The sequence below is a fragment of the Microbacterium sp. ABRD28 genome, assembly GCF_003850245.1.
Classification (GTDB): Bacteria; Actinomycetota; Actinomycetes; order Actinomycetales; family Microbacteriaceae; genus Microbacterium.
Window position 1 is genome coordinate 57,672 of sequence record NZ_CP031015.1, and the last position, 56,726, is coordinate 114,397.

Sequence of the window (56,726 nt, forward strand, 5' to 3'; positions counted from 1 at the left end):
TCGTAGTTCGGGAGATTTTTCGAGAAGGCGTAGTTGTGCGCTTCGTACCGGTACGGCGTAGCCTGCACTTTCCGCTCGGTCGCCTCGGGGTCGTAGGTGAAGTCGTAGAGCGGGAGGATCTCCCGCCAGCAGTCCCGAAGATCGTCGTTGTCGCGAACCCGTCCCTCGTCGATGCGATCGAACTTCTCCATGTCGATGTCGACCCGGTCGCTTGCCAGGGCGTTCTCCCGCGCGAGTGCGGCATGGGAGTTGTCAGCCGCGGTGTCGCGGAGCACGAGCGCAGCGACGCGCTCGGGGTAGCGGATCGCGTACTCCATGGCCATGAATCCGCCGTACGATCCGCCGGCCATGATGATGCGCTCAGCGCCGATCCACTCCCGCAGACCGTCGATGTCGGCGGCCCACTGCTCGTGGCTGAACTCCCCCGACCCTTCGCTCTCGCCGCTCCCTCGAGCGTCGAACACGACGACCCGGTACTCGTCGGAGAGTCGACCGAAGCTCGCCCGTGGTTCGGCGCGGGAACCCAATCCCGGCGCACCATGATGGGCGATGATGACCGGCGCGCCCTCGGGTCCGAGCACTTCGACGGCGAGTTCGTTGTCGTTGATGCGCACGCGCTCAGCCGTGCTGGTCGCACGGGCGAACTCGGGTGACACGGTGTCCTCGGCCATGGGGGTCCTTTCGTTCAGAGCGGGATGACGCAGTCGTCGAGCGATCGGGGGAAGGCGGTGAGGGGCTCGGCGCCACTTGCGGTGACGAGCATGCTGTCGCTAATGCGGTATCCGGCGTGGCCGGGGATGTAGATTCCCGGCTCGTTCGAGACGATCATCCCCTCCGCGAGTTCGGTCGGGTCGCCGTCTTCCAACCAGGGCGGCTCGTGCATACCGAGCCCGATGCCGTGCCCCTGTCGGTGCCGCAGGTGTGGGCCGAGACCCGCATCGCGGATCACGTCGAGGCAGATCCGGTTGCTGTCGGCGCACCGCACACCCGGCGCGATCGCCCGCGAGCCGGCGGCCTGGGCATCGCGCACCGCGTCGTGGTAGCGGCGCTGGTCGGCCGTTGGTTCTCCGAGCACGAAGGTGCGCTCACCCTCGACGAACCTTCCCCCCACAGCGGCGCCGAGCGACAGCATGAACGTATCTCCCGGTCGCAGCCGGTTCGACGAGGGGAGACCATGCGGTACCGCCGAGTTCGGGCCCGAGTACACCAGCCCCCCGGCCATGAACGACACCACCACGACGTCGTCGTGCTCGCGATACATCCGCCCCAGCCCATCACGGCCGACGTGGGCCGCGAGCTCGGCCTCGCTCGGAAGCGCGGCGCCCGAGGCGATGGCCTCTGCCACGAGCTGTATGCCCGCGTGCAGCATGTGATCCGTGATCCGCGCCGCCTCGCGGTGCAGAGCTATCTCCTCGGGGAGCTTCACATACCGGGCCTGAGTCACGAGCTCGGTGGGTTCGAACATCGTGTCCGGAAGAGCGGCCTGGAGCATCCGTAGCCGATGCTGTGTCATCAGGGTGGTGATGCCGAGACGCTTCGGAGCGCCGCCGATGGTGCGCGCAAGCGGCGTGAACGGATTCTCGATGCCGGGGTACTCGACGAAATCGACCAGGTCGGCGTGCGCCCGCTGCTCCTCGGCGTGTTGCCGTTCCAGAGCGGGCACGAGAAGCACAGCACGATCACCGTCGAGGTAGACCGCGACCGGACGCTCCCCCGGATGGTGGAAGAAGCCGGTCAGGTAGGCGACGTCTTCAGGGTCGTCGGTAATGAGACCGGCGAGCTCGGAAGCATGGAGACGGTCGCGCACACGCGCCTGGATGCGGTCGTAGACATCGGCGTCGAGACGCTGGGTGAAACGCGCGTTGTCGCACGGGATGTCAGCGTTCATGGCTCCTCGGGTTTCTTGCGTCGTTGTAGGCGATGGAGAGGAGGGTGGCGGAGAGCACCAGGGCGAGGATGGCGAGCGAGGGAAACAGCGTCAGCCACCAGGCGCTCACCATGGCTCCCGACTGCTGCGCTTCGTAGAGGATGCGACCCCACGACCACGTCGTCGGGTCTCCGAGACCGAGGAACGACAACCCGGCCGCCGACAGCACCGCGCGCGACGCGGTGACCACCACCGAGACGACGACGACGGGGGTGACGGCGGGAAGGACGTGTCGCCCGAGGATCCAGACCGAATTGCGCGTCATCAGACGCGCCGCGTCGATGTAGGGCAACTGCACGACGGCGAGCGCCTGCGAGCGCACCAAGCGGGTCACCTCCGGCCACGAGAACGCAGCGACGACCAGGATCAGGGTCGATGTCGACGGTCCGACGAGGGCGGCGACGAGGATCATCAGGGGGAGGACGGGAAGGGACAGTGTCAGGTCGACCAGCACGCTGACGATCGCGTCGATGCGCCGCCAGTACGCACCGACGACGGCGATGATCGTGCCGAACACAATCGCGATGGCCGAGGCGGCGAGGGCGACGAGCACCGATTGCTGGGTACCCCAGATCACCTCGGCGTAGACATCTCGGCCCAGGGCGTCGGTACCGAACCAGTGCGCACCACTCGGTGGCTGCAGCACGTCGGGGCCGTAGCTGGCCGGGTAGGGCGCGAGAAGCGGAGCCCCCACGGCGATGAGAATGAGCGCGGCGAGGATGACGAGAGAGATCATCCCGAGCGGCTGACGGCGGAAGGCGCGCCAGGTCTGTCTGCTCGCGCGCTTGCCGTCGTCGCCGGCCGGGTCGACGACGACGGGGGCGACTTCGGTTTCGGGCAGCGGAGCGGTCATGCTGTCTTCACTCTCGGGTCGAGGAAGCCGTAGGCGAGGTCGGTGATGAGGTTGGCGACAACGACCGTCACCGCCAGAAGCAGGAAGGCACCCTGCAGCACGGGGAAGTCGAGCTGAGTCACCGCCTCGTAGATGCCCCGCCCGATACCGGGGTAGGCGAAGACGGTCTCGGTGAGGACCGCGCCGCCGACGAGGAAGCCGAGCTGAAGGCCGATCAGCGTCGTCGCGGGCAGCATCGCGTTGCGGACCGCATGCTTCCAGAGGATGGTGCGGGGCGGCACGCCCTTCGCCTTGGCAAGGGTGATGTAGTCCTCACCAAGGGCTTCGATGAGCGTCGCTCGCATCGTCAGGACATAAGACCCGAGTTGGATGAGGGTGAGCGAGAGCACTGGGAGAACGAGGTGCGAGAGTACCGAGCCGTACCATTCCAGCCCATACACCCCGTCGTCGTACGCGCCGCCGATCGGGAACCATCGGAGGTTCAGGCCGAAGACAAAAAGCAGGACGATGCCGACGGAGGGGACGAAGAGCGACTGGCCGGTGACGCCGAAGACCTGCACCATGCGGTCGAGGAAGCGATTCTTGTGCGATGCCGCGATCACCCCGAGCGGAATACCGATGACGATCGTCAGCAGCAGCGCCGAGAGCGTCAGCAGGAGGGTCCACGGCAGCCGCTGCATGAGCACATCAACGACGGGGATCGACTGGGTGAAGCTCGTGCCGAGGTTTCCCTGCACCATCTGCCCGAGGTAGAGCAGATACTGCACGATCAGGGGCTGATCGAGCCCGTACTGGGTGAGAAGGGCCGCCCGTGTCTCATCGGTCATGTTCGGGCTCGCGATGGCGAGCGCGGGATCTCCGGGAAGCAGGCGCAGCAGGAGGAAGGTCACGGTCACTGCGAAGAGGATCGTGAACACTCCCCTGCCGACCCGGCGGAGAACGAACAGAGCGTAGGACATGGGCGGCCCTTCTCGCCTACTCGGTGACCTTGTAGGCGCTGGCGATCGAGATGGGGTTCACGATCGAGAGCAGTTCGCTGGGCTTGGAGATGAAGCCGGCCCAGTCGGAGCTGTGCGCAACGAAGAGGTTCTGCGTGTACATCACGTTGTCGTAGACCTCGTCGTGCACCAGCTGGGCCGCCTCGCGCATGATGGCGATCTTCTCCTCCTCGTCGAAGGTGGCCGACGCCTGAAGGATGAGGTCGTTCAGCGCGGGATCATCGACGTAGGTGTAGTTGATCGCCCCATCGGGAAGGTACGACAGTGCGAAGTTCGTGACCGGGTCATCCATGATGGCGAAGTTGCCGGCATAGATGTCGTAGTCACCCTCGTTCGTCATCGCCAGGTAGGTGTTTCGCTCAGTGCCCTGCAGCTCGATCGTGATCCCGGCCTCGGCGGCGCCGTCTTTGACGAGCTGGGCCCACTGGCTGGTGACCGGGTCTTGCAGCGAGTAGATGAGGCGGAAGCTCACCGGGAACATGCCACTGGCGTCGGCGGTGTAGCCGGCATCTTCCATCAGCTGCCGAGAAAGCTCAGGGTCGTACTCGTACTCCGTGATCGAGTCGTCGTAGTACTTCGACAGCACCGGCATGAGCGGGCTCGAGCCGGTCGAGACCGCCTGACCCTGCAGCACCACGTCACGAATGGCTTCGTAGTCGGCCGCATGCGCGAGCGCCCGGCGCACCTCGGTCTTGGCCAGATCCGGGTTCTGCATGTTGTAGGTCATGTGGGCGTAGCCGAGACCGGTGACCTCGGCGACCTCGATGCCGTCGGTATTGCGCAGCTGCTCGACCTGCGCCGGCGGGAGCGAGTTCGCGATCACGTCGACCTCGCCGCTCTGCAGCGCCAGGATCTCGGTGTTCACATCGGGGAAGACGCGGTAGATGACCGACGCGGGCCCGGGCGTCCCACCCTCGACGAGAGGGTAGTTCTCGACCCTTTCGAGGGTGTACGACTGGCCCACCTGCACGCTCGTCAGGCGGTAGGGCCCGGCGCTGACCCAGCCGTCCTCGCCGCCGTCGTTGGCGAACTCGGCGACAGACCCTGCGGGCTCGAACACATGCTGCGGCACCACGTTGCCCCAGAACCCGATCTCTTCGACGATCGACGAGTCTGGCTGGGTGAGGGTGATCTCCACGCGCGTATCCGAGACGGCTTCGGCCGACTCGAAATTCGCCATTTGGCCGTAGAACGTGCCGGCCGGGGCATCCTGCTTCACCGCGTTCATCGTGTACGCGACGTCTTCGGCGGTCAGCGGCTCGCCGTCGCTCCAGGTCATGTCGTCGCGGATCTCGTAGAAGCCGGTGGTGTCGTCGACGTACCCCCAGTCGACGGCCAGCTCGGCGGACTTCGAACCGTCGTCGCCGATGCTCAGCAGGTGCGGGTACATCAGATTCGTCACCCAGTAGTCGCTGCGACTATTGCCGATGAGCGGGTTGTAGTTCACCACGTCTGTCGTCGTCGCGATGGTGAGCGTGTCACTGCTTCCCCCGCTCGACGCGTCACCGCTTGCTGCGGGCTCGGGCGCCTGCGGGGCGCAAGCGGTGAGCGCGAGTGCCGCCGCGGCCGCGATGGCGCCGATGGCGATGCGTGTCTTGTGTGTGGTCACACCCATACCTCCTCGAGTAGCCGCATGGTGTTCCCCCCGACGACGGCGCGGATCTCGTCGTCGGAGTAGTCGTGCTTGACCAGCCAGCCGATGATGTTGCCCATCGCCTCGGCGGGGTTCTCGACACCGTCGACGTAGGGAACCTCGTCGAACTCGACCTGCCCGTGCGCCTGGCCGAGCGAGAGCTGGGCGGCGAAGGCATGGTGCAGTCCGACGTGGTCGCCGAAGAGAGTGTCGGGGCCGAAGCTCACGTGCTCGATCCCCACGAGCTCGGCGCAGTAGACGAAGTGGTCCATGACCGACTCGAGGGAGTGGAGAGGATGCTTCGGCGACAGCGTCGTGTGAGGGGCGGCCTCGATGCCGATCACCCCGCCGCGACGGGCGCATTCGACGATGGTCTCGTCGGTCTTCATGCGGTTGGTCGGCCACACGGTGCGGGCGCCGGCGTGGGTGATGAAGACCGGCTTGGTGGAGGCCTTGATCACGTCGACACAGGTCCGGTCGCCGGAGTGCGAGATGTCGATGGCGATGCCGAGCTTGTTCATACGCTGAACGGCGCGCTCGCCGAAGTAGGTCAGCCCCCCGTCGCCGCGCTCCTTCAGGCCGCTGCCGAGCGTGTTGGCCTCGGAGTAGGCGATTCCCATCTGACGCACGCCGAACCCGTAGAGTACGTCGAGCCGATCGACCTCGTTCTCGATCATGGTCGCCGCTTCCAGCGCGAAGATGTGGGCGATCCGGCCGGTTTCGTGGGCGTAGCGGATGTCTTTGAGCGTCTCACCCTTGATGAGGTAGTCCTGATGGGCGAGGTCGGCCATCCGCACGCCGAGGTCGAACAGCACGTCCTGGTACTTCCATCCGGCGTCGCTGGAGATGCAGCAGGTGCCGTCCATGCCGTTGTCGAACACCGCGGTGAGGCCCGATCGCGACAGACCCTCGTAGCCGGTGGGTTCGCGACCCTGGCGGATGTGGTCCTTGAGGTGGTCCATGTTCTCGGGGAAGACCTGCACGTGCTCATGCAATGAGATGACGACCTCATCGCGCTGCAGGCGCTCGGCGCGCTCGGCCTGAGTGGAGGTCAGCTCGAGACCTGCGTACTCGGGCACTCGTCCGATCTGTCGGGCGTAACCGAAGTCGCGGTAGTCGACTCCCGCCTCCAGATACTCGTAGGCCTTGTAGCCGGTATAGCGCTCTGCTGGTTCGAGCACGTTTCCTCCTTCGTGTGACGGCACCCCCACGCGCGCCGGGATCGGCAATCGGGGGATGATGGATGACTCTGGCGCTTATCCGGCACACATGTCAAGCTTTCTGAGCATATTCGGCACTTTGTCCTCAATACCGACACAATCTCGGAGCTTTTGCGCTATGAATGGTCTCGTGCACATCGATGACGCCGCCCAGCCCGTGCTCCGAGTGCGAGGGCTCCGCATCGGGTTCCGATCCGAGGGCACAGTTTCTCCTGCCGTCGACGGGGTCGACCTCGACGTCAAGCCCGGCGAGCTGGTGGCCCTGCTCGGTGAATCCGGGTCGGGCAAGACCGTCACTGCCCGCGCGATCATGGGCATCCAGGATTCGGCTGCCGTGGTGACCGCCGATGAGATGAGACTCGGCGACGTCGACCTTCGTGCGTTGGATGAGGAGGGGATGCGACGGCTCCGCGGCGTGCGCATGAGCATGGTGCTGCAAGACGCACTTTCCGCGCTGAACCCGGTGCTCACCATCGGCGATCAGATCGGCGAGGTGTTTCGCGTTCACCGCAAGACCACGAGACGGCACGCACGCGCGAAGGCGATCGAGCTGCTGGATCTGGTCGGCATCTCCTCCCCCGCCTCGCGGGTCGACGATTACCCGCACCAGTTCTCTGGCGGGATGCGCCAGCGCATCCTCATCGCCATGGCCATCGCTCTGGAGCCCGAGCTTCTGATCGCCGACGAGCCGACCACCGCACTGGACGTGACCGTGCAGGCGCAGATCCTCCGCCTGCTGCATCGGCTCCGGCGCCAGCTGAACATGGGAGTTCTTCTCATCACGCACGATATCGGGGTGGTCACGGAGGTGGCAGACCGCGTGGTCGTCATGCGACACGGCGAGGTGGTCGAAGCCGGTGATGCCGACGACGTCTTCACCTCACCCCGCGAGCTCTACACCCGTCAGCTGCTCGACTCGGCGCCACATCCCGCACCCGCGCGCGTGCTCGATCCCGGAAAGGGCAGCGAGACCGTACTCGAGGTGGAAGGGCTACGCCGCACCTTCCGTACCGGGCCCGTCCTCGCACGGCGCACCGTCGCCGCCGTCGACGGCGTCGACCTCGTGCTTCGTCGCGGCGAGACCCTCGGCATCGTCGGCGAGTCAGGCAGCGGAAAGTCGACGCTTGCGCGGATGATCGTGGGGCTCGAAAGCGTCGATGAGGGCAGCGTGACCTATCGCGGGGCCGACATCACACGGCGCAGCCGTGGGCGGCGTCCCCCGTCGCAGCCGGGCATCCAGATGGTCTTCCAAGACCCCTACGCCTCCCTCGACCCCCGCATGCGGCTGAAGGATGTCGTCGCCGAGCCTCTGGCCGCGTCGCGAACCGGCAACGCCGGCGACCGCCGCGACCGTGTGGCTGAGCTGCTGGAACTGGTCGGCATGAAGCCCGACATGATGTATCGGTTCCCCCACCAGTTCTCTGGCGGGCAGCGTCAGCGGATCGGAATCGCCCGTTCGCTCATGCGCGACCCCGACATCCTCGTCTGCGACGAACCGGTATCGGCCCTCGACGTCACGATCCAGGCGCAGGTCGTCGACTTGCTCGTCGAGCTCCAGGAGCGGCTCGGGGTCAGCATCCTGTTCATCTCGCACGACCTTTCGGTCGTACGAAACCTGGCCCACCGCGTGCTGGTGATGTACCGCGGGGAGTGCGTCGAGACCGGCGATGTCGAGCAGATCTTCGACCGGCCGCAGCACGAGTACACCCGCACTCTTCTCGACTCCATCCCCCCGCTCACCCGGGCCGAGCGTGGCCGGTTGGTGCTCGCCGACTGACTATGGGGTCCAGCGGCGAGCCATCGTCGCGCGTGCCGGCATCTGCCACCGCCGCGTTCGACGGCAACACGACGCTCCTCGCGGACCGTCGAACCGCTGTCGACTCGTAGCGACCCGGTAACCAGAGCGACACATCGACTTTGCTATCGTTCATGCGGGGAAAGCGTTGATCTGGGGGGAAAGGGCATGAGTGACGTCACACGTTGAGACCAACTCGACAACGACGTCGCTTGATATGACAACCACCACCTCGCACACACCAGGTCCGGATTCCCCGGCAACCGTAGGTTCCGCTACCCAACCCGCTAAGCAAGAGTGGGCTGAGTCGGGCGGACCTATTGATTGGCGACGCAGTTATTCGCGGCGACTCTGGCTGACCGATCTGCTCGCTCTCGTCTGGGCAGTGTTCGGCGCGCAGTTGATGTGGTTCGGCTTCGGCAACGTGGAGGTTGCTATCCGCGCCGACTCACGCATAAGCGAATTTTCGTATTGGGTGTTCTCCGCTGGTCTCGTAGTCGCATGGATGTGGGTGCTTGCACTCATAGATTCGCGCAGCTACCGCACGGTGGGAACTGGCAACACCGAATACGTTCGCGTTGCAGACGCGAGCTTGCGCCTATTCGGCGCGATTGCAATCATCGCTTTCATCACCCGTGTGGACGTTGCACGTGGGTACCTGCTCATCGCGCTTCCCCTCGGCATCAGCGCGTTGCTACTTGCGCGTTGGCTTTGGCGCCAGTGGCTCATTGCACAGCGGATACGGGGTCAATACTCGGCCCGAGTGATCCTCGTCGGTTCCGTCGAATCAGTCGCGCAGGTCGCGCGCGAGCTGGATCGCGCTCCTCGCGCGGGTTACACCGTCGTCGGCGCTTGCACGCCCAGCGGCACGGTGGGAGGCACTGTACCCGGCACCTCGATACCCATGATGGGAAATGTGAACGCTATTGAGCGTGCCATGGACTTGATTGACGCTGACACTGTTGCGGTGACAAGCACCGATGAGCTCCCGCCTGACAAGGTAAAACAAATCTCCTGGAATCTGCAGGTCGGGCGTCAGCATCTGATCCTCGCACCTAGCATCATCGACATCGCTGGCCCTCGCCTCCACACCCGTCCGGTTGCAGGTCTTCCTCTCATCCACGTAGAAACGCCTCGATTCAGTAAGGGTCAGCTCTTCCTGAAGCGAATGCTCGACTGCTCGGCGAGCTTCGTCGGGCTCATCCTCCTGAGTCCACTTCTCGGATTCCTAGCCCTGAGCATTCGACTCTCGTCCAAAGGGCCCGTGTTCTTTCGACAGACGCGCATCGGCCGTGGGGGGCGGGAATTCACGATGCTCAAGTTCCGCTCGATGGTCGTCAACGCCGAAGAACTCCTTGAGCAGCTGCAGCTTCGACGCCAGGAACAGGGCATTGACTCGGGCAACGAGGTTCTCTTCAAGATGAAGAACGACCCTCGAGTCACACCGATCGGACGCCTCATGCGTCGTTACAGCCTCGACGAGCTACCGCAACTGTTTAACGTGCTCGATGGCTCGATGTCCCTCGTTGGACCACGCCCTCCGCTTCCCAAGGAAGTCGAACAGTACGCGTCCCACGTCCATCGGCGATTCCTTGTGAAGCCAGGAATCACCGGCCTCTGGCAAGTGAGCGGGCGCTCGACTCTGTCCTGGGAGGACACGGTCAGGCTCGATCTCTCCTACGTCGAGAATTGGACGATGCTCGGGGACCTTACGATCCTCGCCAAGACCGCTCGTGCAGCAATCGCTCCGGGCGAAACAGCGCATTGATGCGTGTTAGTACTCGCACACACAACACTCCGGAACGAGATCCGCTAATGCCATCCATCCTGCATGTAACAGAGAGCTATGCGGGCGGCGTAGTGGCGGCTGTGCGCGACTACGTCGCATCCACTCCGGCCTTCGCCCATCATCTACTGTTTGCAGACCGGCCAGATGCGCCGGTAGATTCGAGCAGCTTTGTCGGTTTCCATACCGTCACGCGTCTTCCGCCAGGCAATATCGCGCGTATTCGGCGAATCCGTTCTACCACTCGGAACCTAGCGCCGCAGGCGGTTCACGCACACTCCAGCTTCGCGGGGGCCTACACCCGCCTAGCTTTGAACGCTAGGCGACGGCGCGTCGTGTACACCCCCCACTGCTACGCGTTTGAGCGCGCTGACGTAAATCCGCTCACCTCGTTAGCGTTCAAGACGGTCGAACACCTACTCTCGTTTAACACGACTGTTTTCGCGGCTTGCTCGCCGCGAGAGGCCGCGTTATCCAATTGGCGCGGCTGCAAAGCGTCGGTATTGTTCGTACCCAATCTGCCCCCGTCTGGGGATTTGCAGAGAGCTCGCCGGACTGGCACATCTCACGAGAGACTAAGGCTAGTCGGTGCAGGTCGCGCCAGCGCGCAGAAGGATCCCACGTTCTTCCTGCGCTGCGTCGAGTACGCGCACCGCGCGGGCCTGCCCATCCAAGCGACATGGATCGGATCAGATCCCGGCTTCGGCGACGCCGGGCGAGCGCTCGATATTGACGTGACTGGCTGGCTGTCTCGGGACGAGGCGCTGACGACGCTTGCGGAAAATGACATCTATCTCCATACCGGATTGTGGGAGGGATTTCCCCTCGCCGTCCTGGAGGCGCTGGACGTTGGCGTAGCCGCCGTCGTGAGAGACGTGCCAGCGTTTGCGGGGGTTGATCTCCCAAAGGTGGCCACGGAGACTGACTTTGTTCGTCTACTTGGCGACGCGGGCAGCGAGGCAGATATTGCGCAGCTGTGGACGCAAGGCGTCCATTCATTACGCGACAACACGCGCATCAATCAACTTTCAGCACTTCACCGAGTTTATGGGGGAAGAAATGTCGGACATTGAGATCCTCACGTCGGCCCGAGTCCACGATAAACAAGTCGGCGGAAACACCCGCTATGTGCGTGAGGTCTACGCGCGCCTGACGGCCCTCGGCGGCGAGACGCGCTTCTTGCGCATACCCAAGAATCTTGACCAACATCGGCTCAGATCTCCAGCATACGCGGTATTTGAAAGCTGGATTTGGCCCTCGCTGCTTAAGCCCCAATCGGGACGCGTAATGCATTTTCCTGCAGACACAGGAGGATTGCGACGATCTCGCGTGCCAGTGGTTGGCACAATTCACGGACTTGCAACTCTGCATGTGCCAGACGTTCGAAGCGGCGGTGCGGATAGACTGTGGCGCTTTCGGGTGCGGGGCCTGGCCCGCGTGGCAGACAAAATAATCACTGTTTCCGAAAGCTCTGCGGAAGACATCATTTCGTTTGCGCCCGAGACAATTGGCCGAGTCGAGGTTGTACCACACGGAATCAACCATGATGTCTTCAATACAAGAAGCCTGGGCACCTTCTCAGAAGAGAACCGCCATCGCCTAGGCGTCCCAGCGTCGTACTTTTTGTACGCCGGGAACATTGAGCCCCGCAAGAACATTCCGGCTCTAATCGACGCCGCCGAAAGCGTTTTTCGCACCACCGGCGTTCCACTCGTCATCTCCGGCGCGCCAGCGTGGGATAGTGACGCAATCATGTCAAAATTGCGCGCGTCTCGGGGTGTGATCTATGTTGGCCGCACCGATGACGATCAGTTGGTTAGCTTGATGCAGAACGCGGTCGCGTTTTGTTTCCCGTCGCACTATGAAGGTTTCGGCTTTCCTGTTCTGGAAGCAATGGCGTGCGGTTCACCAGTCATATGCAGTACGAGAGGATCACTCAGATCAGTGGCAGCTAGGGGCGCGCTAGCGCTCGACGACATCTCAGCGGAGAGCATTGAAGGGGCCATGATGGCCGTGCTTGAGGACGATGATTTACGCAGTCGACTCATCAGTGACGGACTGAAACATGTCTCGGGTTTCACGTGGGAGTCTTCCGCGACCCGGCACATGGAGATCTTCCGGGAGGTCGCCGCATGAGGTATCTCATTCTGCATGCGTACAGTTCAACCAACTCGGGCGACGGCCTCCTAGTGAAGGAGGCTCTCGCACTAATCCGGAGCGTCGATCCCGAAGGCGCAATTGCCGTCCTTGCGCTTGATCCCGACAGCTTCTCAGATACTGCTGGCGCGAGCTTTGTTCATCCACTCACGGGCCAGAACCGGACTCCGAGTTCGATCACAATGCTCGCGCATGGTGGACTCGCCTTGTTGCGCGGGCTGCGCCTACCAAAAGACGTCGAATCGATGGTTGAGAATGCCGATGTGGCCATCGGCGTCGGCGGCGGCTACATGCGGGGAGCGAATCTAATCGAGGCGATCAAGATGACTCTCGCTCACCTTCCGCAGCTTGCGTCTGCTAACCGTCGCGAGAAGGATAGCGTGTACCTCCCCCAGAGCGTCGGCGCTCTTCGCTGGGGGACTCGATCCGCCGTCATAGCCCATGCAACGTCCATTACGTGGCACGTTCGTGACGATCGATCGTTCGCTCTTTTAGACGGAGTTGCGCAAGTGAGGCGAACCCCGGATACAGCAGTCCTGCCACTCGGGGCTGAGGTCTTGGGGGCGGCTTCTCCGGGTCCTCACTTGACTCAGACCCCCGCTTATGGCCTCGTCGCGCGAAGCCTCCGTTCAACGAGACAGCGCATCAGGGACTACGTGGCCGGTCTCCAAGCCATCCAGTCAGAGCTCGAGGCGGAGTTGCTTCTGCAGGCGAGCTCGCGGGGCAACAACGACGATCGATTTTATGCTTCGGCCTTCAAACGGCACGCCACCCGCACTCTTGTTGAGGGGACATCACGCGGCACAGACAGGCGATCAGTGGTTGTCTCCGTCAGGCTTCACGGCGCGATCCAGAGCATCCGCAACGGCGTCCCGGCCATTCATCTCAGTTACGAGCGTAAGGGCTGGGGTGCTTTCGAGGATCTCGGCATCGCGGATTACGTATACAACGCATTCGACTTCGACGCTGCCCGTGTGATCGAGCAGGCGAAACACCTCGCAGCTGATCCGACAAGCTACTGGAACGCCATCGCCAGAGCGCGACCGAACATCGAGAACGCTCGTACGCGGCTAATCGAAGACATTTGTGGCCGAGGTTCGCGCAATCTTTCGGTTCGTTGATGGCACTACCTCGGGGCCCGCTGGTAGCAGGAACCATGATGGTCGCAGGCGGGATCGCCGCACTTGCTCCGCTCACGGTTTTGGCGATTTCGTCTCGCTTCTTCTCGCTAGGTGAGCAAGCCTTCATCGCGACAGCTGCGGCCACTGGCGCATTTCTGGCCGCAGTCGTGGGCGCGATGCTGCTCGAGTCTCGACTCGCAACCCCGGGTCTGAATCAGAGGACCTACATCCCCTTGTGGAGCACGTGTGTGGGAATAGTCGGCGCCAGTGCCGTCGCTGTCGCGCCGACTTCTTTCATCGCTATCTCGATCGGCCTACCCGCGGTGATGATCGCGTTGCAAGTCGGACGAACCCACGCTGTTAGCTCATCCACATGGCGAACAGAAATCATTGCCGCCGCTGGCCTCCTTGCAGGAATCAGTCTTGCCGTGATCATGACGGGGCTTGGTAATCCGAGAGCGCTCGCGCCGCTAGGGGTGGGCGCCGCTGCCGCGGTGTTGGCGCGCGCGATTGGCGCACCAGTTCGTGTCTCTGGCAGAACCCCTCGATCTACAGCAGTGTGGGTCACCGCAGAGACTGCGGTGGTGGCTGCGGTGCCATACGGCACAACCTTCATCGTTCTGTCGCAGCTCGGCGACGCCGACACGGTCGCGTTCAGGCTCGTCCTCTCCACGCTCGGCGTACTCCAACCCGTTCTCGGATACCTCAGGACCAGGCTCCTAAACGAGCACTCGACGGCCCTGGTTGTCTCGACCTGGGTGCTGTCGGCAAGCGCTCTGCTGGTAGTCATCGGCGCAGACTCGACCGGCGTTCTCACATTGCTGTACGGACAGGCGTGGGAGGCGGTCACTGCGCCGGCGCTACTAGCAGCCTGCTTCTGGAAGCTGCTGACAATTCCCGAGACAGTTCCATTCGCTTCACTACGACGCCGCGGCTCCGTTAAGATCGTGTTCAGTGCCCGTTCCGCCTCGTCCCTCATCAACCTCGCAATGGCTCTTCTTGCATCAGCGACGTACGGGTCATTGACAGCCGTATTTCTTGCATTCGCGATAGCGCAAGCGGCTACCGTCGTGCTTTACGTGCTCCTGAACCGCCGAGAGTCTGGCCAGGACGACCGCTGGCCTTTGTGACCGCTGCGGCAGCTACTGTCGCCCAGGGTGCTCGATAGACCATACCTAGCCGAGGCGACAGAGCTGATCGACGCTATGGAGCCTCGCGATTCCGCGATCGGCATCAGGTCGAGGGAGCGAGGGTAGCACCGTCTACGTCACAGAAGGCCGTCGCTCAGGCCTTAAATTACGTCCTCTGCCCGGAAGCAGCGGCACTTTGTCCGACGGGTAAGACAAGGCGATGACGACGACGGCAAGCAACACAGGGAAGGCACGCCCTTGCGTCCAGTAAAGGAAGCGAGACAGTTCGAGCAGTCCGACGAAAAGAGTCGCAACAGCAAGTAACGCTGGAAGGCTTCCTTTCGTCATCTTTGTGAACACTGCTCCCACGATCGCCCCCAGAACCACCCACAACACTGCGGCGATCAGGATGCCGAACTCGGCATAGGTGGTGAGGAAGGAGCCTGTGTTGTTGAACTCCGGATTCGCATTCAACCGCAGCGTCTCGGCCCACCACTCGGCGGCAGTCTTACCAGCCATCCCAGGGTGTGGCCAAAACGGTGCAACGATCGGGGCGTTCCAGAACCCATCGATCGAGAAGAATGGTAGCGAGTTCGTGCCGCTTGCTGCTTTCACCATTAACGCGGAGTTATTGAACGACGTCGTGTAATACCCTGCCAGACGAAGTGAAACCCACTCACCGAATGGCAGCGGGGTAACCCACTGGTAGTACACCCAGCTACGGGAATACTCGAACACGGCAAAGATAGCCCAGATGACAGGGACGCCGAGCACTGGAGCCGCGCGCACCCATCTCGCGCGACGCGTGCCGGGCTCGACTGTAAGAGCGGCAATCAGGATGACCGGCACTAGGACTTCAATCAGGGCCAACCGCTCGGCGTAAAACATGGCGCGAAACCCTGCGAGACCGACTATCCACCAATATGTCCTGCCGCCGATACCCAGCTTCCTCAATACGAAGCCGATGGCGATGGCCACCGGACCGAACTGGGTCATGGTGGTGACACCGCCGATTGGACGGCTGTTCTCCTTCAAATTTCCGATCGCGCCCTCGTCGCGGTTCAAGACACCCGCAAGCTCATTCAAGGAAACGCCTTGCGTAACCGCGCTTGCAAGCCAGATCGTGTACCCGAGAATCGTGAGAATAAAGACAACGCGATACGTCGTACTCAGGTACTGCACCTGTCGGGGAGTCAATCGAATCGTTGCTGACCCACTCCGGGCCGCCATCCCCGAGGCGATGAGGATGCCGAGCAAGAAGGCAGTCATGAGAATCGCGAGCACGATTGGGAGTTCGCCAACTAGGTATTTTGGAACTCGCCACTCGGCGTATGCTTCGGCAGGAGCCACAACAGCCAACAACGCCATGAAGCCGGTCAACGCTACAAAAGCCCAAGCTGGGTGCAACCACCACGGCCATCGGAGCGTCAGACTTCGATCGTTGGCTACGCCTTCAGTTGTCGCCAGCATGTGTCGCAAACGGGGTGGACGATGAAGCGTTGGGCAAGAAGTCAGTGGCACCTATCGGTGGGTAGCCCGAAGCAGTGGCTGACGCGTCACGAGTCAAAAGAAGAGGCTGGCTACTCTCTGTCTGAGTGAGGAGTCCGATGCATCCTCGGTCCGTCTCATCGGCGGAGACTCTTGGTCCTGACTCCCACTTAGATGGCATGACCTGATCTTCCCACGCCTACCTACAGGCCGCGTAAATAGTTGACGGAGGAACAACCTGCGAGCGGCGCTCGACACCATCCTGCTGAAGGTTCGTCGAGGACACTCCACAGGGCTTCTCCGCCTGTTAGCGGGGCTAGCGCACCGGTTGTCGCCTGCATCTGCTATGAATGGGCAGACTGCCGAGCAGAGTGGAGCGCCATGCGTCTTTCAGTCATCGGTTGTGGTTACCTCGGCGCCGTTCATGCAGCCGCGATGGCTTCGATCGGCCACGAGGTGGTTGGGATCGACATCGACGAGCTGAAGATCGCGTCCCTGTCGAAGGGCGAGGCGCCATTCTTCGAGCCTGGGCTGCAGGAGATCCTGGCCGAGGGCATCGCTTCGGGGAACCTGCGTTTCACGACCGACATGTCTGCGGCTGCGGGCGCCAAGGTGCACTTCGTCGGCGTGGGTACCCCGCAGGTCAAGGACGGATATGCCGCCGACCTCACGTTCGTGAACGCTGCAGTCGACGGACTGCTCCCCTACCTCGCCGAGGGCGACATCGTGGCTGGCAAGTCGACGGTGCCGGTCGGAACAGCGGCCGGTCTGGCTCCGCGCGTGTCCGAGACCGGTGCAACGCTGGTGTGGAACCCCGAGTTCCTCCGCGAAGGCTGGGCGGTGCAGGACACGATCGATCCCGATCGCCTCGTCGCCGGCGTTCCTGCTGGTGAGGAAGGCGAGACCGCGGCATCCGTTCTTCGCGAGGTGTACCACCCGTCCGTCGCGAAAGGCACGCCGTTCATCGTGACCGATTACGCCACGGCCGAGCTGGTGAAGGTGTCGGCCAACGCGTTCCTTGCGACGAAGATCTCGTTCATCAACGCCATCGCCGAGATCGCCGAGGTTACCGGCGCTGATGTCACTCAGCTCGCCGACGCGATCGGGCACGACGCGCGAATCGGTCGTCGTTTCCTGGGCGCCGGTATTGGATTTGGAGGAGGGTGCCTGCCGAAGGACATCCGTGCATTCTCGGCCCGTGCGGAGGAGCTCGGGCGCGGGGAGTCGGTGGCGTTCCTGCGTCAGGTGGATGAAATCAATCTTCGCCGCCGAGATCGCGCCGCGCAGCTCGTCGTCGAAGCGCTCGGCGGATCGGTGTTCAAAAAGAACATCACGGTTCTGGGTGCTGCCTTCAAGCCGCACAGCGACGACATCCGCGATTCGCCGGCGCTCGATGTGGCGGTGAAGCTGCACGGGCTGGGTGCGTGGGTGACGATCACCGACCCCGCTGCGATCCCCAACGCTCAGCGGGTGCACCCGCAGTTGAACTACGTCGAGGATCGAGACGAGGCGCTGCGCGAAGCGGACGCCGTGATCGTGGTGACCGAGTGGGACGAGTACCGGCGTGAGCTGGGCCCGGAACACGCTGGGTCGCTGGTGCGCGGGAGGGTCGTCGTCGACGGGCGGAACTGCTTGGACGCGGGGGCCTGGCGGGCTGCCGGGTGGGAGTACTTCGGGATGGGGCGGCCCTGATCTCGATACGCCGCTGACGCGGCTACGTGATCGGCAGGACCGCGGAGGTATCCGCTCGATCGTGGGGCGCTGACACGGGAAGGCAGTCGGGCCTTGGCCTCCCGCTTTCGGCAGGTAACGTCGTTCGGCGTGTACGGAGAACGTCTTGCCCGCTGGGAACGCGTCGTCGACTGGCCTCTGATGGGTGCCGCAGTCGTATTTCTGATCGCCTACGCCACCCAGATCCTCTTTCAGCCTGTCGGACTCGCTGGAACGGTGGCGGAGGGGACGATCTACTTCACCTGGTCCGTGTTCGCCATCGACTATGCCGTACGCCTGATCATCGCGGAGAACCGATGGCGATGGTTCTACCGGCACCTGCTAGACCTGGCGATCGTCGTTCTGCCAATGCTCCGCCCGCTGCGCCTGATGCGGTTCCTCACCGTGCTGGCGATCGTTCATCGTGGCGCCGGAACGCTTTTGCGAGGTCGAGTGCTCACCTACACCGCCGGAGCAACCGCCCTCACCATCGTCATCGCCGGCTTAGCGGTTCTCGACGCCGAACGAGGACAACCCGGCAGCAACATCGAAACGTTCGGCGAGTCGCTGTGGTGGGCCGTGGTCACGATCACGACGGTCGGGTACGGCGACTTCTACCCCGCCACGGATTTGGGTCGGTTCATCGCCTTCGCTCTGATGCTCGGAGGGATCGCGCTCATCGGCGTCGTCACTGCGACCCTTGCCTCCTGGATCGTGGAGCGTGTCTCGCTGGAGACGCAGACGTCTGCCGCGGCGACCGAGGAACAGGTCGAAGCACTGCGGCGCGAGATCACGGATCTGAAAGACATGGTCCGCGAACTGTCGCTGTCGCGCTGAGGAGACTCGATACACGCTTCCCGGTATCCGATCACCGGGCGGGAGCGCTGATTCGGTTACTCGATACCCGGGTGGAGTGCTGACCCTGCTCCTCGTCACCGCGATATGGCGGCGCCCTCTCGGAAGGTGACGCGGCCCGGGCGGCGCACGGAGAAGAGCTGCACTGTTCCGCCGCTGCGCGCGAGCGCGTAGCCGCCCTCCACGTGAACGCCGACCATCGGTCCCGCCCACTCGCCGACGACCCTGTGAGAGTCGGCGGTGACGATCGCGCCTCGGCCCTCCTTCGTCTGCACGATCGCGAGGCGTGCGTCGAAGCCGGGGACGAGCTGGGCCGAGACGACGTCGTCGAGCCCGGCGGCGGCCGCGAGACGCGCGGCCTCGGGCGGTTCGGGCGGCAGCGGCTGGGGATTCAGCTCCACCTCGCCACCACCGCGGCGGAGGAGCATCGCCTCGCTGTCGGGCTGCCACTCGTCGACGAACGGCTCGCCTCGCAGGCTGCGCCCGAGGAACACCGTGCCTGCGACGTCGCGGACGGCCGCGGCATCCGCTTCTCCTACGTCGGCACACCATCGGAACTCGGTCGTCTCCACACTCACCGCACCGGTCAGCGGCAGCTGTGAGACGCGCTCGACCGTCACATCGTGCGCGACGGCACCGATCGCGGCGAGCACCGGCACGACCGCGTGCCCTGTCTCATCGGCGAACACCGTGGCCCGCAGCCCCGGCGCGGTCACCGTGATGGCCTCACCCGCGGTCAATCCGTCGAACGTGACGATGTGGCTGTTGAAGCCGCGCTGCGCGCCGAGACGCGCGAGCCAGTCGGGATCTTCGAGCGGGCCGGTCTTGAGATCGTCGAGGGTCAGCGTCTGACCGAGAACGACCTTCAGCCACGGTCCGGAGAGGTGCAGACAGTCGTCGATGTAGTTGACCTGCACGTCGAGGGTGCCGTCATCCTTCTGGCGGATGCTCGGGCGCCCGAGATCGACGACACCGGCGCCGCGCGCGGTGCGGACGAGCATGCGGATGTCGCTCGTGATCGCGCGCGCCTGGCCGACGGTCAGGTCGAAGCCGGCTCCGGTCGCGTCGGCGCTGAGCAGCGGGGCGAGCTGTTCGTGCGGTGGGTAGAGCGTCGCGCTGCACAGGGCGCCGGCATCGGTGAAGGTCACGCCCGCCTGCACGCGGACGCCGGGGCTGTTCGCCGCGAAACTGCGCGGCGGGTTGCCGCTCCCCACCTTCGCGCGCTCACGGCAGCTGCCCCACCAGACGGGGCGACCGAAGCGGAAGACGGTGATGTCGAGCAGGTCGCGTGGCGCGGGGCGCACCGGGCGGACGGGGCCGCCCAGGGTCATCCCGTCTTGGTTCGAGCCGATGCCTCCCCAGCTCGGAACCGACCCGAGGATGTCGGGGAGCGCGGGAAGGGGAATGTCGTAGAAGAACGACTGCGGGCCGTCGTGGGTTGCGGTGGCGAAGGTGCGGCGGATGGCGCTGCGGATCTGCCGTCGCGCTTCGGCTTCGCCGATGCTGAGGATGCCGGTGAGGTCGATGCCCCACGACGCGGCGAGCCGCAGGGTCGATGGTGCGACGAACTGCGGCTTCACCGTCAGTACGGCGACGACGGCGGCGACCTCGAGTCCGACGACCTCGAGCTGGTACGACAGCGAGGCTCCGATCGCCGGGTCGGGGCCGTTCGGCTGCCAGCTCAGCTGGACGGGGACGCCCTGAGGGATGCGACGGCGCACCAGGTCGAGCGCCTGGTCGACGTCGAGGAAGACACCCCAGTCGTGGCGTGGGATCAGCGCGGAGTCGAGCTGCGGGGTGAAGGCGCCGTCGGCGCCGAAGCGAAGGGCGAGCACTCCGCCGCCGAGCGCGAGGTCGGGCTCGCTGGGAACCTCCGCCTCGAGGGCCGCGACGATCGGGGCGACGTCGAAGAGCTGCTGGCCTTTCAGTACGGCGAGCTGGTCGTTGACGGCCTGGGCCGCCTCGGCGGGGAGTCCTGCGGTGGGCGGTGCCGTGGCATCCAGGATCACAAGGGCTCGGTCTCGGATGCCGATGATGATCTTGGTGACGATGTCGCCGGTCGCCGAGTGGGATGCCGGGGCACCGGGGGCCGCGCGCAGGTCGGGCTCGAGCACGACGAAGACGCGGACGGCGAGCGACACCTCGACGCTGCCGTCGGGGAGCTGCGTGAAGGCGACCGAGTCGGGGACGGTGTCGAGATGGTCGACGATGACCGGGAGCGGGGTGGGCACGCACTGGGTGAAGAGGCGGGTTTGCACCGACTGCGTGATCGCGTGGGCGATGACCGATTCGCGGATGTGGAGCTCGAGCGTCATTGGTCTGTCCTCTCCCTGATGGTGGGGAGAGGGGGTGGGCGGGGTGGGTGATACGTGGGGGCGTCGGCCAGCTGGCGTGACGCGCACGACTCATCGCGGGGAAACGTGGCAACGCCGGCAAGATCGGCGCTCGTGAATTGGGGTCTCGTCGGACCGCCTCCTTTTTTCACTCTTTTTCGACTTTATCGGTGCCGACTTGCCTTTTTCTTTTTCCGGGCTATGGTGAGGGCATGTTCATGACCGCACCCTTTGTCACCGCAGCGCAGCCGCTGTGCGCGCGGGTTGTGCGGTTCGTGCTCGACATCGCCGGAGCCCGTCACGAGGTTCTCCCGCCACGGATGACGGCCGCGGGAGCAGCATCCCTCTCGCTCTCCACCCGTCGCGCTCCACCGTGAATGAGCCCCCTTTTTCTCCGGCTTTTCCCGCAATAACAGCGCGTCGCATATGCGGCGCTTTTTTTTACCCGATCGGCGGCGTTTCGCGCTGTCGATTTCTTCGTTGCACCCTTTTAGGAGTTCTGATGTCTCTCGACATTGCGCCTCGGTCGGCGCCCAAAATCGACACCGCTCGCATTCGCCGTTTTCTGGAGGAGGAGCTTCGGGAACGCGAAGCGATCATCCGCGAAGCCAGCCCGACCGCTGCGCCGAACGTCGACCCGGTGTCGTGGGCGACAGGCAAGGCGACCCGGCGGGTGATGGATCAGATCACCGCCGCGCTCGACCGGCTCGAAGCCGGAACGTACGGTCGCTGCATCCGCTGCGGCGGCGCGATCGTCGCCGCGCGCCTCGACATCATGCCGTACGCCGAGAACTGCATCGATTGCCAGCGCGATGTCGACAGACGTTGAGGTGCTGCCGGGCTCTCCGGCGGACTCTCCTCGTCCGCAGCCCGCGCGGGAGCCCTCGATCGCCGTCATCGGCGACGCGCTGGAGTGCTTGACGGCGCTGCGTTCGGCGCCCGAAGCACAGTCGTTCGGTCCTGGTCACGCGGCCTGGGGCGGATCGCGGGCGGTGATCATCGGCGTCGATATCCGTGGGCTGCGCACGTCCAGGCAGGTGCGGGCAGCTCTGCGGAACACCGAGGACGAGTGCGCGTCGCTCTGCGGACGGCTCCGACGACTGAAGCACATCATTCTCGTGCTGAACGGTTCGCTTGTCGCTGAAGACACCGTGCTGCGAATCAGCGACGGCACGGTCCGGCGCATCCACACCCGCCTCGAGCAGGCCTACGCCCGATCGGTCGTGATCACCGCCGTGCTTGCTGAGCATTGCGACGACCGTGAGCTTCTCACGACCCGCCTCATCGCTCGAGTGCGAGAACGCGAATCGCTCGACGCCGGGATCGCGCTGCTCTGGAAAGAGATCGCCCACACCTCGATCAGCGTCGCCTCGATGAACGACTACCTCTGACCGCGCTCGTTCTCTCACCACTTCTTGCCCGAAGGAGTTCACCTTGTTCACAACCACCCCCGTTCCTGCCGCGGTCCGCGTGGTGCACCGCGTGCTGTTTCGAAAGCGAAGAGCGGATGACGCGGCGGCGGTCGCTGCAGAGAGTCTGCGCCACTCGCGCCGTGTCACCGGCACCGCGCCTTCGGCGAAATGGCTCGCGCTCGGCTGACATCTCAGACCCTCTGTAGAGAAAGGAAGGTGCATCGCAATGACCGGCAAAACGCCTCGGAGCACCAACGTCAAGAAGGAGCCGAAGCTCACCCTCAAGGAGAAGCGCGAGGTGAAGCGCGCGAAGGTGGCCGCGGAGTCGGTGAAGCCGCGGAAGTCGCGCTGACCGACGGCGCGACGTCCCTTCGTCATGACCACCTCAGCCCGGATGCGGGCTGGGGTGGTCCCTTCTCGTTGCGCACGAACGTTCGCGGCCAGCGGCAACCGACAGCAGTCGACGGGTGACCGTTGCGCGGGCATGCCGCCGCGACATCCGAGGAAGGATCGCGACGTCCGGTCGCGTGGAGACCCCGGTTCGTTCGTTTGATCGAATTTCGGGAGGCGTGGACGGAGTCAATGTCGGAACCCTCTGCGATGATTCCGGTAGGTCATCGAGACGGGGTTTCCAGTGGACGCGGACGAGAAGCGGCGGCGGGCGGAGGACAAGCGCGCCGGGGTGTTCACGGATGAGCTGGCGAAGCTGCGGAGGCGTCGGGCGGCGCTGGAGGCGAAGGAGACCCGGCTGCTGGCGGATGCGTATGCGTATGCGTTGACGCTGGAGCAGCGGTCGCGGGTGGGGTCGGTGTCGTCGCGGGAGCGGGACATGCCGTTGCGGTCGATGGCGCTGGAACTCGGGATGGCGGTGCGGGTGAATGACCGGTCGATGCAGACCCAGATGCACGACGCCCACGAGCTGATCGAGCTGTTCCCGCAGACGATGGCGGCGCTGGTGGAGGGGCGAGTCAGTCGGGCGCATGCGCAGGTGATCCAAGACGCCGGCCGGGTGATCGAGGATGCCACCGACCGGGCGGCGTTCGAGCGGATCGTCCTCGTGGAAGCCGAACGGCAGACGGTGCCGCGGACGAAGAAGTACGCCATCCAGCGCGCCGCGGTCCTCGACCCGCGGCCGTTGCAGGAACGACATGACCGGGCTGTGCGGGAACGACGCGTGTGGGTCACCGACCTCGACGACACCCTGTCGACCCTGACAATCCTCGGCACGAACGTCTACATCCACGGTGCGTACAACCGGCTCACCGGGCAGGGCACCACGATCAAGGACGTCGACCGCGCGAAGCGGCGCGCGCACGCCGCCGCACGGGCCGAAGCTGAAGCGAACGGCGGGAGCGGCGGCACGGGGCCCCGGTCGGGGCCGGGGTCGGGTGCGGGGTTCACGCTCGGCGAGACCGGGACGGACGACAACGGGAACGTCAGCGGAGACACCGCGGAGCCGTGGTTCGACGACCGGTCGTTGGATGAGATCCGCTGCGACCTCGCCCTGGACATGCTCCTCGCCGCGTCCCCGGTGATCGACCCCACCGACGGGGCGAAGGGTGGGCTCGGGGCGATCACCGCCGAGGTGCAGGTCACCCTCCCGATCACCACCCTCACCGGCGTCACCGCGTCGGGGGCGGAGTTGAACGGAGTCACCCCGGTCGACCCCGAGACCGCCAGACGGATGGCGGGAACCGCGAGGGTGTGGGACCGGGTGATGACCGACCCGATCACCGGGGTCGTCACCGCGGTGGACAGGTACACCCCTCATCCAGCCCAAACCCGGTTCCTCAACGCCCGAGACGTCACCTGCCGAACACCCGGATGCCGCAGACCCGCGAAACTCTGCGACAAAGACCACTCGAAAGACTTCGCGCTCGGTGGACCGACGTCCAACGACAATCTTTGCAACGAATGCGCCAGACACCACACGTTGAAACACGCCACGAACTGGCACGTCGAACAACTCCCCGGCGGGGTGCTGAAATTCACCAGCCCTGGAGGGAAGAACTACGACAGCCACCCACCCTCACGCGTCGCCTTCGTCCCCACCGACGACGGCGGACTCGCGGTCGCACCCTTCTGAGGGACGCATCAGACGTGCGGCGATGATGAAGACGTCACGCGCCGGTGGGTCCTTGACCGGCCAGCCGACGAACCAGGCAAGACGAACGCGCACGCCGGGCCGGAAACGCTCGACCAGCCGCTTGTGACCGGTTGGCACGGGGTCGAACCCGCGGGGCAGTCCGCCGGGTGGGAGCGCACGGGAGAGTCATGCCGCTGCCCACTCCGTCATGACGGCACGGACAGCGATGCGCAGCGTTTCGGCTTCGACGTCGACGCGTACGGTCGAGGAGGGAAAGGCGCGTTCTGTCGAGAGGCCGGAGAGCACGGTGGCAAGGAACCGCGCCCGCTGCTCGACGTGCCCTGGCGGGCACGCGCCCTGAGCGATCAGGGTCTCCAGCCACTGTTCGATGCGGTCCAGGCCGATCCGCTCAAGCGCGATGTAGGTGGCGGCCTCGTCCTCGGACGGCGGGGATGCCACGTAGGCCTCGAACAGAGATTTCCACTGCTCTCGCGCACGCTCACCAACCCCTCCCTGCGCGAGGAGAAGCTGCAGGCACGCGATCAGACGCTCTGCGGGGGCGAGGGTGTGATCGTTGATCGGATCGTCGGGAATCTCGAGGTCGTACATCGCGGCGACGACGGTGTCGATGAGTTCACGTTGCGTCGGGAAGAAGTGGCGCAACGACCCTGTACTGACCCCCGCGCGCGCGGCGACCGCTCGAACACTCAAACGCGTCGTCGGATCCTCTCCCAGCATCGTTGCCGCGGCGATCAGGATCTTGGCGCGTGTGCCCGGCTGCTCGGCGTTCTTCTCCATGGCCTGCCTTCCGCGCGACACACCTTCTATCACAGTGTGCTAGCGTAACGCACTCCCGGACTATCACGCTGTACTAGTCCGGGCGCCAGATCCCGCCGAACTCCCGAGAGGAAGACGCCATGCGCGACACCCCGATGCACAGCCGACGGAAGGACGACGAACGAAGGCGGTGGGCGAAGCCTGCGTGGGCGCTGGCCGCCGCGGCATCCCTCCTGGTGCTCGCCGGATGCACCAGCGCGACACCGAACGCAGGCGAAGACGCGACCGCCACCGGGCTCGAGCAGTTCATGGAGCAGGAGCTTGATTTCGGGGCGTGCGACGCGTCGATCGTGAGCGCCCAGCCGCCTGTTCCCGAACTCGTCGCCGTGGCGGAAGACGCAGAGTGCGCCATGCTCACCGTGCCGATGGACTACGACGACCTCGACGGCGAAACCATCGAGCTCGCTGTGACCCGCAACGCCGCCACCGGCGACGCCGACGCCCGAATCGGGTCGGTCGTCGTGAACCCCGGCGGCCCCGGCATCCCATCGACCACGTTCAGCCCACTCGTCGCCGCCCTCTGGGCCGGCGGCCCCGTCACCGAGCGCTTCGACATCGTCGGATTCGACCCGCGTGGAGTGGGTCTGAGCCGCCCGGCGATCGACTGCTACACCGACGACGAACGAGATGCGGATGCACCCCTGTCAGCGTTCGGAGAGTGGACGGAGGAATCCGCGCGCGACATCGTGGACAAGTGCGCGGAGGGCTCGGGCAGTGAAGAGATCCTCGCCCATCTCGGAACGCGCGACGCCGTGCGCGACATGGACGTTCTCCGCTCCGCACTCGGTGACGACCAGCTCACCTTCGCCGGCACGAGCTATGGCACCCGACTGGGAGCGGTGTACGCCGAGATGTTCCCGCAGAACGTCCGCGCCCTCGTCCTCGACGGCGCAGTGGACCCCCTCATGGACACCACCGAACGAAGAATCCAGGCCACCGCGGGTATTCAGGCGTCCTTCCAGCGCTTCGCCGACTTCTGCGCGACGCAGGCAGACTGCCCGCTCGGGTCCGACCCCGCACAGGCGACGGCCGTCGCGCAGGACCTCCTCCGACCGCTGGTGAACGAGCCGCTCATCGCCGCGGACGGCCGTGAGGTCGGTTTCCTCGCCGCCGGGGAAGGAATCGTCTCGGGCCTGTACTCCGAGGCCACCTGGCCCGCGATCATCGCCGGACTGACCGGGCTGCGAGCAGGACAGCCGGACGCGCTTCTCGCTCTGCGAGACGGGTACTACGGCCGATCCGACACCGGCGAGTACGCGGATGCGTTCGAAGCGACCTTCGCGATCAACTGCCTCGACGAAGAACGCCTGACCGCCGAAGAGATGACCGCAGTCGGCGAAGACCTCAACGAGGTCGCGCCGTTCCTCGACCCCGGAATCCCTCCGGTGACGCAGGACGGGTGCGAGTTCTGGCCCGCCGAACCGACACTCGGCTTCCCCTACGCCACCGATATCGACGGGCTGCCCGAGGTGCTCGTGATCTCGGCCACGGGAGACCCCGTCACCCCGCACGAAGGCGGCATCAGCCTGGCTGAGACTCTCGGCGCACGGCTGCTCACCGTCGACGGCAACCAGCACGGAACGATCATCTCCCGCAACCCGTGCGTCGACGCGGCCGTCGCCGACTACCTGGTCGACCTCGAGCTGCCCGATGAGGAAGCGCGCTGCGCGCTCTAAGCGTGCTGTGCGGTGGGTGACCTCTGCGGGAGAACCTGAGCGCCGAAGGGCGACCCGCCCCCCTCGTGTCCGAATCTCGGAACACGAGGGGGGCGGGTCGGTCGTCAACGGCGGTCGGATGGTGCCGGACATCGCGTGCATGACGCTGCCGGCGCACCCTCCCGGAGATTGATCCGGGCTCGACCGCGAATCAGTACTTGGCCGACTGGCCGCCGTCGATCGGGATGACGGCGGCGTTGACGTACGACGAGTCGTCGGACAGAAGGAACGCGACGACCGACGCGATCTCGGGGGCCTCACCGTAACGCTTGGTGGGGTTGGCCTGGATGAACTGCTCGGCCGCCTGGCGCGGGTTCTCAGCGTCGATCTGCTTCATGGAGTTCTCGACCATCGGGGTCCAGATCGCTCCGGGAGCAACGGCGTTGATGCGCACGCCGAACTCGCCGTACTCGACGCCCGAGTTGCGGGTGAGCCCGACCACGCCGTGCTTGGCGGCGGCATAACCCGACTGGCGCCCCACACCGCGGATGCCACCGACGCTCGCGGTGTTCACCACGGCGCCGCTCCCCTGCTCGCGCATGACCTTCAGCACCTTCTCGAGGCCCAAGAAGACGCCGCGCAGGTTGATCGAGACGACCCGGTCGAACTCGGCGACCGAGAAGTCTTCGGTGAGGTTCTGCGTGCCCTCGATGCCGGCGTTGTTGAAGAAGCCGTCGATGCGGCCGAAGGCCGTGAGGGTCTCGTCGACGTAGCGCTGAGTGTCGTCTTCGCTCGAGACATCGGCGGTGACGGTGACGAGCGTGGCGTCGGGGGCGACATCGCGAACGGCCTGCACCGTGGCATCCAGCCCGTCCTTCGAGACGTCGACGAGCGAGAGGTTCGCACCCTCCGAAGCCAGTCGGACCGCGGTCGCGCGGCCGAGGCCGGAGCCGGCTCCGGTGATGAGGACGGTGCGGTCGGTGAATCGTTCAGTCATGTCTCTCGTCTTTCGTCTCGAGACATCCGGCCGTTCGCGTTGTGAGCGGGTGACCGGATGCCTCATCTGTGCGTCGTTACCTCAGGGACAACCGCCCACGGATCGATCTATTCCTTTGCATGAATATGCGTTCGGGGCGGCGGTGTGTTCGGCGCGCGCGGGAACACCGTTCGTTCACGCCGAGTCCATCTCGTCGACACCGCCCCCTCATGTCACGACGCGGCCGCCTCCGTAGGGTCGCCGGGTCGGCCCCGTGAACGAGTGGGCGCGACCTCCCCTCACTTCGAACCGGAAGGTGCTTCGCTTGCCTGCGCGCGCAACACGTCTGTCCTCCTCCCCTCCCCCGCGGCGACGCCTCGCTGCCGCGCTGCTCGTCGCCGTGGTCACCACGACGACGGTGGGAGTCGGGACACTCGCTCCGATGCCGGCGGTCGCCGCACCCGATACGGGCGGCCTCGACCTCGCCGGCGGAGACTCCACCCTTCTCTCCGCCGACTCGCAGACGCTCGCCCCCGGGCTCGAGCTCACCGACTTCCGCCGACTGCAGCCGGCCGGGTGGGTCACCGGTCACGTCATGCGCGCTGATCTCACCACACCCACTCTCTCGCTCGACGTCCTCGACGCCGGCACGGTCTCGGGAGGTGCGACGCTCAGCGAGCAGATCGCCGGCACCGGCGCGATCGCTGCGATCAACGGCGACTACTTCGACATGAACAACTCCACCGCGCCCGTCGGCACCAACGTGTCGCCCACCCAGGGCGTGCGCTCGGCCGCCCCCGATGAGCGCCCGGCGTTCACGATGAGCGACGGGCTCGCGGCCGTGCAGGCGCTGGCCTCTGCGGCGACGGTGACGATCGACGGCACCTCCCACCGTGTCTCGGGCGTCAACAGCCCGGCCATCGGCGCGAACGGCATCGGGTGGTACACCGCGGCGTGGGGCACGCACCCGCTCGCCCGCGCTCTGGGCGCGCCCGCCGCGCTCGCCTCACCGATGGCTACCGTCACCGTGCAGGACGGGGTGGTCACCGAGGTGAGCACCGACCCCGCATCCGTCACCGGCGAGACCGCGATCGCCGACGGCACCGGCGTGCTCATCGGGCGCGAAGCCGGCGCTGCCACCCTGGCCGCACTCGAGGTCGGCGACGCCGTCGACGTCGCCGTCGCGACATCCGCAGACGTCGATCTCGCCGTGAGCGGCGCGCAGCGCCTCATCATCGACGGCGTGCAGACCGACGCCGAACAGGTCGAGGCCGCGCGCACCGCCATCGGCGTGAGCCGTGACGGCACCGAGATCACCGTCGTCACCATCGACGGGCGGACGGGCGACAGCCGCGGCATGACGCTGCAGGAGCTCGGCGACCTCATGCTCGACCTCGGCGTGCACAACGCCGTGAACCTCGACGGCGGCGGCTCGACCATGCTCGCCGTCCGTGAGCCGGGTGAGAGCGAAGCATCCCTCCACAACCGTCCGTCCGACGGCACCGAGCGCGTCGTCGCCAACAGCCTCGCGTTCTTCTCCTCCGCACCGGCCGGGGTCGTCTCCGACGTGCAGGTCGCACCTGCGCTCGACGCCACCGACGCCGACGCGGTCTTCCCGGGGCTGCACCGCACGCTCGCCGGCACGGGTCTCGACGACAACCTCGGAGGCATCGAGGTCGCGGGTTCGTTCCAGACGACGGATGACGCGGTCTCGCTCATTGCGGACAGTGACGCGTCTGTCGTGGTGGAGGGCGTCACTCCCGGAACGGCCACCGTCGCCTTCGCGGCCGAGGGCAAGAGCGCCACGACCCAGGTGCGGGTGCTCGGAGACCTCGAGCGGATCCGTCCGAGCGCGACGGTGATCGCGCTGTCCGAGCCCGGGCAGACCGCGACCGTGCGCCTCACCGGCCTTGACGCCGATGGCTTCAGCGCCCCGATCGAGGCGCGCGATGTCCGTGTCGAGAACGGTGAGGATGTCGCCGTCGAGCCCACCGGACTCGGAGAGTTCACCGTCTCGCCGGTGGTCGACAGCGGTTCGGCGACGGTGACCTTCACCGCCGGTGGCCGAAGCGTCGACGTCGCCGTGACGATCGGGTACGACACCCTCCCCGTCGCCGACTTCGCCGACGCCGCCGAGTGGACCGCCGGCGTCGCGCGTGCCACCGGAACACTGACCCCCGCCACCGGCCCGGAGGGGCAGCCCGCGCTGACGCTGTCGTACGACTTCACCACCTCCACCGGCACCCGCGGGTACTACGCGATCGTGCCGGGAGAAGCCGCCACCGGCGGACGCGTGCTCGAGGGCCAGCCCCAGGCGCTGACGATGTGGATGCACGGTGACGGCTCGGGCGCATGGCCCCGCCTGCAGCTGAAGACCGGCGCCGGAACCACCATCAACCTGGATGGCCCGATGGTCGACTGGACCGGATGGCAGCAGGCCCGATTCACCGTGCCGGCCGGGACGGCGTACCCGCTCACGTTCCAGCGGGTGCGGATGATGGAGACACGCCCCACCGCGAGCTATCAGGGCGAGGTGACGATCGCCTCTCTCGAGTCGGTCGTGGCGCCCGATGTGGAGCAGCCGGTCGCGCCCCGCGTCTTCGATCCGGTGATCGTCACCGACGGCACGGTCGACGACCGAGCGCAGCGCATCGCCGTGATGAGCGACGCCCAGTTCGTCGCCCGAAACCCCGACAGCGAGCTGGTGCAGGCCGCGCGAGAGACGTTCCGCGAGATCGTCGCGGCAGATCCCGACTACCTGGTCATCAACGGCGACCTGGTCGATGAGGCGTCCGTCGCCGACTTCGAGCTCGCCGCCCGGATCCTGGAGGAGGAGATCGGCGACCGGATCCCCTACGTCTACGTGCCGGGCAACCACGAGATCATGGGCGGGGCGATCTCGAACTTCATCGACGCCTTCGGCGACCCGTATCGCTCGATCGACCTCGGCGGCACGCGCATGATCACCCTGAACAGCGCGGCGGGGTCGTTCCGAGCCTCGGGCCTGGAGCAGCTGCGGTTCCTCGACGAGCAGCTCGCCGACGCGGCATCCGACTCATCGGTCACCGGGGTGCTGGTGTTCTCGCACCATCCCGCCGACGACCCGCTGCCGTCCAAGGCGAGCCAGCTCGCCGACCGCTACGAGGCTGCGCAGTTCGTCGAGACTCTCACGCAGTTCCGTGCCGACACCGGCAAGTCGGCGGCGATGGTCAACGGGCACGTCGGCGTCTTCGACGCCACGAGCTACGACGGCGTCAGCCGTGTGCTCGGCGGCAACGCCGGCAAGGGCCCGTCGGGAACCCCGGATGCCGGTGGCTTCACCGGCTGGACGATGCTCGGCGTGAACCCAGGTGCGGGTGTCGTCGGCGCGTCGCCCGAGGTGGTCGTCGACCGGGTGCGCTGGATGCAGGCCGAGACCAAGCCGCGCGTGTCGGCGGTCGACCTCGAAGCGCCCACGGTGCTCGAGGTCGGCGAGACCGCTGCGGTGTCGGCGACCTTCGAGCAGGACGGCGGGCGGGTGGTACCGGTCGCCTGGCCGGTGTCGGCCGACTGGGCGGGCGACGGCATCGATGTCGTGACCGACCTGATCAGCACGCCTACCCGGCTCGAGGCCGCCGCCGAGGGAGTGCTGCGCCTGAACCCGGCGACCGGCGAAGTGACCGCTGTCGCCGCTGGTGAAGCGACGCTGTCGGTGACGGTGAACGGCGTGACCCAGGCGGTCGACGTGACGGTCGTCGGTGAGCCGGGGGAACCCGGCGGGCCTGGAGAACCGGGAGAGCCCGGGGAGCCTGGGGAACCGGGAGAGCCCGGGGAGCCCGGAGAGCCTGGTGAGCCTGGTGAGCCCGGGGGCCAGCCCGGCGATGGAGGGGCCCCGACGAACGGTGGCGACGGTGCGAGCGCGGGTGGTCAGCCGACGGGAGCCGGCGATAGCGATCTCGCGACGACCGGATTCGAGAGCGCCCCGCTGCTGTGGACGGCGCTGATCGCGCTCCTCGTCGTCGGCGTCGGTGCCGGGCTCCGAACCTGGCGTGTTCGCCGCGCTGGCCGACAGGAGGTCTGACCCGCCAGCCGACAGAGTCCCCGGTGCCCCTATGGCGCCGGGGACTCTGTCGTCGTCGCGGTCGCGAGGAGATCCGCGTTCCCGCGGATGAGGTCGTCGCGGCAGCATCCTCGTGGGTGCGGATCTCCGCAGGAGGGAGAGGCCGAGGCCGGTACCCCATTAGGTTGCGCGCAATTGAGTTGCGTGCAATGCTTCTGTCATGGCTGCTGTCGTGCTCGACGATTTCGTCTGCTTCGCGATGTACACCGCGTCGCATGCGACGACGCAGGCGTACCGCGAGGTGTTGAAGCCGTGGTCGCTGACGTATCCGCAGTACCTCGCGATGGTCGTGCTCGCCACCGGCGAGCGCACCGTCAGCGCTCTCGGCGAAGAGCTGCACCTCGACTCGGGCACCCTCTCCCCGCTCCTGAGACGGCTGGAGAGCCGCGGTCTCGTCGCCCGCCGGCGTGACGAGAGCGACGAGCGGGTGGTGCGGGCGAGCCTCACCGACCAGGGGCGATCGGTCTACGCCGATGTCGTGGCGGCGGCCGGATGCCTCGTGCCGGGCTTCGTCGACAGTGGGCGCAGCGTGCCCGAGCTGCTGGCCCAGCTGAACGCGATCACCGCGAACATGCGGGCGCTCGCGGGCGAACTGCGCGCCGCCTCCTGACGCGCTTCGCCGCGGCATCCGTCACCTCTTCATCTCCCACGAAAGGACACTCATGGACGCCCTTTACACCGCAGAAGCACTCGCCACCGGCGGAGGTCGCGACGGTCACGTGCGCACCGCCGACGGCATTCTCGACACCGACGTGCGCGTGCCGAAAGAGCTCGGGGGCGCCGGGGGCGCGCCGAACCCCGAACTGCTCTTCGCCGCCGGCTACGCGGCCTGCTTCCACAGCGCGCTGCAGAGCGTCGCGCGGACGCAGAAGGTGAAGGTCGATGGCTCGAGCGTCGGGTCGCGCGTGTCGCTGGGATCGAACGGCGACGGCGGGTTCCAGCTCGCGGTGCTGCTTGAGGTGAACATCCCGGGGGTCGACGGCGAGGTTGCACAGCAGCTCGCCGATGCCGCCCACCAGGTGTGCCCGTACTCGAACGCGACGCGCGGCAACATCGAGGTCACGGTCTCGGTCGTCGACGACTGACCGGACGCGGCGCGGGATTCATGCGCTGAGGTGCACCCTTCGGACGAACCGGCGCTGCCAGGGCGTCTCGACTGCTCTGGGTCGGTAGTTGGCCCGAACCCACGCCACCGCCTCGCCGGCGGGCACACCGTCGAATCTGGCGAGGAGGGCGAGCGCGGTGCCGGTGCGGCCGGTGCCGCCGTCGCACGCGACCTCGACCCGCTCCGTCGCGGACCGGTCGTAGGCCTCGCGAAGCGCGGCGATCGCGTCTGACGGCGTGCGCGGCAGGCGGAAGTCGGGCCACGCGATCCACCGTGACGGCCAGCGCTCCTCGTGGTACTGCGCCGTGAGATAGAGGCCGAAATCGGGTGCAGGCTCGAAACCCGCCGAGCCGTCTCTCAGGCCGCGTCCGCGGATGCGCCGACCGCCCGGTAACGTCACGACACCCTCGAGGTCGGGCGACCACTGTGTCATCCGTACGCCTATCGGGCCAACGCCGCGATGAGGTTGATCGCGGCCGCGAGGACGATCACCCCGAGGACGAACGACAGCACCGCATGCCGGAGCACCTGGCGCCGGATGAGCGAGCTGGTGATGCTCGTATCGGAGACCTGGTAGGTCATGCCCAGGGTGAAGGCGACGTAGGCGAAATCGCGATACTCGGGCGGCTCGGACTGGTTGAAGTCGATGCCGGCGCCGCCGAGACGGTAATAGAGCCCTGCGTAGCGAAGCGTGAAGAGGGTCTGAACCAGGCACCAGGATGCCGCAACCGTGGCGAGTGCGGCCGCGGCGAGCCCGAAGCGCGCAGCCCCCAGCACCGCGCCGGATTCGACGAGCAGCAATCCGATCGCGCCGATGCTCGCCAGAGTCGCCACGATCAGGAGGGTCTGCGCGACCGGCTGCGTGGGATCTTCGCGCGTCGCGTGACTGGCGGTCTCGGCCGGGCCGAGCCGGAGGACGCCCAGCCACACCCAGAGGATGTAGGTCGCGGCCGCGGCGATCCAGCCGACGGCGGGGGCGAAGACCCACTCCCCGGCCACGCTGACGACAAGGGTGACCCCGAGGAACACCGCGAACATGATCGCGACGCGGAAGCCCGCCCGGTGCTGGATGCCGGAGAAGGCGCCGGGGTCGAGCGGTGCAGGAATGTTCGACGGCGTCGGAGCTTCGTCGGCGGGCGGGGTGGTCATGGTGCGGTTCTACCACCCGGAGGGGTCGTCGTCGACGGATGGATGATCCGCTCCGTCCCGCACTGCGCCTGCCTCTTGACGCGGTGTCGGCACGGAGGAGCACACTGAGCACATGACACCCACGCCGCGGCGTGTGCAGGGCACCTACTACACGCTCATGCTCGGCAACACCCTCGCCGCCTCCTTCATCTGGGGCATCAACACGCTGTTCCTCCTCGATGCCGGATTGAGCAACCTGGAGGCGTTCGCGGCCAACGCGTTCTTCACCGCGGGCATGCTGATCTTCGAGATCCCCACCGGAGTCGTCGCCGACACCCTTGGTCGCCGGGTGTCGTACCTCCTCGGAACACTGACGCTCGCGATCACCACGGGGCTCTACTGGTGGCTCTGGGTGATGGAGTCGCCGTTCTGGGCGTGGGCCGTGGTGTCGATGCTGCTCGGGCTGGGATTCACGTTCTTCTCAGGGGCCGTCGACGCGTGGCTCGTCGATGCACTCCGCGCGACCCGTTACACGGGGAGCCTCGAGACGGTATTCGGGCGAGCCCAGATCGTCGGCGGGGTGGCGATGCTGTCGGGATCGGTGCTCGGCGGGGTGATCGCGCAGCTGACCGATCTCGGGGTGCCGTTCCTCGTGCGCGGCGGAATCCTCGTGGTGATGCTCGTCGTCGCCGCGCTGCTCATGCGTGACCTCGGCTTCACCCCTGACCGCAGCGAGGGACCGCTGCGCGCGACGCGAACGGTTTTCCGGGCGTCGGTGACGTATGGACTCGGCAACCGACCGGTGCGTTGGCTGATGCTCGCCAGCCCCTTCGCCGCCGGCGTCGGCATGTACGTGTTCTACGCGCTGCAGCCGTACCTGCTCGAACTCTGGGGCGACGAAGGGGCGTACTCGATCGCGGGGTTGGCCGCCGCCCTCCTCGCCGGCTCCTCAATCGTCGGCGGCGCACTCGCGCCCTGGGTGCGGCGGCTGTTCCACCGCCGCACCACCGTCATCCTCATCGCGACCGTGGGGAGCATCTTCGTTCTCGTCGTCCTCGGACTCGTGCAGAACTTCTGGGTCGCCGTCGTGCTGCTCGCCGCGTGGGGCATCGTCTCGGCCATCGACGACCCCGTGCGCCGCGCCTACCTCAACGACATGATCCCGTCGCAGCAGCGAGCCACGGTGCTGTCGTTCGATTCGCTGCTGGGGTCCGGCGGGGGCGTCGTGTGGCAACCCGTGCTCGGGCGCGCCGCCGACATCGGCGGTTATGGACAGTCGATGCTGTGGAGCGGGGTGATCAGCGCCGTCGCCGTGCCGTTCGTGCTGCTCAGCCGAGCGGAGAAGGATCCGGCGGACGAGGTGACGGCGGTGCGCGGTGAAACGGAGGCCGTGTCGGATGTCGTGTCGGATGCCGGGCCGGAGCCGTCGCTGGATGTGACGTAGGGCTCAGCGCTACCGCGCGAGAGTGAGGATCTCGGGGTCGCCGTCGGTGATGGCGATGGTGTGCTCGGTGTGGGCGGTGCGGCATCCGGTGGCGCTGCGGAGCGTCCAGCCGTCGGGATCGGTGATCAGAACGTCGGTGTCTGCCATCACCCAGGGCTCCAGGGCGAGGAGGAGGCCCGGCCGCAGCTTGTAGCCCCGCCCCGGGCGGCCGATGTTCGGCACATGCGGGTCGCCGTGCATGGTGGTGCCGATGCCGTGGCCGCCGAACTCGGTGTTCACGAGGTACCCGGCATCGGAGAGCACGGCGCCGATCGCATGGGAGATATCGCCGATGCGATTACCCGAACGGGCGACGTCGATGCCGGCGGCGAGCGCGCGCTGGGTGACGGCGATGAGCGCGGCGGCTTCGGGGCTTCCGGGGGCGTCGGAGGTGTCGGGGGTGTCGAAGTTCTCCGCGCCGACGATGAAACTGATGGCGGCGTCGGCGGCGATGCCGCCTTTCAGCACGGCGAGGTCGAGAGTGAGGAGGTCTCCGGGCTGCAGGGCGTAGTCATGCGGCATCCCATGGAGAACCGCATCGTTGACGGCCGTGCAGATGTAGTGACCGAAGGGACCGTTGCCGAAGGATGGCGCGTAGTCGACGTAGCAGGATTGCGCGCCCGCCTTCTCGATGAGCTGCCGCGCCCATTCGTCGATCTCGAGGAGGTTCACGCCGACGGTCACGCGTTCGCGCAGTTCCTGCAGCGTCGCCCCCACGATCGCGCCTGCGGAACGTGCGTGCTCGAGTTGGTGGGCGTTCAGGATTTCGATCATGGGGCGCTTTCGGGTCGGGGGGTGCGGCCAGGCCGGGCGGTATAAGAATACCGGGCCGATAATACCGCTAGGCTTCTCGCCATGATGGTGCGGCTGCCTCACACGCCCGAGACCCTCGCGCGGGGCCGACGCGTCGGCGCCTTTCTCCGCGAGGCACGGGGCAACCGCTCGATCGTCGATGTGGCCGCGTGCGCGGGGATCTCTGGAGAGACGCTGCGCAAGATCGAGACGGGGCGCCTCCCCACCCCGTCGTTCGAGACGGTGGCCGCCGTCGCCGCTGCGCTTCACCTGTCGCTGGATGACATCGCCGAGCACGCTCGCGGTGAGGACGTCGCGCTTTCGGCCTGAGGTCAGCCGACGAGCAGCCCGCGACGGCCCACCCGGAGGGCCGTCGCGCGCGTCATCCGCACGCTGTGAATGAAGCAAATTCATCGAAGAGCTGGATTTTTCCCTGCCCTGTAGTGTTCACTTCAGTCATCGGACGTTCAACGGAGAACACAGAAGAAGGGCACGCCATGGCAACGACTTCGGATGCGACGACATCGCGCGCGGCCGCACGGACCCAGGCCGCGATGCGACCGAAACGCGCCCTGCGCACCTGGGAGGTCGCGGCGATCTCGGTCGGATTCATGGGACCGGTCATGGCGATGTCGCTCAACGGCATCGGAGTGGCGGGCCTGGTGGGACCCCAGGTGCCCTTCACCTTCATGGTCGCGTTCGCCGGGACCCTGCTGGTGGCGTACGGCTTCGTCCGCCTGACCCGCCGCATCAGCCACGCCGGCTCGGTGTACGCACTCGCCGGGTCGACCCTCGGCCCCCGCGCGGGCTTCTTCGGCGGCTTCGCGCTGCTCGGCACCTACATCTTCTTCGCGGCGTGCATCGCGGGCGCCTGCGCCGTGTTCTTCGAAGCGATGGCCGCAGAGATCGGCTGGCAGCTGCCGGGATGGGCGTGGTTGGTCGTGATGGCCGCGGTCACCCTGGCGGCGCTGGCTCTCACCATCCGCGAATCGACCGTCACGGCGCGCACACTCCTCGGCATCGGCCTAGTGGGGATCGTGGTGATGCTCGTGCTCGCGGCCATCATCGTCATCCGCGTCGGGGTCGGGGCGGCGCCGGTGTCGACCGGCGTCGACCTCTCGGTGCTCCTGCCCGGAGCCGCCGCCCCGAGCGCCATCATCACCGCCTCGGTCTTCGGATTCCTGTCGTGGGCGGGCTTCGAGTCAGGCACCTCGCTCAGCGAAGAGACGCAGAACCCCAAGCGCGTGATCCCGAAGGCGATCCTCCTCGCCGTCATCGTGGCGGGAGTCGTGTACGTCTTCGTGATGTTCGCCCAGACGATCGGATTCGGCACCGACGAGGCCGGCGTCGCCGCTTTCGCGGGCGCCTCGTCGACGCTCACCACCCTTGCGACGACGTACGTCGGGCCCTGGTTCGCCGTGCTGATCGCCGTGATCGCCTTCTGCGTGGCCTTCGGTGCGCTCCTCAGTGTCGTCACCGCCGCTTCGCGCCTGATCTTCGCCCTCGCCCGCGACGGCTTCGGCCCGGGCGCCCTCGCCGCGCAGAACCCCCAGACCGGCGTTCCGACGCGGAGCGTCATCGTCACCGTGGCCCTCGTCGCCGTCATGTCGCTCGGACTCGGCCTCCTGGGCGCCTCGAGCGTCGACGTCTACTACTGGTACGCCACCATCGGCACCCTGTGCATGGTCGTCGCCTACGGGATGACGGCGGTCGGCGTCATCCGGCACACTCTCACCCCCGATTCGCGCATCCGTCGCTGGGAGCTCGTGTTCCCTGTGCTGGGACTGGGCTACCTCGCCTTCGTCTACGCGATCCAGGTCATCGGTCAGCAGGCCCCGTATTCGTACTTCCCGTGGATCGCGGGAGCGTGGTGCCTTCTCGGGCTCGTCATCGTGCTGGCGCGGCCGAAGCTCGCCGAGCGCATCGGCCAGCGCCTCATCCTCGAGGATCCTGAGTAATGCCGCGACGCGGCGGCTCTATGCTGGCGGAGCCGCCGCACGGCGCCGAGTGTCCGGGAGGTCACGTGCGCGATCACACCCCCACGGGCGCACCGCGCGCCACCGAGACGCGGACGGTGGCCACCCGCGTCCGGGAGGCCATGGACAGCCTCTCGCCCGGTGAGCGCCGCGTGGCCCGCGCACTGCTCGCCCACTACCCGGCGGCGGGGCTCGAGACCACCGTCGGCCTCGCCGAACGCGCGAACGTCTCGGGTCCGACCGTCATCCGATTCGCCTCCCGCCTCGGCTTCGCCGGGTACAAGGAATTCCAGGCGACGCTGCGGCGAGAGATCGAGGCACGCCAAGCATCACCGCTCTCCCTCACGCATCGTGCCGGCGAAGCAGGCGAGACCGACGACATCCTCGATGCGGCGTCGCACTTCATCTCCGACATCGAAGCGACGATGCGCGCGATCCCGGCGTCGGAGCTGCGAGACGCGGTGGATCTGCTCGCCAACAAGCGGAACCACCTCGCAACCATGGGCGGCCGGTTCTCGGGGGTGCTCGCGGAGTATCTCCACCTGCACCTCAAGCAGATGCGCCCGCGTGCGGCCCTGCTCCGCACCCCCGACGATGCGGCCACGGCCCTGATCGACCTCGACAAAGAGCATGTGCTGGTGGTCTTCGACTTCCGCCGCTACCAGGACGACATCGTCGGATTCGCGCGCGAAGCCGCACAGCGCGGCGCGCGCATCATTCTGATCACCGATACCTGGATGTCGCCGATCTCGGAGGTGGCCGATGTCGTCCTCCCGGTCGCGATCGAGTTCCCGAGCCCGTTCGACAGCTACGTCGCCGCGACCGGCGTCGTCGAACTCGTGGTCGCAGCCCTGCACCGCAAGCTCGGCACCGAGGCGAACGCGCGCATGGCCGCCTACGACGACGCCGGAGCGCTGCTGTCACCGAGGAGCGTGGGCTCCGACGGCGAAGAGGCGATGAAGCAAAATATTCAGCAATAGTGACTATTCACGTCTAGTGAAGAGTTTGTTACATTCGGTCCATGACCTCACCCCCCGCCATCTTCGTCGCCACGTGCGACTTGGCAGCACAGATACGCGGACGTTCTGTGCCTCTGACCTCTGAGACCTCGGTGATGCGATCGGGAACCGGATGGGTGCCGGCGAATCTGGCACTGACCTGTTTCGGAGACCTCGCCGACGCCCCGCTCGACTCCACCGGAGACCTGCGGCTTCGGCCCGACCCGACTGCGGTGTACGACATCCCGGCCATCGGCTCGCTTCCCCCGCTCCGCCTGATGATCGGCGGGCAGACCGACCTCGACGGAACCGACTGGGACGGCGACTGCCGCGCCTTCGCCCTTCGCGCCCTCCACGAACTGGAGGAGCGCTACGACGCCACCATCACCGCCGCGTTCGAGCACGAGTTCCTGCTCGAGGGACTCGCCACCGAAGGCGTGCCGTTCGGACTGGACCGCTACCGCGCGGCCGAGCCCTTCGGCAGCGAGCTGCTGGGGCTGCTGGCCGCAGTGGGCCTTGACCCCGACAGCTGGCTCGCCGAGTTCGGCGCGGAGCAGTTCGAGGTCACCATCTCGCCTGCGGAGGGGATCAGCTCGGCCGACCGCGCCATCGTGCTGCGCCAGCTCGTCCGCGACCTCGCCTCCCAGCACGGGCTGCGCGCGGGTTTCGCGCCGATGCGCACCGTCGACGGCGTCGGGTCGGGCGTGCACGTCCACTTCTCGATGCGCACCCGCGCCGGCGATGCCCTGCTCTACGACCCCACCCGAGAGGGTTCCCTGAGCTCCTTCGGGGCCCGGTTCGCCGCCGGCATCGTGCGCCACGCGCCGGCGCTGGTCGCCTTCACCGCACCGTCGCCGGCCTCGGGACTCAGGCTCGGCGAGCACAAGTGGAGCTCGGCCGGGGCATATCTGTCGCAGGCGGATCGCGAAGCGCTGCTTCGCATCTGCCCGACCACGAAGCTCTCGGCTACCCCCGAAGCACTGCAGTACAACCTCGAGTACCGCGCGGCGGATGCGACCGGCAATCCCTGGCTCATCCTGGGGCTCCTCGTTCGCGCAGGTCTCAGCGGCCTGGACGGCGACGTCGAAGAGCCCGTCCTGATGGCGCCGCCTGCGCCCGGATCTCCGATCCGCCCTCTGCCGGCCACGCCGGAGGCCGCACGGCAGGCGATCGACGACGACCCCGAACTGCAGAGCTGGCTTCCGCCGCTGCTGCTGCAGACCTCCCTCGCCGTGCGCGACGCGGAGCGGGCCGCCACCCAGAACCTCAGCCCCGAACAGATCGTCCAGAAAGTCGCCCGTGTCTACTGAATCCACCCGCACCGAGCTCCAGGAGTATTTCGATGCCCTGGCCCTCGTCGACCATCACGTGCACAGCGTGACGATCGGCGATTTCACGCGCCCCGCGTTCGAAGCGCTCATCACCGAGGCACCGGAAGCCCCCGCTGCGCCGGCCGACCAGTTCGATTCGCAGATCGGCTTCGCCATCCGCCGCTGGTGCGCGCCGGTTCTCGGGCTGGCGCCGCACGCTGACGGCACGCAGTATCTCGAGCGACGGACTGAACTCGGTGCCGATGACGTGAACCGCCGGCTCCTTCGCTCCTCAGGCGTCGGACGCCACCTCGTCGACACCGGTTTCCGGGCCGAGCTGCTCGCCGACAACGACCGTCTGGCGGAGCTCGCCGGATCACGGGTCGACGAGATCGTGCGCATCGAAAGCATCGCGGAATCGCTGGTGGACACGGATGTCGCGGGTGCCGGCTTCGCCGACGCCTTCCGGCACGAGCTGAGCCGGAGAACCCGGCACGCCGTCGGCGTGAAGTCGATCGTGGCCTACCGCTACGGCTTCGACTTCGATCCGGAACGGCCCTCGGAGGAGGATGTCGCGCGCGCCGCGACCGCCTGGCTCGACGCGGATCGCGCCGCCGGCACCGCGCGCCTGGACGACCCCGTGCTCCTGCGCTTCGTGCTGTGGAGCGCGGTCGACCTGGGTCTGCCGATCCAGTTGCACACCGGCTACGGCGACCCCGACCTCGACCTGCGGCGCACCGACCCCCTGCTACTGAAGGGCTTCCTCGAACGCATCCTGCACAGCCGTCCCACACGGCCCACGCCGATCGTGCTCCTTCACTCGTACCCGTTCCACCGCCACAGCGGCTTTCTCGCACAGGTGTACCCGCACGTGTTCTTCGACGTGGGGCTCGCCGTCAACTACGTCGGGGCGCGTGCCCCCGAGGTCGTCGCGGAGAGTCTGGAGCTCGCGCCGTTCCGCAAGATCCTGTTCTCCTCCGACGCCTGGGGCCCGGCCGAGCTGCACGCCCTCGGCGCACTGCTCTGGCGGCGATCGACCGCCAAGGTGCTGGCCGAATTCGTCGACGACGACGAATGGAGCCTCGCCGATGCGCGGCGGGTCGGCGAGATGATCGGGCGGACCAACGCCGAGCAGCTGTACCGCCTCGAGGGAGTCTCGTGATCCCGGCCCTCCGCTCGGCCGAGGCGACGCTGTTCGCGAGCGTCGACGAACAGGTTCCCGCCGCGATCACCCTGCGGCGGCAGCTTCATGCCGAACCCCGTGTCGCCGGCGACGAAGGCGACACCCTCGCCGCGATGGTCGCGGCGCTTCCCGAGGGCGCCGAGGTCGACCTCATCCCGGGGCACGCTGCAATCGTCACCTACCCGGGTGACGGTCCACTGATCGCGTTCCGGGCCGAGCTCGACGCACTCCCCCTGAGTGAAGACACGGGTGTGGCATGGGCGTCGTCGAACGGGGCCATGCACGCCTGCGGGCACGACGTGCATATGGCCGCGGTCGTCGCGGTCGTCCAGGCGCTCCGTGCTGCCGAGGAGCCGATGCCGGTGACGGTCCTCCTGCAACCTCGTGAGGAGACCTACCCCTCCGGGGCGCTCGACGTCGTCCACAGCGAGGCCTTCGGTGCCCGCGGCATCCAGTCGGTCATCGGCGCGCACGTGCAGCCGCTCCTCGAGTCGGGACTGATCTCCTGCACGCCGGGAGTGGTCAATGCCGCAGCCGACGAGTTCACCGTGCGGTTCACCGGGAACGAGGGGCACGCCGCGTACCCGCATCTGACCGCAGACCCGGTGCTCACCGCCAGCCAGTTCGTCGTCGCCGCCCAGCAGATCGTCAGCCGCAACACCGACCCGATGTCGCCTGCCGTCGTGACGGTCGGGACGATCCATGCCGGGCAGGCGGCGAACGCCGTGCCCCACGAGGCGGTGCTGACCGGCACACTGCGCGCCATGCATCCCTCCACCCGCACACTCCTGCATCTCCGGCTGCGCGAGATCGCCGACGGCGTCGCCGCCGCGCACGGATGCCGTGCCGAGGTCTCGATCGTCGAAGGCGAACCGGAGCTGTTCAACGCCCCGGCCCTCACCGAGGTGGCGCGCAGCCGGCTCGCGGGCCTCGGAGCGCTGAGCCCTCGGGAGATCCGGTCGTGCGGCGCGGATGACTTCGCCTATTACAGCTCCACAGTGCCGTCGATCATGATGTTCGTCGGAGTTGATGCGGCAGGACAGGGCCTGCACTCCCGCGACTTCCTCCCCGACGACGCCGCTGTCGGCTCGACCGCCCGCGCGTTGCTCGCGGGGTATCTGGCCGCTCGCGAGGCGAAGACCCTGGGTGCGGGCGGCGCGCTTCGCGAAGAAGTCACGTCTCAGGTGTTCCACGACTGAGAGCGCCGTGGGGTGATGCTTTTCCGGCGACGCTCACTGCCGTGGAGACGAGCCGTCGAGTCGCACGATTCGATCCGCGAAGGCGACCGTTGCCGGCCGATGCGCGATGAGCAGGACGGCGCGCGTGTTCGCCTGACTGAGGAAACCCATGATCGCCGCGTCGGCGTCCGGGTCCAGTGAAGCCGTCGGTTCATCGAGGATGAGCACGCGAGGATCGCGGAGGAGTGCTCGAGCAATGGCGACCCGGGCACGCTGCCCGCCAGAGAGCCCCGCCCCATGCTCGCCGACGACGGTGTCCAGCCCATCGGGCAGCCCCGCCTCCGAGCGGAAGATGCCCGCAGACCTCGCGGCCCGGTCGACCGCGTCAATGCCGGCGTCAGGATCGCCGAGGACGATGTTGGAACGGATCGTGCCCCGAAGAAGCGGCGAAGACTGGGGCACGGTCGACACGAGGCGCCGAAGCCGATCATCAGGGAGATCCCGGATATCGATCCCGTCGATGCGCACCGAACCGGCGTCCGGATCCCACAGGCGCAGGGCGATCCGCGCCATCGTGGTCTTCCCCGCGCCTGACCTTCCCGTCAGCGCCACGATCTCGCCGGGACGCACCCGCAACGTGACGTCATCGAGAACAGGCCGATCACGAGAGTACGAAAAGCTCACCCCGTCGAAGACCAAGCCCGCGTCATCCGGATTCGTCGCGCGCGGTCGCCGATCCCCCGCGTCATCCTCGAGGGCGGGCGGAAGGTCGAGTACGTCGACGATGCGGGCGGACGCCGCTCGCAGCGTGCCGGCAGTGCGCAGAACGTCGGCGATCTGTGCGGCAGGGCCGATGCCCGCCACAGCGATGGTGACGGCGAGGGGAACATCCTGAGGCGCGACGGCGCCGTTCGACAGCACGACGATGACGATCGACCCGATCGCCGCGAACGCCAGAGTGAGATCGGCGATCGCGCGCTCCCCGCCCAGGCGCGACGCCTCCGAAATCTGCGTGCGTCCCAGCGCACGAGTGTCGTCCGCGAGTCGCTGCAGCTGTGCGGGGAGCCTTCCCGCACCAGCCAGCTCCCGCAGGCCGCGAACGGTGTCGAGGACCTCCGATCGAAGCGCCGCCGCTCCAGCGGTCAACCGCGCACCCGCGCGTTCCGCGCGCCGTGCGCTGAGGAGGGGCGTTGCCACTCCGACGACGAGAAGGGGCACCCAGACGAGGAGAAGAAGCGGAGTGAGCGCGATCGAGACCGACACGCTCACAACCAGCACCAGCGTGGCCCCGACCGTCTGCGCCGCAGTATGGGCGTACAGCCACTCGAGGGTCTCGATGTCGGCGACGATCGCCGTCGTCACATCGCCGGTGCGCCGGCGACCCGATCGCGCGGGAAGCGCCCCGCGCAGAACGGCGAACACGCGCCCACGCAGGAGAGCGATCAGCCGGTAGGCAAGGTCATGGGACGTCCAGGACTCGCGCCACAGCGCCCCGGCGGCGATCACCGCCCCCACCGACAGGCCGATCGCCGCCGAAGTCAGATCGAACGGAGCGCCGACGATGGCCTGCCCGACGGCCCAGGCCAGGCCTATGGCGACCAGCAGAGTCGCCACATGCGCGAGGGCACCCCACGCGACAGCCTCGATGAAGAGGGTTCGTCGAGCGCTGATGAGGGGCAGAAGTCGCCGGATACCACTCACCACGCACCTGCACCTTCGAAAACCGCGGAGGCCGGAGAGCCCGCACCGGATGCCGCGACCGAGCCGTCCCTCAGGAGCAGCCATCGCGTTGCGTGCCTGCAGGCTGAGGACCGGTGGGCGATGATGACGACCGTCCGCTGCGCCGTGGCTGCGTGCACAGCGTCGATGAGGGCGCGCTCTGTGTCCGGATCGAGCGCGGATGTCACCTCATCGAGAACGAGGACCGGGGCAGGCGACAGCAGTGCGCGCGCCAACGCGAGCCGTTGCCTCTCTCCTCCGGAGAGCTGCTCACCGTTCTCGTCCAGGATGGTTCGATAGCCGTCGGGCAACGCCCGGATGACGTCGTGGATCTGAGCGATGCGCGCCGCAGCCTCGACCTCGGAGTCGCTGGCCGCTGGACGGCAGAGCCGGAGATTGTCGGCGATGGTCCACGCGAACAGAACGGGATCCTGGGGGACGACCGCCACCGTCGCCGCCCGCACCCGATCGCTCAATGCGCGCAGATCGACGTCGCCGACCCGGATGGTGCCCGCGTCGGGGTCGACGTCTCGCTCGAGCAGACGCGCGATCGTGCTCTTGCCCGACCCGGACGGGCCGATCACGGCGAGGCACTCCCCCGGCGCGATCCGCAGTGAGAGTCCCGCGACCCCGCGGCGCCCACCGGGGTAGTAATAGGACACGTCCTCGCACTCGACACCGGTCGCGTCCACCGCCTCGTCCCGGCATCTACGGGCCCGGTGCGGTGTGGTGAGGAGCTCTTCGAGACCGTCGACCGCAGTCAGACCGACATAGCCCGCATGCCACTGCTCGCCGAGCTCCTGCACCGGGCGGAAACACTCGCGCGTCAGCATCAGGATCACGATCGCCTGCGTGGCCCCGATCTCGCCCCCGGCAAGGGCTGCGACTGCCGCCACCACCGTCAGAACGGTCCCGCCCAGGCGAGCCAGTGCGCTCACTCCGGTCTCCGCCAGCGACAACCGCAGCTGAACCATCGTGGCATCCCTCAGCCCGTCCGCATCCTGCCTCAGCGACTCGCCCGTGCGTCGTCCGGCGCCGAATGATCGGAGGAGGGGGATGTTCTGCAGTGCCTCCACGTAATCCGACGACAGCCGCGCGAAGCGGGCCCACCTCCCCCGCCCGTTGCGCAGCAATCGCGCGTCCCACGCGCGAGGAGCGAGGACCGCGACGGCCGCTGCCGCAGCCAGGACCATGCCAGGCACCGGGGCTTGCTGCCACACCGCGACGACAGCAGCGAGCGGCACCACCATGACGACGAGCAGTTGGGGGAGGTATCGCGTGAAGTAGGGGGCGAGACCCTCGACACCGTCGATCACCGTCGTCGCGATCGCGCCCGAGTCACGGGCGTGGGACGGCACGTCGACGAGGCGATCGAGGAGCCGCGCGCGAAGCGTGATGCGCACCGATGTACCCAGCCGTGCGGCCACGGTCTCTCGGACCCAGATCAGAAGCGCTCGCACCACTGCGATGAGCAGGAGCAGCGTCAGCAGGCGGGGAAGGTCGGCTCCACCGTTGACGAGATCACCGATCACCAGCCCCAGGGCGAGCGCGAAACCGAGATGAAGGGCACTGACAGCAAGACCGATCACCGAGAGCGCGACGATCACGCCGGGGACTACGCCCGCAAGCTCGAGAAGTCGACGGTGGATCACGACGCGCAGGACCTGTCAGAACGCGTCAGGGTACAGCTGCTCCGCGAGAAAGCGAACCGCCGAGACGTTGCCCAGCGTTCCCGGGAACATGTCGGAAGACGGGATGGCGATGATCCTTCCGTCCCGAACGGCCGGCATATCAGGGAAGGTCTGGGTGAGGTAGTCGCGCATCATCGCCTCGTTCGCTTCGTCATAGGGCGAGATCACTAGAGCCTCCGGAGCTGCCTCGGCCAGAGACTCAGGACTGATCGTCGCCGCGAAGAAGTCCGAGAACAGCTCCTGGTCGGGCGCATACACGTTGTCGGCACCCGCCAGCTGGAGGATGTCGTACTCGACACCGGCGCCGATCGCCTGGATGGCGTTACCCTCCACGTACACCTGGGCAACCCGGACCTCGTCGACGGACGCCGTTGCCTCGGCAACGTCGTCGAGGATGGCGCGCGTCTCTGCCGCCAGCGCTGCGGCCTCGCTCTCCACGTCGAAGATCTGCCCCAGGTTTTCGAGGTCGGTGAAGAGGTCGGCCACTTCGCCGGTCATGCGGCGGTCCTGACATCCGCCGGATGCGACATAGACCTCCGCTCCGGCTTCGGTGAGCTGGTCGACGCTCGCGAAACCCTGGTCCGCCGAGAACTCGTACGTCGTCGGGGAGAAGACGAAGTCCGGCTGCGCAGACAGCAGATCCTCACGACTGGGCGGCATCACCCCTCCGATGACAGGGATGTCCTCAGCCTGAGCGGCGACGTCGGACGGCAGGCTCTGTGCCATCGCCTGCGCCTGGCCGACCAGCAGATCCTCCAGACCGAGGCGGAGCATCAACTCGGTCTGCGCCGGGTGCATGCCCACGGCGGCTCGGGGCACCCCGTCCAGGGTCAATGTGCGTCCGCAGTTCTCGATGGTGACGATGTCACCGGAGGCGGAGGGTGCGGCAGCTTCGACAACGCCCCCTCCACACCCTGCGAGGAGCAGCGCGGACAGTCCGAGCGGGATGGCGAAGAGCGGGGAGCGACGGTGAGCTCGTGGGTAGGTGGGCATAGATCTGGCTTCCTGATGGTGGTGGGCGATCACGGGTGAGAAAGGACACCTGTCACGGTGCGCTCGAGCGGGCGGAACGCGAACACCTTCTCGCGTCCGTCGCTGAGAATGCGGGCGTCGACCCCGAAGGTCGAACGAATGAGGTCGACCGTCAGAACGTCGGAAGGTGAGCCGCTGGCGATCACCCTCCCCTCTGCCAGAACCACGACGAGATCGCAGTACCGCGCTGCGAGATTCAGATCGTGCAGAGCAACGATGACGGTGGCACCCAACGATCGCACCGTGGTCATGAGGTCGTGCTGGTGACTGATGTCGAGGTGATTGCTCGGTTCGTCGAGAATCAACACGGGCGTCTGCTGCGCCAGCGCCCGCGCGAGCATCACGCGCTGACGCTGCCCGCCTGAGAGCGAGGCCACCATGCGATCGCTCAGGTCCTCGATCTCGGCCCTGCGCAGAGCGTGCGCGACGATCCGTCGATCCGCCGAGGTGTCTCTGCCGAAGGTGGTCCGATGCGGCGCGCGTCCGAGCAGGACGGTCTCCTCGACGGTGAGGTCGAAGTCGAGAACGGCTTCCTGCAGCATGACGGCGACAGCTTTGGCTGCCTGCCGCGCGGTGACCGACCGCACGTCGCGATCACCCACCGCCACGGTGCCCGAGACGGGGGCGACAGCGCGATACACCGTGCGCAGCAATGTCGACTTGCCCGACCCGTTCGGTCCGACGAATCCGGCGACGGCGCCCGAGGGGATGTCGATGGTCGCGCCGTGCACGATGGCACGGCCCCCGCGTAAGACGGTGACGTTCGAGAACCGGACCCTCATCGACCGAAGCCCGCCTTCTCGGCGCCGTCCCGACGCATGAGCCACAGGAAGAACGGCGCCCCCACGAATGCGGTGAGAATGCCCAGGGGGATCTCCGTGGGCGCGGCGACGGTGCGCGCCAGCAGATCGGCGGTCACCAGGAACACCGCACCGCCGATGACGGTGAGCGGGAGCATTCGCCGGTGATCGGCCCCGACGAGGATGCGGGCGATGTGAGGAACAACCAAGCCGACGAACCCGATGCCGCCGGCAACCGAGACGATCGTTCCAGTCAGCAGCGATGCCACCACGAGGAGGAGGATGCGCAGGCGCGCCGGGTCCACCCCCAGCGAGATCGCCGACTCGTCTCCGGTCATCAGCGCGTTCAACGACCGCGACCACAGGGCCGCGACGGTGCAGGCCACAACGAGCGCAATGGCAGGACCGAGGAGGCTGCTCATGGTGGCAGCCGACACGCTGCCGAGGAGGAAGAACAGGACGCCCACGACGTTCTGCGCGTCCGTCGATATCGTCAGATAGCTCGTCACGGCGCTCAGGAGTGTGCCCAGAGCAACGCCGGCGAGGATCATCCGGGTGGGTGACACCGTGCCTGAGGACCGGGCCAGCAGAGCCACGGCCACACAGGTCGCAAGAGCACCCGCGAACGCCGCGATGTTCAGCGACAGCCCACCCAGCGCTGCTGAGCCGAGCACGATCACCGAAACGGCACCGACGCTCGCACCCGATGACACGCCCAGGATGTACGGATCAGCAAGCGGGTTGCGGACGGTGACCTGCATCAGCGCTCCCGCCAGCGCGAGCCCGGCTCCCGCCAGGGCAGCCAACATCGCGCGGGGCAGCCGGAACTGCCACACCGCCTGATCCTGCAGCGGCGTCAGCGAGCCATCCACCATCCACGGCATGCCGGGAACCAGATGCCCAAGGACGATCTGGCCCGCTTGAAGGAGCGTGACGGGCACCGAGCCGACTGCCGCGGAAATGACGAGAAGCAGAGCGAGAACGCTCACAAGCCCCGAGCACCACAGGGGGGTCGCTCGCATGGCGCGGCGACGCTGCCTGGCTTGTTCGGCGGCGGGCATGACGCGCTCGAAGGAAAGTCGCGTCGCAGCAGGCACGGACCAATGCTATCGAGAATGATTCTCGTTCCCAACCACGTGGAGATAATGGGATGCTCACTCTCCGGCGGCGTCACAACTCGGTCGCGCAAGGGCCAACCCTGCCCAGTCAGCTATCCGCCCACCGATTCGTCGCCGATCTCGGAGATCTCGGCAACCGACTGAGCGTGCAACTGCAGCATCAGCAGGGCGCTGTCACTGATGAGGGCGGCGTTGGCATCCCCCATCGCCTCGAGCACTTTCCGCGGTACAGCTTGAACACGTAGACAGGAGAGACCTTCGCCTCCCGCGCCGTGTCTGCCACCGTCGTGCGGTGGTATCCACCCCGGCCGAACTCCCGCAGCGCCGCCGCCGCAAGGAGTGGACGACGGGAATCGGCGGGCGAGAGCATGGACTGAGGCATGAGAGTGACCGCGCACTCACTCTGCGTGATGTCGAAACGGGGTGACCGCGCCCCCACGCGATCACCCCGCTCGGCTGGGTGCCGAGGCTACAGAAGGAGCTCACTGAGCGGCCCGACCAGGTACCGCAGTGAGTACGCCTCCCAGGCCGCGCCGATCACGAGAAGGACCACTGCCGGCAAGGCCAGAAGACCGATCCGCTGGAGGCCTCGGACGTAGCCCTGCCGCCGATTCTTCGCCCCCACGGTGCGGGGGAAGAGCCAGTGCTTGCCGAGGAGGTACGCACCGAGGACGAGCATCAGGTAGGCCTGGAGCTCGATGATCACCGTCAGGGCGTGCGGGATCTGCGCGACCCATCCCACCGGAGTGGTCGGGACGAGCGTGATGCCGGTCTGAAACGCCCAGTATCCGAAGAATGCCAGTCCGGCGAAGGGCACGATGAGGGACGGCAGGACGATGGTGAACAGGCTCAGCCGGACCACGTTCACCCCGAGGATCACGAGGCCGAACAGCACCGGGTTCATGAACACCCTCGCCACCAGGTCGGCGTCACCGTTCTCTTCGAGCGCGGCGATGCGCGCCTCGTTGAGCTCGGGGAAGATCAGGCCGATCACGAAGCCGATCAGGACGAGTCCGTACGTGGCGAGGTTGAGGAGAAGATACACGCGGGCGTTCTCGCGGATGAGCCGGAAGGGCCGCCGCCACAGGGGCACGCGTGCCGTCGGGACAGGAATGGTCGATGTGGAGGTCATGCATCCATCGCACACGGTGCGGAGCCTTTCGTGCAGTGGCGTCACGTCACGACGAAAAGTGACACCACGTCACTACCGGAGCCCGCCCCATGCGACGACGCTGGCACGGTGACCAGACTTCGCCGCACACTTCTCAGCGGCCTCATCGCCATATCGGCCGTCATCTTCCTCGCCTACATTGGTCTGTACTTCTTCGATTTCGGTCTCTTCGTGACCCTCCCCGAGGGCATCACGCGGATCTTCATCGAGAACCCCTTCCTGATGTACGCGGCCCTCGCCCTCCTCGTCGCGGCGATGATCGCCAAGATCCGCACCGACCGCGCGATGAGGCGAGACCGCAGCGGGGAGCAGAACTGATCCGAGACGTCCACCAGGATCCCCCCATCGATGCCCGCATGCGGCGGGTGTCGATGCTCAGCGCGATCGCCGCCCTCGCGCCCCTGAGCATCGTGGGTGTGGCCCTCACCGCCCGATCGTGGTGGGAGGGCGTGACGATGGCTTTCGGCTATCTGCTCGCCCTCGGCGTGCTGCGGGCCTGGAGCCTGGACGGCTATCCACGGCACGCGATCTTCGCCCTGGTGTTCACCGCGGCGACCTGGACCGCCGACTCGCTGCGGGGCACGACCTTCATCGGGTTCGTCCCCCTTGCGCTCGTCGGTGGGATGCTCCTGCTGCGAACCGGGCGCTGGAGAATCTGGGTCGGGTTCTTCGCGATCGGGGTGGCGGCGATCGGCGCCAGCGGGTTCGCGTTCCGCCCCCCGACGTGGATCCTGTTCGCCTCGTATGTCGTCGTGCCGTTCATCGGCACGCTGTTCGTCTTCGGCGTCATCCTCACGTGCGAGCAGGCGTGGCTCATCGCTCGGCGGTTGGACCGCGCGAAGCAGATCGAGGCCGATCTCGCCGTGGCCCGCGAGCGCGTGCGCTTCGCGGGCGATCTGCACGACATCCAGGGCCATTCCCTGCACGTGATCAAACTCAAAGCGGCGCTGGCGAGGAAGGTGATGCGCATCGACCCGGATCGCGCGGATGCCGAGCTCGGCGAGATCCGCCGGATCGCCGACGAGACGATCACGGCGACCCGGTCGCTGGCGTATGCGCACCATGAACTGAACCTCGTGGCCGAGCTCGAGAACGCCAAACGGCTGTGCGAGGCTGCCGGCTTGTCGGTGGAGGCCCGCTTCGACGGCGACCCCGGCGCCGCCACGCACCCGCTCCTGGCCCAGGTGCTGCGGGAGGCGACGACCAACCTGCTCCGTCACGCCCATCCGACCAGCGTCTGGATTACGGCGTCTCCCGTCGCCGTGGAGGTGGCCAACGATGGGCTCGGCGCTATGCCTGACGATGCGCCCGACGATGAGGCGGAGATGAGCCTTCGGGGCCTGGCGAGACTGCGCGCGCGAGTGGAGAACGTGGATGGCACCCTCGAGATCACGCGCACCCCGGAGCGATTCGTCGTGGCTGCGCGCATTCCGGCGGATTCCACTGAGCGAACGAAGGAGATGATGTGACGACCGACGTGGAGCCCGTCCGCATCGTTCTGGCCGATGACGAACGCCTCCTGCGCGGCGCCCTCGCCGCGCTGCTTCCCCTCGACGGCACCATCGAGGTCGTCGCGCAGGCCGACAACGGCGCCGATGCCGTCACCGCGACGCGGCGGCACAGCCCCGATGTCGTGGTCATCGACCTGGAGATGCCGGAGTTGGACGGTCTTGAGGCTGTCCGCGAGATCCTGGCGGAGCGGCCCGAGCAGCGGGTGCTGATGCTCACCCGGCACGCCCGGCCGGGGGTGCTGCGACGCGCACTGGGACTCGGGATCGTCGGCTTCATGAGCAAAGGCGCCGATCCCGAAGAGATCGCCGAGGTGATCCACAAGCTCCACGCGGGCGGGCGATGGATCGCGCACGACGTGCTCGAGGCATCCGTGGTGGATGACTCACCCTTGACCGATCGGGAGGCAGACGCCCTGCGCGAGACCCGTGAGGGCTACTCGGTCAGAGACATCGCGCGACGACTGCACCTGGCGCCCGGCACGGTGCGCAACTACCTCTCGAGCGCGATGCAGAAGACCGGCGCCACCACCCGGCACGATGCGGCAAGAGCCGCCCGCGACCGCGGCTGGCTGTGAGAATGGGGCGGCGCGGAGCTCCGACGCGATACCGGAGCGGTGACGAGGCGGCCCTTGTGAAGCCAGCTGGGCGCGCTGAGTTCAGATGAGAAAGACGAGGATCGGCGCCCAGATCGTGGTGAGGCCCGGGCAGCGACCAATACTCTGACCGGAGACTCCCCGGACCGGCGGACGAGGTCAGCGCTCCCCCGGCTGACCGCAGCGTGCGGGCACCCGGACTCGCGGCCGTGACGTGGAGTCCAGGCCCCCTTGAGCATCCCTCGTCGGTACTGCGCTCGAGGGGGCCGCCTCTGATCCGACGTGGCACCGGTCAGAGGCGGGCACGTCAGCCCCGTGAGCCCCGGCGGTGCAGCTCACCCGCGACAGCGGAAGGGTCGTCGACGGTGAGGACGAGTTCATCGAACCGGGGCTGCGAGGCGAGACGGATGATCACGACGTCGCCGCGACCGGAGACGTTCCAGAACTGGCGCCTGCCGTCGGAGAGGAACCTGCCCGAGACCTTGCCGAAGAGGCGCAGGCCCGGCCACCTCCGTCCCCGCGGCCGCACCTCGGCGGCGGGGCGAACGGAGACGCCCTTGACAGCCGACATCGGCACGACGATGCGGCGAGTGAACGACCAGACCTTGTCGAGACCCTTCGGCTCGACGACCAAGTTGCCGCCCGTCACGGTGACACGGGTGCCGCTCACGAGCGGGCCTTCGTCGCGGTGTCTGCGAGAGGCTGCGCCGCGGCATCCGACAGTCCCGCCGTCTGCTCGGCAGCGGGGCGGGCCGGACGGAACTGGCCCGTGACGATGAGGATGACGACGAGGAAGACCGGGACGATCCAGCCGCTCCAGCCGAGCACCGTGGCCTGCGCGGTGTCGATCTGTTCGCCGGCCATCGCGAAGAGCAGGAACGACCCGGCGGCGCCGTTGAATGCCGCGTGAGCGAGGGCGGCGGGCCAGACCGACGCGGAGCGGATGCGGAGCCATCCGAACACCGCCCCGATCACGATGCACATCGCGACCATCGCGGAGAGCCCCAGCCAGCCGGGCGCGTCGGGATAGTTGTAGCCGAGAAGGATGAGCGGCGCGTGCCAGAGCCCCCAGATGACACCGGAGATGAGGATGGCGGGAAGCGTGCCCAGCGGCAGGAGCTTCGGGAGCAGCCAGCCGCGCCAGCCGAGCTCTTCGCCGAGGGCGGGGATGAGATTGATGAAGGCCGTGAGCGGCAGCATCGCCAGTTGCAGGGCGATGATGACGCCGACGGGGATCGGGACCTCGCCTCCGCCCGCCGCGGCGAGCTGGGCGTCGAGAACCTCGCGGAACGCCGAGAAGTTCACGAAGTCCGCCGGGTACACCCCGAGGATCGCCCCGATGGGGAGCGCCACCAGCACGAGGGCGATCGGCACGAAGATGCCGAGGGCGCAGTAGGCGATGAAACGTCCGAGGGGACGGAACGGGGTGAGGCCCAGGGCCCTGGCCTTGCGGGCGGGGCGCTCGACGAAGAACACCACGATGAGCGCGGCGATCGCGGGCGTCATCATGGTGGCCACCGCGACGACCATGAACCAGGGGGATGCGAGGCCCTCGCCGAACCACAGGGGAAGGGCGAACAGCCAGGCCAGCACGAACGAGATCGCGAGGAAGATGGCGATCAGGCGGCCGTCGCCGGGCGCGAGGCGTGGTCGTGTCGCCCGGTCACGGGAGGTGTCGGTGACGGTCATGTCGTCTCCTTCGCTTCGATGAGGTGCAGGCCGGCGATGGTCCTGTCGTCGCGGAATGCGATGCGCGCGGCGTAATCGCCGGCCTCCATGGCCAGGGGTGTGGTGGTGATCGTGACGTCGGCAGCTCGCACGACATCGGTCTCGCCGACCCCCTCGAGGGCGCCCGAGAGCGCCTGGATCTGCGCCCACGCGGCGGCGAGGGCGTCTTCGGAGAGGCCGTCGCGCATGGTCGGGTCGAAACGCTCGGTGATGCGAGCCCAGCGGCCGCTCGCCAGGTCGTCGACGACGGCGGAGGCGAGCTCCGCGGCATCCGGGATCGGAGGAGCGTCGACCGGCTGCCCGGTCGTGGGATCGGTCGGCCGGCCGTAGCGCTGGAAAGCAGCCTGCCGGGTCACCCCCAGCGCCTCACCGATCGCCTGCCAGGTCATGCCCGATGCGCGGGCGTCGACCACGACCGCACTCACGACGGCGTCGGCTGCTGCCCGCATCTGCAGCGCCCGCCGGATGGCGCCGGCGGCATCGGGCTGCTGCTGCAGCACGGGGGCGGCGAGGAACGCATCGGTCTCGGCGCGGAGGGCACTCAGCGCGTCTGTCACGTTCAGTTGCATGTGTCAAGGCTACGTTGACAAAAGCAATCCGTCAATCCAGGACGGCCGTCGCCTCCACTTCGACGAGGATCCCCGGCTGGAAGAGCGACTGCACGCCCACCAGCGAGGCCGGCGGTGCGGTGAAGCCGATCTCGTCGGCCACCCGGGCGACACCATCGGCGAAGGCGGGGTACTGGGCGACATCCCAGTCCGCGACATAGACGGTGAGACGAACGACATCGGCGAACGTCGCCCCGACGCCGGCGAGCGCCGCCGCGACATTGCGATAGGCCTGCGCCACCTGACCGGCGAGATTCGGGGCGATCAGTTCACCCTGAGCATCCCAGCCCACCTGGCCTGCGACGTGCACATGCCTGGTCCCGGTCGCGACCGCGACGTGGTGATAGGCGTCGGTGACCGGAAGGCCCTCGGGATTGAACTGCGTGACCGTCATCGGAGTCTCCTTTCGCGGCACCGTCGATCGGCGCGGCTAGTATCTCTGTGATACTCGGTATCTGCTGGATACTTCAAGGTGCCGAAGAGACGAGCACGTAACCAGGTGACGGGAAGGAAACCGGATGTCGCGAAGGGAACTCGCCGAACTCTCCGGCGCACGACGCGAGCTGCTCGACCAGACGCTCGACAAGTGGTCGATCTCGGTCCTCGCCGTGCTCTGCGACGGCCCGCAGCGCTTCAGCCGCCTGAGGTCGGAGATCGAGGGCATCACCCAGAAGTCGCTGTCGCAGACGCTGCGACGGCTGGAGCGCAACGGCATGATCCACCGCCGCGTGATCGACACGTCGCCGATCGCCGTGGAGTACCGCATCAGCGACCTGGGCCGCACCCTCGAGGCGCCCATCGCGGCCCTGCAGGCCTGGGCGACACAGTCGCTGGTCGACGTCGAGGCTGCACGCGACCGCTACGACGCGCGCCTCGACGCACCTACCTCAGCGCGATAGTGGCGATCATCACGCTGTTGACGATCATGGCCGTCATCACGCCCTCGACCGCCTCACCGGCGCCGGCGGCACCCCAGTCGCCGCGTTCGAGCTCCTCCGCGCGCGTGTACACCGCCGAGTTCCAGGGGATGCCGGGATCGAACTGAGGCAGCGTGCCGCTCGCCGACAGCAATCCCGTCAAGGCCGCCAGCCGCGGAGTGGGTGACACCCCATCGACCAGGACGCCTCGGACGTCGGCGAGCAGCTGGTCGCGACGGCCGGTGCCGCCGTCCTTCAGCACCGTCGTGGGGAAAATGCCGAGCGCCTTGGCCTTCTCTTCTCGCAGTTCGCCGCGCGCGACGAGGCGATCGATCAGAGGCTGACGCAGCGTCGGCCCGATCGCCGGCAGGACCGTCTGCACGCCGCGCGGCTTGTCTTGGACGGAGGTCCACGCTGCACGGAGAAGCTCATCGGACGGAGCCCGGTCGGCGACGGCGGACATGTTGACGGTGCCGCTCCAGGTCTTCTCGGTCGTGACGCGCTGCTCGAGCCCGAGCTGAGCGAGGACAGCCCCACCGAGGACGTAGAAGAGCGTGTTCTCGCCGGCGATGGTTCCCGAATCGGGTTGGAAGAGGAGGAGCAGCAGGTCTTCC

Annotated in this window: 54 protein-coding genes (2 of these 54 cut by a window edge); 28 read left to right on the forward strand and 26 right to left on the reverse strand. The window is 67.0% G+C overall.

Annotation, left to right across the window (positions count from 1 at the left end):
• The 6 genes in view from DT073_RS00280 to DT073_RS00305 are tightly spaced (at most 16 nt apart) and all read right to left on the reverse strand, a layout consistent with a single transcriptional unit that may run on beyond the window.
• On the reverse strand, positions 1–671 hold the 5' portion of the coding sequence (locus DT073_RS00280; protein WP_124291589.1) for an alpha/beta fold hydrolase. 235 nt of this gene lie to the left of the window's left edge; only the first 671 of its 906 coding nucleotides appear in the window; it begins with the start codon at positions 669–671; its stop codon lies off the left edge, out of view.
• 14 nt (positions 672–685) lie between these two features.
• Positions 686–1,888 (reverse strand): M24 family metallopeptidase, encoded by a 1,203-nt coding sequence (locus DT073_RS00285; protein WP_124291590.1) that lies wholly within the window; start codon positions 1,886–1,888, stop codon positions 686–688.
• Positions 1,878–2,780, reverse strand: a complete 903-nt coding sequence (locus DT073_RS00290; protein ID WP_124291591.1) for an ABC transporter permease — start codon at positions 2,778–2,780, stop codon at positions 1,878–1,880. Before DT073_RS00290 ends, DT073_RS00285 begins: the two co-directional genes overlap by 11 nt.
• Positions 2,777–3,739 (reverse strand): ABC transporter permease, encoded by a 963-nt coding sequence (locus tag DT073_RS00295; protein ID WP_124291592.1) that lies wholly within the window; start codon positions 3,737–3,739, stop codon positions 2,777–2,779. Before DT073_RS00295 ends, DT073_RS00290 begins: the two co-directional genes overlap by 4 nt.
• Positions 3,740–3,755: 16 nt before the next feature.
• Positions 3,756–5,387: an ABC transporter substrate-binding protein gene (locus DT073_RS00300; protein ID WP_240638653.1), complete on the reverse strand. Its 1,632-nt coding sequence runs from the start codon at positions 5,385–5,387 to the stop codon at positions 3,756–3,758.
• The gene (locus tag DT073_RS00305) at positions 5,384–6,592 is read right to left on the reverse strand and encodes a dipeptidase (protein ID WP_124291594.1); all 1,209 of its coding nucleotides are present in this window, start codon (positions 6,590–6,592) and stop codon (positions 5,384–5,386) included. The genes DT073_RS00300 and DT073_RS00305 overlap by 4 nt, the downstream gene beginning before the upstream one ends.
• 169 nt (positions 6,593–6,761) lie before the next feature.
• Between DT073_RS00305 and DT073_RS00310 the strand changes: the two genes are divergently transcribed.
• The 6 genes from DT073_RS00310 (at position 6,762) to DT073_RS00335 (ending at position 14,620) form a co-directional block, all read left to right on the forward strand.
• Positions 6,762–8,408 (forward strand): dipeptide ABC transporter ATP-binding protein, encoded by a 1,647-nt coding sequence (locus DT073_RS00310; RefSeq protein ID WP_205782963.1) that lies wholly within the window; start codon positions 6,762–6,764, stop codon positions 8,406–8,408.
• Between the two features lie 235 nt (positions 8,409–8,643).
• Positions 8,644–10,194 carry a sugar transferase gene (locus tag DT073_RS00315; RefSeq protein WP_124291595.1) on the forward strand — a complete coding sequence of 517 codons (1,551 nt, stop codon included), beginning with the start codon at positions 8,644–8,646 and terminating at the stop codon, positions 10,192–10,194.
• 47 nt (positions 10,195–10,241) lie between these two features.
• Positions 10,242–11,285, forward strand: a complete 1,044-nt coding sequence (locus DT073_RS00320) for a glycosyltransferase (protein ID WP_164478104.1) — start codon at positions 10,242–10,244, stop codon at positions 11,283–11,285.
• Positions 11,272–12,348 carry a glycosyltransferase family 4 protein gene (locus DT073_RS00325; protein WP_164478105.1) on the forward strand — a complete coding sequence of 359 codons (1,077 nt, stop codon included), beginning with the start codon at positions 11,272–11,274 and terminating at the stop codon, positions 12,346–12,348. The genes DT073_RS00320 and DT073_RS00325 overlap by 14 nt, the downstream gene beginning before the upstream one ends.
• The gene (locus DT073_RS00330) at positions 12,345–13,490 is read left to right on the forward strand and encodes a polysaccharide pyruvyl transferase family protein (protein WP_124291598.1); all 1,146 of its coding nucleotides are present in this window, start codon (positions 12,345–12,347) and stop codon (positions 13,488–13,490) included. Before DT073_RS00325 ends, DT073_RS00330 begins: the two co-directional genes overlap by 4 nt.
• Before the next feature lie 35 nt (positions 13,491–13,525).
• Positions 13,526–14,620: a hypothetical protein gene (locus tag DT073_RS00335; RefSeq protein ID WP_124291599.1), complete on the forward strand. Its 1,095-nt coding sequence runs from the start codon at positions 13,526–13,528 to the stop codon at positions 14,618–14,620.
• A gap of 132 nt (positions 14,621–14,752) precedes the next feature.
• Here the strand turns inward: DT073_RS00335 and DT073_RS00340 are convergent, their stop codons facing one another.
• Positions 14,753–16,000, reverse strand: a complete 1,248-nt coding sequence (locus DT073_RS00340) for an oligosaccharide repeat unit polymerase (protein ID WP_124291600.1) — start codon at positions 15,998–16,000, stop codon at positions 14,753–14,755.
• A 489-nt stretch (positions 16,001–16,489) separates the two neighbouring features.
• Here DT073_RS00340 and DT073_RS00345 point away from each other — a divergent pair, with 489 nt between their 5' ends.
• Both DT073_RS00345 and DT073_RS00350 read left to right on the forward strand, forming a co-directional pair.
• Positions 16,490–17,800, forward strand: a complete 1,311-nt coding sequence (locus DT073_RS00345; protein ID WP_124291601.1) for a UDP-glucose dehydrogenase family protein — start codon at positions 16,490–16,492, stop codon at positions 17,798–17,800.
• Positions 17,801–17,980: 180 nt separating this feature from the next.
• Positions 17,981–18,655 carry a potassium channel family protein gene (locus tag DT073_RS00350; RefSeq protein WP_124291602.1) on the forward strand — a complete coding sequence of 225 codons (675 nt, stop codon included), beginning with the start codon at positions 17,981–17,983 and terminating at the stop codon, positions 18,653–18,655.
• Between the two features lie 95 nt (positions 18,656–18,750).
• On the opposite strand, the gene DT073_RS00355 is transcribed toward DT073_RS00350, so the two are convergent.
• Positions 18,751–20,988 carry a hypothetical protein gene (locus DT073_RS00355; protein ID WP_124291603.1) on the reverse strand — a complete coding sequence of 746 codons (2,238 nt, stop codon included), beginning with the start codon at positions 20,986–20,988 and terminating at the stop codon, positions 18,751–18,753.
• Positions 20,989–21,224: 236 nt separating this feature from the next.
• Here DT073_RS00355 and DT073_RS15730 point away from each other — a divergent pair, with 236 nt between their 5' ends.
• From DT073_RS15730 to DT073_RS00370, 5 genes are all read left to right on the forward strand, one after another.
• Positions 21,225–21,383, forward strand: a complete 159-nt coding sequence (locus DT073_RS15730; RefSeq protein ID WP_164478106.1) for a hypothetical protein — start codon at positions 21,225–21,227, stop codon at positions 21,381–21,383.
• On the forward strand, positions 21,380–21,835 hold the full coding sequence (locus DT073_RS00360; RefSeq protein WP_240638654.1) for a TraR/DksA family transcriptional regulator: 456 nt from the start codon (positions 21,380–21,382) through the stop codon (positions 21,833–21,835). Before DT073_RS15730 ends, DT073_RS00360 begins: the two co-directional genes overlap by 4 nt.
• A complete protein-coding gene (locus DT073_RS00365; protein WP_124291604.1) occupies positions 21,819–22,397 on the forward strand; it encodes a hypothetical protein in 579 nt (192 codons plus the stop codon). Before DT073_RS00360 ends, DT073_RS00365 begins: the two co-directional genes overlap by 17 nt.
• A 247-nt stretch (positions 22,398–22,644) precedes the next feature.
• Positions 22,645–22,770 (forward strand): hypothetical protein, encoded by a 126-nt coding sequence (locus DT073_RS16110; protein ID WP_276310438.1) that lies wholly within the window; start codon positions 22,645–22,647, stop codon positions 22,768–22,770.
• A 282-nt stretch (positions 22,771–23,052) separates the two neighbouring features.
• The gene (locus DT073_RS00370; RefSeq protein ID WP_124291605.1) at positions 23,053–24,504 is read left to right on the forward strand and encodes an HNH endonuclease signature motif containing protein; all 1,452 of its coding nucleotides are present in this window, start codon (positions 23,053–23,055) and stop codon (positions 24,502–24,504) included.
• Between the two features lie 186 nt (positions 24,505–24,690).
• On the opposite strand, the gene DT073_RS00375 is transcribed toward DT073_RS00370, so the two are convergent.
• Complete coding sequence (locus DT073_RS00375; protein ID WP_124291606.1) at positions 24,691–25,302, reverse strand: TetR/AcrR family transcriptional regulator; 612 nt, start codon at positions 25,300–25,302, stop codon at positions 24,691–24,693.
• Between the two features lie 119 nt (positions 25,303–25,421).
• Here DT073_RS00375 and DT073_RS00380 point away from each other — a divergent pair, with 119 nt between their 5' ends.
• Positions 25,422–27,017 carry an alpha/beta hydrolase gene (locus tag DT073_RS00380; protein ID WP_205782964.1) on the forward strand — a complete coding sequence of 532 codons (1,596 nt, stop codon included), beginning with the start codon at positions 25,422–25,424 and terminating at the stop codon, positions 27,015–27,017.
• Positions 27,018–27,207: 190 nt separating this feature from the next.
• Here DT073_RS00380 and DT073_RS00385 read toward each other — a convergent pair whose 3' ends face one another.
• On the reverse strand, positions 27,208–27,993 hold the full coding sequence (locus DT073_RS00385) for an SDR family oxidoreductase (RefSeq protein WP_124291607.1): 786 nt from the start codon (positions 27,991–27,993) through the stop codon (positions 27,208–27,210).
• Positions 27,994–28,297: 304 nt separating this feature from the next.
• Here DT073_RS00385 and DT073_RS00390 point away from each other — a divergent pair, with 304 nt between their 5' ends.
• From DT073_RS00390 to DT073_RS00400, 3 genes are all read left to right on the forward strand, one after another.
• Positions 28,298–32,032 (forward strand): phosphodiester glycosidase family protein, encoded by a 3,735-nt coding sequence (locus tag DT073_RS00390; protein WP_124291608.1) that lies wholly within the window; start codon positions 28,298–28,300, stop codon positions 32,030–32,032.
• A gap of 199 nt (positions 32,033–32,231) precedes the next feature.
• Complete coding sequence (locus DT073_RS00395) at positions 32,232–32,681, forward strand: MarR family winged helix-turn-helix transcriptional regulator (RefSeq protein ID WP_124291609.1); 450 nt, start codon at positions 32,232–32,234, stop codon at positions 32,679–32,681.
• Between the two features lie 52 nt (positions 32,682–32,733).
• Complete coding sequence (locus DT073_RS00400) at positions 32,734–33,156, forward strand: organic hydroperoxide resistance protein (RefSeq protein ID WP_124291610.1); 423 nt, start codon at positions 32,734–32,736, stop codon at positions 33,154–33,156.
• A gap of 18 nt (positions 33,157–33,174) precedes the next feature.
• On the opposite strand, the gene DT073_RS00405 is transcribed toward DT073_RS00400, so the two are convergent.
• Positions 33,175–33,609, reverse strand: coding sequence for a protein-tyrosine phosphatase family protein (locus DT073_RS00405; RefSeq protein WP_124291611.1), 435 nt, complete (start codon positions 33,607–33,609; stop codon positions 33,175–33,177).
• An 8-nt stretch (positions 33,610–33,617) separates the two neighbouring features.
• A complete protein-coding gene (locus tag DT073_RS00410) occupies positions 33,618–34,325 on the reverse strand; it encodes a DUF1345 domain-containing protein (RefSeq protein ID WP_240638655.1) in 708 nt (235 codons plus the stop codon).
• Between the two features lie 112 nt (positions 34,326–34,437).
• On the opposite strand from DT073_RS00410, the gene DT073_RS00415 reads away from it, so the two are divergent.
• Positions 34,438–35,748 carry an MFS transporter gene (locus tag DT073_RS00415; RefSeq protein WP_124291612.1) on the forward strand — a complete coding sequence of 437 codons (1,311 nt, stop codon included), beginning with the start codon at positions 34,438–34,440 and terminating at the stop codon, positions 35,746–35,748.
• Positions 35,749–35,757: 9 nt separating this feature from the next.
• On the opposite strand, the gene map is transcribed toward DT073_RS00415, so the two are convergent.
• Positions 35,758–36,561, reverse strand: coding sequence for a type I methionyl aminopeptidase (map, locus tag DT073_RS00420; protein WP_124291613.1), 804 nt, complete (start codon positions 36,559–36,561; stop codon positions 35,758–35,760).
• 81 nt (positions 36,562–36,642) lie between these two features.
• Here map and DT073_RS00425 point away from each other — a divergent pair, with 81 nt between their 5' ends.
• From DT073_RS00425 to DT073_RS00450, 6 genes are all read left to right on the forward strand, one after another.
• A complete protein-coding gene (locus DT073_RS00425) occupies positions 36,643–36,909 on the forward strand; it encodes a helix-turn-helix domain-containing protein (protein ID WP_502697157.1) in 267 nt (88 codons plus the stop codon).
• 167 nt (positions 36,910–37,076) lie between these two features.
• Positions 37,077–38,537: an APC family permease gene (locus tag DT073_RS00430; RefSeq protein ID WP_240638656.1), complete on the forward strand. Its 1,461-nt coding sequence runs from the start codon at positions 37,077–37,079 to the stop codon at positions 38,535–38,537.
• A 65-nt stretch (positions 38,538–38,602) separates the two neighbouring features.
• The gene (locus tag DT073_RS00435; RefSeq protein WP_205782965.1) at positions 38,603–39,535 is read left to right on the forward strand and encodes a MurR/RpiR family transcriptional regulator; all 933 of its coding nucleotides are present in this window, start codon (positions 38,603–38,605) and stop codon (positions 39,533–39,535) included.
• Between the two features lie 41 nt (positions 39,536–39,576).
• Positions 39,577–40,863 carry a type I glutamate--ammonia ligase gene (locus tag DT073_RS00440; RefSeq protein WP_124291615.1) on the forward strand — a complete coding sequence of 429 codons (1,287 nt, stop codon included), beginning with the start codon at positions 39,577–39,579 and terminating at the stop codon, positions 40,861–40,863.
• Positions 40,853–42,025 carry an amidohydrolase family protein gene (locus DT073_RS00445; protein WP_124291616.1) on the forward strand — a complete coding sequence of 391 codons (1,173 nt, stop codon included), beginning with the start codon at positions 40,853–40,855 and terminating at the stop codon, positions 42,023–42,025. The genes DT073_RS00440 and DT073_RS00445 overlap by 11 nt, the downstream gene beginning before the upstream one ends.
• A complete protein-coding gene (locus DT073_RS00450; protein WP_240638657.1) occupies positions 42,022–43,245 on the forward strand; it encodes a M20 metallopeptidase family protein in 1,224 nt (407 codons plus the stop codon). The genes DT073_RS00445 and DT073_RS00450 overlap by 4 nt, the downstream gene beginning before the upstream one ends.
• Before the next feature lie 33 nt (positions 43,246–43,278).
• Here the strand turns inward: DT073_RS00450 and DT073_RS00455 are convergent, their stop codons facing one another.
• The 8 genes from DT073_RS00455 to DT073_RS00485 form a co-directional block, all read right to left on the reverse strand.
• The gene (locus DT073_RS00455; protein ID WP_205782967.1) at positions 43,279–44,928 is read right to left on the reverse strand and encodes an ABC transporter ATP-binding protein; all 1,650 of its coding nucleotides are present in this window, start codon (positions 44,926–44,928) and stop codon (positions 43,279–43,281) included.
• The gene (locus DT073_RS00460; protein ID WP_124291618.1) at positions 44,922–46,595 is read right to left on the reverse strand and encodes an ABC transporter ATP-binding protein/permease; all 1,674 of its coding nucleotides are present in this window, start codon (positions 46,593–46,595) and stop codon (positions 44,922–44,924) included. Before DT073_RS00460 ends, DT073_RS00455 begins: the two co-directional genes overlap by 7 nt.
• Before the next feature lie 15 nt (positions 46,596–46,610).
• Positions 46,611–47,627 carry an ABC transporter substrate-binding protein gene (locus DT073_RS00465; protein ID WP_124291619.1) on the reverse strand — a complete coding sequence of 339 codons (1,017 nt, stop codon included), beginning with the start codon at positions 47,625–47,627 and terminating at the stop codon, positions 46,611–46,613.
• Between the two features lie 29 nt (positions 47,628–47,656).
• Positions 47,657–48,397, reverse strand: a complete 741-nt coding sequence (locus DT073_RS00470; RefSeq protein ID WP_240638658.1) for an ABC transporter ATP-binding protein — start codon at positions 48,395–48,397, stop codon at positions 47,657–47,659.
• 47 nt (positions 48,398–48,444) lie between these two features.
• Positions 48,445–49,488, reverse strand: a complete 1,044-nt coding sequence (locus DT073_RS00475) for a FecCD family ABC transporter permease (protein WP_240638659.1) — start codon at positions 49,486–49,488, stop codon at positions 48,445–48,447.
• 188 nt (positions 49,489–49,676) lie between these two features.
• Positions 49,677–49,802 carry a hypothetical protein gene (locus DT073_RS16115; protein WP_276310456.1) on the reverse strand — a complete coding sequence of 42 codons (126 nt, stop codon included), beginning with the start codon at positions 49,800–49,802 and terminating at the stop codon, positions 49,677–49,679.
• Positions 49,745–49,966, reverse strand: coding sequence for a helix-turn-helix domain-containing protein (locus DT073_RS00480; RefSeq protein WP_353681942.1), 222 nt, complete (start codon positions 49,964–49,966; stop codon positions 49,745–49,747). The genes DT073_RS16115 and DT073_RS00480 overlap by 58 nt, the downstream gene beginning before the upstream one ends.
• Positions 49,967–50,053: 87 nt before the next feature.
• Positions 50,054–50,716 carry a stage II sporulation protein M gene (locus tag DT073_RS00485; protein ID WP_124291621.1) on the reverse strand — a complete coding sequence of 221 codons (663 nt, stop codon included), beginning with the start codon at positions 50,714–50,716 and terminating at the stop codon, positions 50,054–50,056.
• Positions 50,717–50,824: 108 nt separating this feature from the next.
• On the opposite strand from DT073_RS00485, the gene DT073_RS15735 reads away from it, so the two are divergent.
• Genes DT073_RS15735 through DT073_RS00495 form a run of 3 tightly spaced genes read left to right on the forward strand, consistent with a single transcriptional unit; the run spans position 50,825 to position 52,841 of the window.
• Positions 50,825–51,073, forward strand: coding sequence for a hypothetical protein (locus tag DT073_RS15735; protein WP_164478107.1), 249 nt, complete (start codon positions 50,825–50,827; stop codon positions 51,071–51,073).
• A gap of 38 nt (positions 51,074–51,111) precedes the next feature.
• On the forward strand, positions 51,112–52,224 hold the full coding sequence (locus tag DT073_RS00490) for a sensor histidine kinase (RefSeq protein WP_164478108.1): 1,113 nt from the start codon (positions 51,112–51,114) through the stop codon (positions 52,222–52,224).
• Complete coding sequence (locus DT073_RS00495) at positions 52,221–52,841, forward strand: response regulator (RefSeq protein WP_240638660.1); 621 nt, start codon at positions 52,221–52,223, stop codon at positions 52,839–52,841. The genes DT073_RS00490 and DT073_RS00495 overlap by 4 nt, the downstream gene beginning before the upstream one ends.
• Before the next feature lie 325 nt (positions 52,842–53,166).
• Here DT073_RS00495 and DT073_RS00500 read toward each other — a convergent pair whose 3' ends face one another.
• From DT073_RS00500 to DT073_RS00515, 4 genes are read right to left on the reverse strand one after another with little or no spacing between them, the layout of a single operon-like run.
• Positions 53,167–53,529 carry a hypothetical protein gene (locus DT073_RS00500; RefSeq protein ID WP_124291623.1) on the reverse strand — a complete coding sequence of 121 codons (363 nt, stop codon included), beginning with the start codon at positions 53,527–53,529 and terminating at the stop codon, positions 53,167–53,169.
• Positions 53,526–54,548, reverse strand: coding sequence for a CPBP family intramembrane glutamic endopeptidase (locus DT073_RS00505; RefSeq protein ID WP_124291624.1), 1,023 nt, complete (start codon positions 54,546–54,548; stop codon positions 53,526–53,528). Before DT073_RS00505 ends, DT073_RS00500 begins: the two co-directional genes overlap by 4 nt.
• Positions 54,545–55,156: a DUF3887 domain-containing protein gene (locus DT073_RS00510; protein WP_124291625.1), complete on the reverse strand. Its 612-nt coding sequence runs from the start codon at positions 55,154–55,156 to the stop codon at positions 54,545–54,547. Before DT073_RS00510 ends, DT073_RS00505 begins: the two co-directional genes overlap by 4 nt.
• A 31-nt stretch (positions 55,157–55,187) precedes the next feature.
• Complete coding sequence (locus tag DT073_RS00515) at positions 55,188–55,589, reverse strand: RidA family protein (RefSeq protein ID WP_124291626.1); 402 nt, start codon at positions 55,587–55,589, stop codon at positions 55,188–55,190.
• A 124-nt stretch (positions 55,590–55,713) separates the two neighbouring features.
• On the opposite strand from DT073_RS00515, the gene DT073_RS00520 reads away from it, so the two are divergent.
• Positions 55,714–56,094, forward strand: a complete 381-nt coding sequence (locus DT073_RS00520) for a winged helix-turn-helix transcriptional regulator (protein ID WP_124291627.1) — start codon at positions 55,714–55,716, stop codon at positions 56,092–56,094.
• On the opposite strand, the gene DT073_RS00525 is transcribed toward DT073_RS00520, so the two are convergent.
• Positions 56,078–56,726, reverse strand: partial view of a GOLPH3/VPS74 family protein gene (locus DT073_RS00525; protein ID WP_164478109.1) — the 3' portion only. Its footprint extends 38 nt past the window's final position; the window shows 649 of its 687 coding nt (coding positions 39–687); its start codon lies off the right edge, out of view — the gene reads right to left on this strand; the stop codon is at positions 56,078–56,080. The two genes, DT073_RS00520 and DT073_RS00525, sit on opposite strands and share 17 nt — an antisense overlap.

What these genes read in the sequence shown, in the direction of transcription:
- DT073_RS00285 (WP_124291590.1), bottom strand. Translation starts at nt 1,888, where the DNA reads ATGAACGCTGACATCCCGTGCGACAACGCGCGTTTCACCCAGCGTCTC.
- DT073_RS00290 (WP_124291591.1), bottom strand. Translation starts at nt 2,780, where the DNA reads ATGACCGCTCCGCTGCCCGAAACCGAAGTCGCCCCCGTCGTCGTCGAC.
- DT073_RS00295 (WP_124291592.1), bottom strand. Translation starts at nt 3,739, where the DNA reads ATGTCCTACGCTCTGTTCGTTCTCCGCCGGGTCGGCAGGGGAGTGTTC.
- DT073_RS00315 (WP_124291595.1), top strand. Translation starts at nt 8,644, where the DNA reads ATGACAACCACCACCTCGCACACACCAGGTCCGGATTCCCCGGCAACC.
- DT073_RS00320 (WP_164478104.1), top strand. Translation starts at nt 10,242, where the DNA reads ATGCCATCCATCCTGCATGTAACAGAGAGCTATGCGGGCGGCGTAGTG.
- DT073_RS00325 (WP_164478105.1), top strand. Translation starts at nt 11,272, where the DNA reads ATGTCGGACATTGAGATCCTCACGTCGGCCCGAGTCCACGATAAACAA.
- DT073_RS00330 (WP_124291598.1), top strand. Translation starts at nt 12,345, where the DNA reads ATGAGGTATCTCATTCTGCATGCGTACAGTTCAACCAACTCGGGCGAC.
- DT073_RS00335 (WP_124291599.1), top strand. Translation starts at nt 13,526, where the DNA reads ATGATGGTCGCAGGCGGGATCGCCGCACTTGCTCCGCTCACGGTTTTG.
- DT073_RS00345 (WP_124291601.1), top strand. Translation starts at nt 16,490, where the DNA reads ATGCGTCTTTCAGTCATCGGTTGTGGTTACCTCGGCGCCGTTCATGCA.
- DT073_RS00350 (WP_124291602.1), top strand. Translation starts at nt 17,981, where the DNA reads ATGGGTGCCGCAGTCGTATTTCTGATCGCCTACGCCACCCAGATCCTC.
- DT073_RS00355 (WP_124291603.1), bottom strand. Translation starts at nt 20,988, where the DNA reads ATGACGCTCGAGCTCCACATCCGCGAATCGGTCATCGCCCACGCGATC.
- DT073_RS15730 (WP_164478106.1), top strand. Translation starts at nt 21,225, where the DNA reads ATGACCGCACCCTTTGTCACCGCAGCGCAGCCGCTGTGCGCGCGGGTT.
- DT073_RS00365 (WP_124291604.1), top strand. Translation starts at nt 21,819, where the DNA reads ATGTCGACAGACGTTGAGGTGCTGCCGGGCTCTCCGGCGGACTCTCCT.
- DT073_RS16110 (WP_276310438.1), top strand. Translation starts at nt 22,645, where the DNA reads ATGACCGGCAAAACGCCTCGGAGCACCAACGTCAAGAAGGAGCCGAAG.
- DT073_RS00375 (WP_124291606.1), bottom strand. Translation starts at nt 25,302, where the DNA reads ATGGAGAAGAACGCCGAGCAGCCGGGCACACGCGCCAAGATCCTGATC.
- DT073_RS00380 (WP_205782964.1), top strand. Translation starts at nt 25,422, where the DNA reads ATGCGCGACACCCCGATGCACAGCCGACGGAAGGACGACGAACGAAGG.
- DT073_RS00385 (WP_124291607.1), bottom strand. Translation starts at nt 27,993, where the DNA reads ATGACTGAACGATTCACCGACCGCACCGTCCTCATCACCGGAGCCGGC.
- DT073_RS00395 (WP_124291609.1), top strand. Translation starts at nt 32,232, where the DNA reads ATGGCTGCTGTCGTGCTCGACGATTTCGTCTGCTTCGCGATGTACACC.
- DT073_RS00400 (WP_124291610.1), top strand. Translation starts at nt 32,734, where the DNA reads ATGGACGCCCTTTACACCGCAGAAGCACTCGCCACCGGCGGAGGTCGC.
- DT073_RS00405 (WP_124291611.1), bottom strand. Translation starts at nt 33,609, where the DNA reads ATGACACAGTGGTCGCCCGACCTCGAGGGTGTCGTGACGTTACCGGGC.
- DT073_RS00410 (WP_240638655.1), bottom strand. Translation starts at nt 34,325, where the DNA reads ATGACCACCCCGCCCGCCGACGAAGCTCCGACGCCGTCGAACATTCCT.
- DT073_RS00415 (WP_124291612.1), top strand. Translation starts at nt 34,438, where the DNA reads ATGACACCCACGCCGCGGCGTGTGCAGGGCACCTACTACACGCTCATG.
- map (WP_124291613.1), bottom strand. Translation starts at nt 36,561, where the DNA reads ATGATCGAAATCCTGAACGCCCACCAACTCGAGCACGCACGTTCCGCA.
- DT073_RS00425 (WP_502697157.1), top strand. Translation starts at nt 36,643, where the DNA reads ATGATGGTGCGGCTGCCTCACACGCCCGAGACCCTCGCGCGGGGCCGA.
- DT073_RS00430 (WP_240638656.1), top strand. Translation starts at nt 37,077, where the DNA reads ATGGCAACGACTTCGGATGCGACGACATCGCGCGCGGCCGCACGGACC.
- DT073_RS00440 (WP_124291615.1), top strand. Translation starts at nt 39,577, where the DNA reads ATGACCTCACCCCCCGCCATCTTCGTCGCCACGTGCGACTTGGCAGCA.
- DT073_RS00465 (WP_124291619.1), bottom strand. Translation starts at nt 47,627, where the DNA reads ATGCCCACCTACCCACGAGCTCACCGTCGCTCCCCGCTCTTCGCCATC.
- DT073_RS00475 (WP_240638659.1), bottom strand. Translation starts at nt 49,488, where the DNA reads ATGCGAGCGACCCCCCTGTGGTGCTCGGGGCTTGTGAGCGTTCTCGCT.
- DT073_RS00480 (WP_353681942.1), bottom strand. Translation starts at nt 49,966, where the DNA reads ATGCCTCAGTCCATGCTCTCGCCCGCCGATTCCCGTCGTCCACTCCTT.
- DT073_RS00485 (WP_124291621.1), bottom strand. Translation starts at nt 50,716, where the DNA reads ATGACCTCCACATCGACCATTCCTGTCCCGACGGCACGCGTGCCCCTG.
- DT073_RS00490 (WP_164478108.1), top strand. Translation starts at nt 51,112, where the DNA reads ATGCGGCGGGTGTCGATGCTCAGCGCGATCGCCGCCCTCGCGCCCCTG.
- DT073_RS00505 (WP_124291624.1), bottom strand. Translation starts at nt 54,548, where the DNA reads ATGACCGTCACCGACACCTCCCGTGACCGGGCGACACGACCACGCCTC.
- DT073_RS00510 (WP_124291625.1), bottom strand. Translation starts at nt 55,156, where the DNA reads ATGCAACTGAACGTGACAGACGCGCTGAGTGCCCTCCGCGCCGAGACC.
- DT073_RS00515 (WP_124291626.1), bottom strand. Translation starts at nt 55,589, where the DNA reads ATGACGGTCACGCAGTTCAATCCCGAGGGCCTTCCGGTCACCGACGCC.
- DT073_RS00520 (WP_124291627.1), top strand. Translation starts at nt 55,714, where the DNA reads ATGTCGCGAAGGGAACTCGCCGAACTCTCCGGCGCACGACGCGAGCTG.